The organism is Homoserinibacter gongjuensis, from assembly GCF_030161875.1.
Lineage (GTDB): Bacteria > Actinomycetota > Actinomycetes > Actinomycetales > Microbacteriaceae > Homoserinibacter > Homoserinibacter gongjuensis.
In genome coordinates, this window is record NZ_BSVA01000001.1 from 2,025,583 (window position 1) to 2,083,253 (window position 57,671).

At 70.7% G+C, this 57,671-nt stretch carries 45 protein-coding genes and 9 pseudogenes (2 of these 54 only partly in view); 33 read left to right on the forward strand and 21 right to left on the reverse strand.

Annotated elements, in window-relative coordinates; all coding sequences use genetic code 11:
- Nucleotides 1-983 (forward strand): annotated as a pseudogene (locus tag QQK29_RS10970) (ATP-dependent DNA helicase RecG); it begins 1,187 nt to the left of the window's first position.
- 110 nt (nt 984-1,093) lie between these two features.
- On the opposite strand, the gene QQK29_RS10975 reads toward QQK29_RS10970, so the two are convergent.
- Nucleotides 1,094-1,393, reverse strand: coding sequence for a helix-turn-helix domain-containing protein (locus QQK29_RS10975; RefSeq protein WP_284300273.1), 300 nt, complete (start codon nt 1,391-1,393; stop codon nt 1,094-1,096).
- A 143-nt stretch (nt 1,394-1,536) separates the two neighbouring features.
- Between QQK29_RS10975 and coaD the strand changes: the two genes are divergently transcribed.
- A complete protein-coding gene (coaD, locus tag QQK29_RS10980) occupies nt 1,537-2,022 on the forward strand; it encodes a pantetheine-phosphate adenylyltransferase (protein ID WP_284300276.1) in 486 nt (161 codons plus the stop codon).
- A gap of 10 nt (nt 2,023-2,032) precedes the next feature.
- On the opposite strand, the gene QQK29_RS10985 is transcribed toward coaD, so the two are convergent.
- Both QQK29_RS10985 and QQK29_RS10990 read right to left on the reverse strand, forming a co-directional pair.
- Nucleotides 2,033-3,673: a DUF4333 domain-containing protein gene (locus QQK29_RS10985; RefSeq protein ID WP_284300278.1), complete on the reverse strand. Its 1,641-nt coding sequence runs from the start codon at nt 3,671-3,673 to the stop codon at nt 2,033-2,035.
- 339 nt (nt 3,674-4,012) lie between these two features.
- Complete coding sequence (locus tag QQK29_RS10990) at nt 4,013-4,876, reverse strand: DUF3800 domain-containing protein (RefSeq protein ID WP_284300280.1); 864 nt, start codon at nt 4,874-4,876, stop codon at nt 4,013-4,015.
- A gap of 72 nt (nt 4,877-4,948) precedes the next feature.
- Between QQK29_RS10990 and fgd the strand changes: the two are divergent.
- Nucleotides 4,949-5,958 (forward strand): annotated as a pseudogene (gene fgd / locus QQK29_RS10995) (glucose-6-phosphate dehydrogenase (coenzyme-F420)).
- 25 nt (nt 5,959-5,983) lie between these two features.
- Here fgd and QQK29_RS11000 read toward each other — a convergent pair.
- On the reverse strand, nt 5,984-6,373 hold the full coding sequence (locus tag QQK29_RS11000; protein WP_284300282.1) for a glyoxalase superfamily protein: 390 nt from the start codon (nt 6,371-6,373) through the stop codon (nt 5,984-5,986).
- 178 nt (nt 6,374-6,551) lie between these two features.
- Here QQK29_RS11000 and QQK29_RS11005 point away from each other — a divergent pair.
- Nucleotides 6,552-7,596 (forward strand): annotated as a pseudogene (locus QQK29_RS11005) (zinc-dependent alcohol dehydrogenase family protein); the annotation flags it as partial.
- Nucleotides 7,597-7,632: 36 nt separating this feature from the next.
- On the opposite strand, the gene QQK29_RS11010 reads toward QQK29_RS11005, so the two are convergent.
- The 4 genes and pseudogenes from QQK29_RS11010 to QQK29_RS11020 form a co-directional block, all read right to left on the reverse strand.
- Nucleotides 7,633-8,397: an ABC transporter permease gene (locus QQK29_RS11010; RefSeq protein WP_284300284.1), complete on the reverse strand. Its 765-nt coding sequence runs from the start codon at nt 8,395-8,397 to the stop codon at nt 7,633-7,635.
- A pseudogene (locus QQK29_RS11015) lies at nt 8,394-9,181 on the reverse strand (ABC transporter ATP-binding protein). The gene QQK29_RS11010 and the pseudogene QQK29_RS11015 overlap by 4 nt, the downstream one beginning before the upstream one ends.
- Before the next feature lie 54 nt (nt 9,182-9,235).
- A pseudogene (locus tag QQK29_RS18690) lies at nt 9,236-9,541 on the reverse strand (DUF1048 domain-containing protein); the annotation flags it as partial.
- A gap of 2 nt (nt 9,542-9,543) precedes the next feature.
- The gene (locus tag QQK29_RS11020) at nt 9,544-9,879 is read right to left on the reverse strand and encodes a PadR family transcriptional regulator (protein WP_284300286.1); all 336 of its coding nucleotides are present in this window, start codon (nt 9,877-9,879) and stop codon (nt 9,544-9,546) included.
- A 119-nt stretch (nt 9,880-9,998) separates the two neighbouring features.
- Here QQK29_RS11020 and QQK29_RS11025 point away from each other — a divergent pair, with 119 nt between their 5' ends.
- Genes QQK29_RS11025 through QQK29_RS11035 form a run of 3 tightly spaced genes read left to right on the forward strand, consistent with a single transcriptional unit; the run spans nt 9,999 to nt 12,710 of the window.
- A complete protein-coding gene (locus QQK29_RS11025; RefSeq protein WP_284300289.1) occupies nt 9,999-11,339 on the forward strand; it encodes a serine hydrolase domain-containing protein in 1,341 nt (446 codons plus the stop codon).
- A 47-nt stretch (nt 11,340-11,386) separates the two neighbouring features.
- Nucleotides 11,387-11,671 carry a hypothetical protein gene (locus QQK29_RS11030; protein ID WP_284300291.1) on the forward strand — a complete coding sequence of 95 codons (285 nt, stop codon included), beginning with the start codon at nt 11,387-11,389 and terminating at the stop codon, nt 11,669-11,671.
- A 37-nt stretch (nt 11,672-11,708) separates the two neighbouring features.
- Nucleotides 11,709-12,710 (forward strand): TIGR03557 family F420-dependent LLM class oxidoreductase, encoded by a 1,002-nt coding sequence (locus QQK29_RS11035; protein WP_284300293.1) that lies wholly within the window; start codon nt 11,709-11,711, stop codon nt 12,708-12,710.
- A 59-nt stretch (nt 12,711-12,769) separates the two neighbouring features.
- Here the strand turns inward: QQK29_RS11035 and QQK29_RS11040 are convergent, their stop codons facing one another.
- Nucleotides 12,770-13,309 (reverse strand): cysteine hydrolase family protein, encoded by a 540-nt coding sequence (locus tag QQK29_RS11040; protein WP_284300295.1) that lies wholly within the window; start codon nt 13,307-13,309, stop codon nt 12,770-12,772.
- A 178-nt stretch (nt 13,310-13,487) separates the two neighbouring features.
- Here QQK29_RS11040 and QQK29_RS11045 point away from each other — a divergent pair, with 178 nt between their 5' ends.
- From QQK29_RS11045 to QQK29_RS11070, 6 genes are all read left to right on the forward strand, one after another.
- On the forward strand, nt 13,488-14,249 hold the full coding sequence (locus QQK29_RS11045; RefSeq protein WP_284301957.1) for a coenzyme F420-0:L-glutamate ligase: 762 nt from the start codon (nt 13,488-13,490) through the stop codon (nt 14,247-14,249).
- A gap of 281 nt (nt 14,250-14,530) precedes the next feature.
- Nucleotides 14,531-15,556, forward strand: a complete 1,026-nt coding sequence (locus QQK29_RS11050; RefSeq protein WP_431308686.1) for an AAA family ATPase — start codon at nt 14,531-14,533, stop codon at nt 15,554-15,556.
- 20 nt (nt 15,557-15,576) lie between these two features.
- Complete coding sequence (locus tag QQK29_RS11055) at nt 15,577-16,857, forward strand: DUF58 domain-containing protein (RefSeq protein WP_284300297.1); 1,281 nt, start codon at nt 15,577-15,579, stop codon at nt 16,855-16,857.
- Nucleotides 16,844-21,097 carry a transglutaminase TgpA family protein gene (locus QQK29_RS11060; RefSeq protein WP_284300299.1) on the forward strand — a complete coding sequence of 1,418 codons (4,254 nt, stop codon included), beginning with the start codon at nt 16,844-16,846 and terminating at the stop codon, nt 21,095-21,097. Before QQK29_RS11055 ends, QQK29_RS11060 begins: the two co-directional genes overlap by 14 nt.
- Complete coding sequence (locus tag QQK29_RS11065; protein ID WP_488803246.1) at nt 21,043-22,488, forward strand: Ig-like domain-containing protein; 1,446 nt, start codon at nt 21,043-21,045, stop codon at nt 22,486-22,488. Before QQK29_RS11060 ends, QQK29_RS11065 begins: the two co-directional genes overlap by 55 nt.
- Nucleotides 22,392-25,667 carry a beta strand repeat-containing protein gene (locus QQK29_RS11070; protein WP_488803247.1) on the forward strand — a complete coding sequence of 1,092 codons (3,276 nt, stop codon included), beginning with the start codon at nt 22,392-22,394 and terminating at the stop codon, nt 25,665-25,667. The genes QQK29_RS11065 and QQK29_RS11070 overlap by 97 nt, the downstream gene beginning before the upstream one ends.
- A gap of 132 nt (nt 25,668-25,799) precedes the next feature.
- Here the strand turns inward: QQK29_RS11070 and QQK29_RS11080 are convergent, their stop codons facing one another.
- From QQK29_RS11080 to QQK29_RS11100, 4 genes and pseudogenes are all read right to left on the reverse strand, one after another.
- Nucleotides 25,800-26,222, reverse strand: coding sequence for an ATP-binding cassette domain-containing protein (locus QQK29_RS11080; RefSeq protein WP_284300301.1), 423 nt, complete (start codon nt 26,220-26,222; stop codon nt 25,800-25,802).
- Nucleotides 26,223-26,286: 64 nt separating this feature from the next.
- A pseudogene (locus QQK29_RS11085) lies at nt 26,287-26,589 on the reverse strand (ATP-binding cassette domain-containing protein); the annotation flags it as partial.
- Nucleotides 26,586-27,590, reverse strand: a complete 1,005-nt coding sequence (locus tag QQK29_RS11090) for a putative F420-0 ABC transporter permease subunit (RefSeq protein WP_284300303.1) — start codon at nt 27,588-27,590, stop codon at nt 26,586-26,588. The pseudogene QQK29_RS11085 and the gene QQK29_RS11090, both read right to left, overlap by 4 nt.
- Nucleotides 27,587-28,560: pseudogene (locus QQK29_RS11100) on the reverse strand (putative F420-0 ABC transporter substrate-binding protein). The gene QQK29_RS11090 and the pseudogene QQK29_RS11100 overlap by 4 nt, the downstream one beginning before the upstream one ends.
- A 326-nt stretch (nt 28,561-28,886) precedes the next feature.
- Here QQK29_RS11100 and QQK29_RS11105 point away from each other — a divergent pair.
- Nucleotides 28,887-29,180 (forward strand): GIY-YIG nuclease family protein, encoded by a 294-nt coding sequence (locus QQK29_RS11105; RefSeq protein WP_284300309.1) that lies wholly within the window; start codon nt 28,887-28,889, stop codon nt 29,178-29,180.
- Between the two features lie 173 nt (nt 29,181-29,353).
- On the opposite strand, the gene QQK29_RS11110 is transcribed toward QQK29_RS11105, so the two are convergent.
- On the reverse strand, nt 29,354-30,679 hold the full coding sequence (locus QQK29_RS11110) for an aminotransferase-like domain-containing protein (protein ID WP_284300311.1): 1,326 nt from the start codon (nt 30,677-30,679) through the stop codon (nt 29,354-29,356).
- Between the two features lie 96 nt (nt 30,680-30,775).
- On the opposite strand from QQK29_RS11110, the pseudogene QQK29_RS11115 reads away from it, so the two are divergent.
- The 9 genes and pseudogenes from QQK29_RS11115 to QQK29_RS11155 all read left to right on the forward strand — a co-directional run bounded on the left by QQK29_RS11115 (nt 30,776) and on the right by QQK29_RS11155 (nt 39,094).
- Nucleotides 30,776-31,623, forward strand: a pseudogene (locus QQK29_RS11115) (nitrilase-related carbon-nitrogen hydrolase).
- Nucleotides 31,624-31,658: 35 nt separating this feature from the next.
- Complete coding sequence (gene hydA, locus QQK29_RS11120; protein ID WP_284300313.1) at nt 31,659-33,095, forward strand: dihydropyrimidinase; 1,437 nt, start codon at nt 31,659-31,661, stop codon at nt 33,093-33,095.
- A 12-nt stretch (nt 33,096-33,107) separates the two neighbouring features.
- Complete coding sequence (locus QQK29_RS11125) at nt 33,108-34,124, forward strand: TIGR03842 family LLM class F420-dependent oxidoreductase (protein ID WP_284300315.1); 1,017 nt, start codon at nt 33,108-33,110, stop codon at nt 34,122-34,124.
- Between the two features lie 37 nt (nt 34,125-34,161).
- The gene (locus QQK29_RS11130) at nt 34,162-35,478 is read left to right on the forward strand and encodes an aspartate aminotransferase family protein (RefSeq protein WP_284300317.1); all 1,317 of its coding nucleotides are present in this window, start codon (nt 34,162-34,164) and stop codon (nt 35,476-35,478) included.
- A gap of 117 nt (nt 35,479-35,595) precedes the next feature.
- Nucleotides 35,596-36,126 (forward strand): YceD family protein, encoded by a 531-nt coding sequence (locus QQK29_RS11135; RefSeq protein WP_284300319.1) that lies wholly within the window; start codon nt 35,596-35,598, stop codon nt 36,124-36,126.
- Between the two features lie 57 nt (nt 36,127-36,183).
- Nucleotides 36,184-36,387, forward strand: a complete 204-nt coding sequence (rpmF, locus tag QQK29_RS11140; RefSeq protein WP_141146263.1) for a 50S ribosomal protein L32 — start codon at nt 36,184-36,186, stop codon at nt 36,385-36,387.
- Between the two features lie 4 nt (nt 36,388-36,391).
- Nucleotides 36,392-37,111 (forward strand): ribonuclease III, encoded by a 720-nt coding sequence (gene rnc / locus QQK29_RS11145; protein WP_431308687.1) that lies wholly within the window; start codon nt 36,392-36,394, stop codon nt 37,109-37,111.
- Nucleotides 37,112-37,120: 9 nt separating this feature from the next.
- Nucleotides 37,121-38,008, forward strand: coding sequence for a bifunctional DNA-formamidopyrimidine glycosylase/DNA-(apurinic or apyrimidinic site) lyase (mutM, locus tag QQK29_RS11150; protein WP_284300325.1), 888 nt, complete (start codon nt 37,121-37,123; stop codon nt 38,006-38,008).
- A gap of 330 nt (nt 38,009-38,338) precedes the next feature.
- Nucleotides 38,339-39,094: a Bax inhibitor-1/YccA family protein gene (locus QQK29_RS11155; RefSeq protein WP_431308688.1), complete on the forward strand. Its 756-nt coding sequence runs from the start codon at nt 38,339-38,341 to the stop codon at nt 39,092-39,094.
- A 118-nt stretch (nt 39,095-39,212) separates the two neighbouring features.
- On the opposite strand, the gene QQK29_RS11160 is transcribed toward QQK29_RS11155, so the two are convergent.
- Complete coding sequence (locus QQK29_RS11160; protein ID WP_284300328.1) at nt 39,213-40,220, reverse strand: GNAT family N-acetyltransferase; 1,008 nt, start codon at nt 40,218-40,220, stop codon at nt 39,213-39,215.
- A 187-nt stretch (nt 40,221-40,407) separates the two neighbouring features.
- Here QQK29_RS11160 and QQK29_RS11165 point away from each other — a divergent pair, with 187 nt between their 5' ends.
- Nucleotides 40,408-44,118, forward strand: a complete 3,711-nt coding sequence (locus tag QQK29_RS11165; RefSeq protein ID WP_284300329.1) for an AAA family ATPase — start codon at nt 40,408-40,410, stop codon at nt 44,116-44,118.
- Between the two features lie 6 nt (nt 44,119-44,124).
- On the opposite strand, the gene QQK29_RS11170 is transcribed toward QQK29_RS11165, so the two are convergent.
- On the reverse strand, nt 44,125-44,679 hold the full coding sequence (locus QQK29_RS11170; RefSeq protein WP_284300331.1) for a histidine phosphatase family protein: 555 nt from the start codon (nt 44,677-44,679) through the stop codon (nt 44,125-44,127).
- 129 nt (nt 44,680-44,808) lie between these two features.
- On the opposite strand from QQK29_RS11170, the gene ftsY reads away from it, so the two are divergent.
- On the forward strand, nt 44,809-45,678 hold the full coding sequence (gene ftsY, locus QQK29_RS11175) for a signal recognition particle-docking protein FtsY (RefSeq protein ID WP_284300333.1): 870 nt from the start codon (nt 44,809-44,811) through the stop codon (nt 45,676-45,678).
- Nucleotides 45,679-45,748: 70 nt separating this feature from the next.
- Here the strand turns inward: ftsY and QQK29_RS11180 are convergent, their stop codons facing one another.
- Entirely contained in the window at nt 45,749-47,410 is a 1,662-nt protein-coding gene (locus tag QQK29_RS11180; RefSeq protein ID WP_284300336.1) for an alpha-amylase family protein, read from the reverse strand.
- Complete coding sequence (locus tag QQK29_RS11185; RefSeq protein WP_284300338.1) at nt 47,407-48,372, reverse strand: TIGR03885 family FMN-dependent LLM class oxidoreductase; 966 nt, start codon at nt 48,370-48,372, stop codon at nt 47,407-47,409. The genes QQK29_RS11180 and QQK29_RS11185 overlap by 4 nt, the downstream gene beginning before the upstream one ends.
- 423 nt (nt 48,373-48,795) lie before the next feature.
- On the opposite strand from QQK29_RS11185, the gene QQK29_RS11190 reads away from it, so the two are divergent.
- From QQK29_RS11190 to QQK29_RS11200, 3 genes are read left to right on the forward strand one after another with little or no spacing between them, the layout of a single operon-like run.
- On the forward strand, nt 48,796-48,936 hold the full coding sequence (locus QQK29_RS11190; protein WP_284300339.1) for a hypothetical protein: 141 nt from the start codon (nt 48,796-48,798) through the stop codon (nt 48,934-48,936).
- Complete coding sequence (locus tag QQK29_RS11195; RefSeq protein ID WP_284300341.1) at nt 48,933-49,346, forward strand: hypothetical protein; 414 nt, start codon at nt 48,933-48,935, stop codon at nt 49,344-49,346. Before QQK29_RS11190 ends, QQK29_RS11195 begins: the two co-directional genes overlap by 4 nt.
- Nucleotides 49,347-49,387: 41 nt before the next feature.
- A complete protein-coding gene (locus QQK29_RS11200; RefSeq protein ID WP_284300343.1) occupies nt 49,388-50,440 on the forward strand; it encodes a TIGR03617 family F420-dependent LLM class oxidoreductase in 1,053 nt (350 codons plus the stop codon).
- Between the two features lie 15 nt (nt 50,441-50,455).
- On the opposite strand, the gene QQK29_RS11205 is transcribed toward QQK29_RS11200, so the two are convergent.
- Complete coding sequence (locus QQK29_RS11205) at nt 50,456-51,106, reverse strand: hypothetical protein (RefSeq protein WP_284300345.1); 651 nt, start codon at nt 51,104-51,106, stop codon at nt 50,456-50,458.
- The gene (locus QQK29_RS11210; protein WP_284300347.1) at nt 51,103-51,618 is read right to left on the reverse strand and encodes a gamma carbonic anhydrase family protein; all 516 of its coding nucleotides are present in this window, start codon (nt 51,616-51,618) and stop codon (nt 51,103-51,105) included. Before QQK29_RS11210 ends, QQK29_RS11205 begins: the two co-directional genes overlap by 4 nt.
- Nucleotides 51,619-51,695: 77 nt before the next feature.
- Here QQK29_RS11210 and ffh point away from each other — a divergent pair, with 77 nt between their 5' ends.
- The 3 genes from ffh to QQK29_RS11225 are packed head-to-tail and all read left to right on the forward strand — an operon-like array spanning nt 51,696 to nt 54,920.
- A complete protein-coding gene (ffh, locus tag QQK29_RS11215) occupies nt 51,696-53,267 on the forward strand; it encodes a signal recognition particle protein (protein WP_284300349.1) in 1,572 nt (523 codons plus the stop codon).
- A 38-nt stretch (nt 53,268-53,305) separates the two neighbouring features.
- Nucleotides 53,306-54,061: an LLM class F420-dependent oxidoreductase gene (locus QQK29_RS11220; protein WP_348533857.1), complete on the forward strand. Its 756-nt coding sequence runs from the start codon at nt 53,306-53,308 to the stop codon at nt 54,059-54,061.
- Nucleotides 54,062-54,113: 52 nt separating this feature from the next.
- The gene (locus tag QQK29_RS11225) at nt 54,114-54,920 is read left to right on the forward strand and encodes an LLM class F420-dependent oxidoreductase (protein ID WP_284300351.1); all 807 of its coding nucleotides are present in this window, start codon (nt 54,114-54,116) and stop codon (nt 54,918-54,920) included.
- Between the two features lie 39 nt (nt 54,921-54,959).
- On the opposite strand, the pseudogene QQK29_RS11230 reads toward QQK29_RS11225, so the two are convergent.
- Nucleotides 54,960-56,100, reverse strand: a pseudogene (locus QQK29_RS11230) (glutamate--cysteine ligase).
- Nucleotides 56,101-56,361: 261 nt separating this feature from the next.
- On the opposite strand from QQK29_RS11230, the gene QQK29_RS11235 reads away from it, so the two are divergent.
- Nucleotides 56,362-57,135 carry a DMT family transporter gene (locus tag QQK29_RS11235; protein WP_284301962.1) on the forward strand — a complete coding sequence of 258 codons (774 nt, stop codon included), beginning with the start codon at nt 56,362-56,364 and terminating at the stop codon, nt 57,133-57,135.
- A 126-nt stretch (nt 57,136-57,261) separates the two neighbouring features.
- Nucleotides 57,262-57,671 carry the 5' portion of a 30S ribosomal protein S16 gene (gene rpsP / locus QQK29_RS11240; protein ID WP_284300353.1) on the forward strand. It continues 106 nt past the right edge of the window, so the window shows 410 of its 516 coding nt (coding positions 1-410); its start codon is at nt 57,262-57,264; the stop codon falls past the right edge of the window.

The window sequence follows — 57,671 nt, forward strand, 5'->3', positions numbered from 1 at the left end:
GTGGTCGATGAGCAGCATCGCTTCGGCGTGGAGCAGCGGGAGGCGATCCGGCTGAAGGGGCAGGCGCCGCACGTGCTCGTACTGAGCGCGACACCCATCCCGCGCACGGTCGCGATGACGGTCTTCGGCGACCTCGACGTGTCGACGCTCCGCACGCTGCCTGCCGGGCGGGCGCCCATCACCTCGCATGTCGTGCCGCTCGCCGAGCACCCGGGCTGGGAGGCGCGGGTGTGGGAGCGTCTCGCCGAGGAGCTCGCCGAGGGGCGTCAGGGTTTCGTCGTCTGCCCCGCGATCGAGGTCGCGGCATCCGGTGACTCCGTTCGAGACGACGACACGCCTGCCGAACTGGATGTCGAGCCCGACGCGCCACCGCCGGCGTCCGTGCTCGAGACGCTCGCCCGGCTGCGCACGCATCCGTCTCTCGCCGGGCGGCGCATCGAGCCGTTGCACGGACGCATGTCGGGTGAGGAGAAGGACCGCACGATGCGGGCCTTCGCCGCGGGGAGATCGACGTGCTGGTCGCGACGACGGTGATCGAGGTCGGCGTCGACGTGCCGAACGCGTCGACGATGATCGTGCTCGATGCCGACCGTTTCGGTGTCGCCCAGCTGCACCAGCTTCGCGGGCGCGTGGGCCGCGGTGGTGTGCCGGGCATCGCCCTCTTCGTGACGCGCGCCGAGCAGAACACGCTTGCGCGTGACCGCGTCGAGGCGGTGGCGGCGACGCTCGACGGATTCGAGCTCGCCCAGGCCGACCTCGAGCTGCGTCGCGAGGGCGACGTGCTCGGTGGAACCCAGTCGGGCAGGCGTTCGTCGCTCAAGCTGCTGCGGGTCGTGGAGGACGCCGAGGTGATCGCGGAGGCGCGCACGGTGGCCGAGGACCTCATGGATGCCGACCCGGCGCTTGCCGGGTTCGAGCCGCTGCGCGAGGCGATCGCCCGCCGCTTCGACGAGTCGGAGCGCGCCTTCCTCGGCAAGTCGTAGCGGCGACTGTCAGCCGGGCGCGTCTCGAAACCGGCGCCGCCGCCCGACTGTCAGCTGGTTGAGGAGCGGCCGGCGCAGCCGGACGCGTCTCGAAACCAGCGCTTCCCGGTTCAGCCGGCGAGCCCCCGCCGTGGACGCTGCTCACGCCCGGGGTGGTCGAGCGGCGGCACGAGCGCGTCGAGCGGCAGCCCGAGCACATCGGCGAGCGCCACGATCGTACGCAGCGAGGGGTTCGCGGCCACTCCGGGCCGCGAGAGGCCTTTCTCGAGCTGCTGGTAGTGCGAGCGGGTGAGTCCCGCGGCGTAGGCGAGCTCCTCCTGGGTGAGGGCGGCCTCGATCCGCGCACGGTGCAGCCGGATGCCGAACTCGCGCGCGAACGACGCCCACCCGTCGTCCGGTTGTTCCCCCACCCGGCCACCGTGCCGCGCGAACGGGGCAGAGCAGGCCTGATATATCCGGCATCCTGTCACGGTGCGGCTGAGCGGACGATGGGAGGCCGACGCGGCACGACGCACTCGCGGATCGGTCGCATCCGCCCGATAGGATCGCGGATATGACCAGGATCGCCGTCGTTCCCGGCTCGTTCGACCCCGTGACCCTCGGGCACCTCGATGTGATCGAACGTGCAGCGCACCTCTTCGACGAGCTTCACGTGCTTGTGGTGCACAACCCCGACAAATCGGCGCTGCTCCCGATCGCGCAACGGGTGTCGCTCATCCAGGAGTCGATCGCGGAGGCACGCATCCCGGGCAACATCCTGGTGACGAGCTGGAGCGTCGGCCTGCTCGTGGACTACTGCACGGATGTCGGGGCGAGCGTGCTCGTGAAGGGCATCCGCTCGCAGGTCGACGTGGCGTACGAGACCCCCATGGCGATCGTCAACCGCAACCTCGCCAAGGTCGAGACGATCTTCATGCTGCCCGACCCGGCCCACGCGCACGTGTCGAGCTCGCTCGTGCGGCAGGTCGCGTCGCTCGGCGGCGACGTGTCGCCCTACGTGCCGCGCGTCGTGGCTGACTTCCTCGAGCAGCCGCGCTGACGCGGCGGGGTCAGAGCTGGAGCTCCCAGCTCAGGTAGCCGTCGTCGGTGAGCTCGACCTCGACCAGGTAGGCACCGCCGCTGCTGTCGAATGCCGTGCACGTGAAGCTCGTGGTGGTGAGCGCAGAGACGTCGTCGGGGCAATTGGCGCTCACGACGTCGACACCATAGAGCGGGGCGGCGTTCGCGACGATGTCGTCTTCGACGAGCGAGGTGTCGAGCGCGAAGGCTCCCATCACCGTCACGACGAGGCTCACCGTGAGCGTGACCGACGTGGCGATGCCCATCAGCAGACCGCCGAGAGCCGACCACTTGCCGACACCGGCGCGCCTCGCGAGCACGAGGCCCACGATGCCCGCGACGATCGCAACCAGGCTCAAGACGCTCGGCACGATGAGGATGCGCCCGAAGATGATGAACGCGAGCGCGGCGAGAGAGCTGATGCCGGATGACAGGGCGAGCTTGGCGGCCTTGTTGCTGCCCGTGGGCGCCGCGTAGCTGGCCGGCGCGTAGCTCGGCGTGGGCGCATACCCGGGAGTCGGCGCGAGACCCGCTGCCGGCGCGAACCCGGGTGCTGCGCCCGGAGCGGCGTAGCCCCCAGGTGCCGGCGCGTAGCCCGGTGCCGCCCCGCCGGGTCCGGGGAGCGGCATCCCGGCCCAGCCGGGCTGCGCGGGCGAGGTGCCGAGCGGCGCGGGCGAGCCGCCGAGCGTAGGTGCGAGGGGTGTGCCGAGGGGAGCGCCGAGCGGGTCGGCTTCCGGTTGCTCCGGCGCGTGGATCGCCTGCCGGTACCGGTTGGCGATGGTCGGGTCGGCCGATGACGTGAAGCCGACGGGGGCGGGGGCGGGTGCCGCCTGCTTCGGCGCCTCCGGCACGTAGGCCGGCTCGTCGGCGTGGCGGCCCAGTGGCGCCGGCGCCTCGTCGGGCATGACGAGCGGAGTGGCCAAGTTCGGCATCACGAACCCCTCGGCGGCGGCAGCCGCCGGTGCGGGAGCGACCGGCTCCGCGAAGGTCGGAGTCGCGAAGGCGGGCTGGGCGGATGCCTGCGGGGCGGGAGGTTGTGGGGCGCCGGGCTGCGCTGCGCTTTGCTGCGCGGCGTTGGCCTGTGGCGCGCTGGGCTCGGTGAACGACGGCATCGTGAAGCCGGGCATCGCGGATGCGGTTGCCGCCGCCGCCGTGGCCACCGGTGCCGGAGCCGGCGCGGTCGGCAGCGCGATGCTCGGCTCGGGCTCGACCACGGGCACCGTCATCACCGGAGCCGCTGAGGCCTGCGCCTCGAGCAGAGCTGCCGGGACCGGCGGTCGCGACGGGCCGGCCAGGGGTGCTGTCGGCGCGGACTCCGATTCGGGCTCCGCGTCGAGCGGTGCCACATGGCGGCCCGGATGCGCGAGCTCGTCGACCGTGGATCGCACCGTTCCGTCGTCGGTCGTGGCCTCGGTCGCCGTCATCGCGAAGGCGAACTCGGGAACCCGCTCCTCGAGCGGAGCCTCGGCAGGAGCCTCGACGGGGGCCACGACGCGTTCCTCGACGAGAGTGCCCACGTGCGCCGCGAACGCCTCGGGCACAGCGGCACCCAGAGGCTGACGCGTGTGCTCGGTCCAGGCGTCTCCCGACCACCAGCGTTCGCTCGTCGAGCCCCCGGATCGGGAAACCACCCAGCCGCAGGCGCAGTGGCGGATTCCATACCTCTACCGTCATCGAGCAGACCCCCTATTCACTAGCCCCCGAACAGGGTGCCGCGTCACCTGACCGCCGCATCCGTGCCGCATCCGTGCGAACCTGCATCCGGCGCACTCGACGCGCCCCGCCCGCACCCGGAGTCGCCGAGACGGCAGTTTCGACCCGACTCGCCGACATCTTCGGGTCGAAACTGCCGTCTCGACGCGTGGCACACTTTCCCGCATGGTCACCGACGAGGAACGTCGGACAGCGGATGCGGCGCGCGCCCGGCTCGAGCGCGCTGCTCGAGGAGGCGCGCGCCTACCTCGACGCCATCACGCCGTAGGGCGCGTGTCGGGCCACACCTCGGGCTTCGGGAAGATCACGAGGCCCTCGCCGTCGGGCTCACCGTGCTCGTCGCGTGCGAGAACCGCGTGGATCGCGGGCCACAGCGCCCGCGCGCCGTCGGATCGGAAGCCGCGGTCCACTCCCTCGTGCGTCGTGAAAGCGACGAGGTCGGCGAGCTGGATGATCTCGCGGTCCCAGGTGGAGAGCGAGGAGTCGATCCAGAGCGGCCGGTCGAGCAGCAGTCGGTAATCGGCGCGCAGCCGACCCCGGCTGGCGAGCTCGTCGCGGATGCGGGTGAGCTCGTGGTCGCGGAAGGCCTTCTCATGCTCGGTCTGTTGGTCTGCCACCAGAACGCCGCCCTCGCCCGGGTGATCGCGCTCGAGCTCGAGGGCGATGCGGCGGTAGAGGAAGGCGTACGCCCAGCCGAGCGCCGGCTCGCCGGGCCGCTCGGCGAACAAGCGTCGCTTGTCGATGGCCACCGTGAAGACCATCGGGCGGAATCGCGCGAATAGGCCGGCGATCTCCGCCTCGACCTCATCGAGGTCTGCGGCATCCGAGATCGCTGCGTAGTCGGCCTCCGCATCCGCCCGGGCACCCTCGAGTCGGCGGCGGGTGATGGCGAGCCGGCGCCCCTTGAACTCCGTCTCGTTCCACGGGCGCTCGGTGCTCGCGCCGAGACGCGCCGTCTTGAGCGCGTCGAGCGCCTCGGCGAGCGGGCGACGCTCGGTGTCGCGGATGCCCACCGCCGACAGCACGAACCAGTCGGTCGTGTCGCGTGCGAGCCGATCGGGGTGGTGTTCGTCGGGGGCCATGCGGTGGTGACCCGACTCGTCGATGTAGAAGAGGAGCACCGGCGCCACGTTACCGCGCGCGGTTCTCGGCCCGGGGAAGCGCCGCGACGGCATCCGCCGCAGAATGGGGGCATGACACTTCCCCTTCGTCTCGGGTACAAGGCTTCAGCTGAGCAGTTCGCACCGCGGGAGCTGGTCGAGTTCGCGGTCGCGGCGGAGGGGCACGGCTTCGAGTCGGTGACGACCTCCGACCACTTCCAGCCGTGGCGGCACGAGGGCGGCCATGCGCCGTTCTCGCTCGCCTGGATGGCGGCGGTGGGGAGCGCACCTCGAACGTGCTCATCGGCACGAGCGTGATGACGCCGACCTTCCGCTACAACCCGGCCGTGATCGCGCAGGCTTTCGCGACGATGGGCGTGCTGTATCCGGGGCGGGTGTTCCTGGGGGTGGGCACGGGTGAGGCGCTCAACGAGATCGCGACCGGCTGGCGCGGCGAGTGGCCGGAGTTCAAGGAGCGCTTCGCGCGCCTGCGCGAGTCCGTCGACCTCATGCGTGAGCTGTGGACCGACGACCGCGTGAACTTCGCCGGCGACTACTACCAGACCGTCGATGCATCCATCTACGACCGGCCGGAGACGCCCGTGCCGGTGTACATCGCGGCGGGCGGTCCGATGGTGGCCCGCTACGCGGGTCGCGCGGGCGACGGCTTCATCTGCACCTCGGGCAAGGGTGCGGCGCTCTACCGCGACGAGCTGCTGCCGGCGGTGGCAGAGGGTGCCGAGAAGGCGGGTAAGCGCGTCGGCGACGTCGACCGCATGATCGAGATCAAGCTCTCCTACGACACCGACCCCGAGGTCGCGCTCGAGAACACCCGCTTCTGGGCGCCGCTCGCCCTCAGCAAGGAGCAGAAGCACGACATCACCGACCCCGTCGAGATGGAGAAGGCGGCGGATGCCTTGCCGATCGAGCAGATCGCGTCGCGGTGGATCGTGGGCTCCGACCCGGATGCGGTGGTCGCCGAGATCAAGCAGTACATCGACTGGGGGCTGAACCACCTGGTGTTCCATGCGCCGGGCCACGACCAGCGCCGCTTCATGGAACTCTTCGAGCGCGACCTCGCGCCGCGACTGCGCGCGCTCTGACGAACGCAGTCGCGGGCGCGGCGGCCTACTGCTGAGCCTGCGCGGAGTAGTCGGGCAGCTCCTGCACGGCCCAGCTGTTGCCGTCGGGGTCGCTGAAGTACACGAAGCGGCCCCACGGCTGCTCGTCGATGTCGCTCGCCTCGACACCGCGGCCGCGCAGGTCGGCGAGTGCCTCATCCGCTGACGACACGACGACCTGCAGGGCACGCAATGACCCGGGCGCCATCTCGCTGATGCCGCGGCCGAACGCGATCGAGCATGCCGATCCGGGCGGGGTGACCTGCACGAAGCGAACCTCGTCGCTCACGACGTGGTCGTGGTCGACCGGCCAGCCGAGGGTGTCGCCGTAGAAGGCCCTCGCCCGATCGACATCCGAGACGGGCAGTGCGACGAGTTCAATGCGGTAGTCGACCATGATGCTTCTCCTTCGTTGTGTGCCTCCAGGCTAGAAAGCGATGCGGACAGAAGGTGTCCGCGTGGAGAAATCCGTCCCGTCTACATGGCGGATCGGACCCGGGGGCCGGCCGAGCCGCCACAACGCCGCTTCGCCATGGAGGAGGGACGCGGCGCGCCCCACGGTCTAGCCTCGGAGCATGCGCGCGACCCTCATCCATGCACCAGGTGACGTCCGTCTCGAGGAGGTGCCGGATCCGCGGCTCAGCACGGGCGGCGACGCGATCGTGCGCGTCGTGGCGGCGTGCGTGTGCGGCTCCGACCTGTGGCCGTACCGGGGCGTGACGCCGACGCACGAGCCGCACCGCATCGGGCACGAGTTCGTGGGCATCGTCGAGGAGGTGGGCCCGGACGTCGCGCGCATCCGGGTGGGCGACTTCGTGATCGCCCCGTTCTACGACTGCGACATGACGTGCGTGAACTGCGTCAACGGCTTCTCGACCTCGTGTCTGAACGGCGGATGGTGGGGCTCCGACGACCGGATGGGTGCCTTCGCCGACGGCGGCCAGGGTGAGCTCGTGCGCGTGCCGCACGCCGACGGCTCGCTCGTCGCCACCCCGTCGATGCCGGACGACGCCCTCGTGCCGCACCTGCTGACCCTCTCGGATGTGATGGGCACCGGCCACCACGCGGCGGTCTCGGCGGGCGTCGGTCCCGGCGACACCGTCGTCGTCGTGGGCGACGGCGCCGTGGGCCTCTGCGCGGTGCTCGCCTCGGCGCGGCTCGGTGCCGAGCGCATCGTGGCGATGTCGCGGCATGCCGACCGTCAGGCCCTCGCGCTGCGCTTCGGCGCGACCGACATCGTGGCCGAGCGCGGTGACGAGGGTGGCCCGCATCCGCGAGCTCTTCGACGGCATCGGGGCGGATGCTGTGCTCGAGTGCGTGGGAACCAAGGAGTCGATGGATCAGGCGCTGCGCTCCGCGCGGCCCGGCGGTCAGGTGGGTTTCGTGGGCGTGCCGAACGGTGCCCCCGAGTTGCCCATCCGGCGCATGTTCAACTCGAACGTCGGCGTGCGCGGGGGAGTGGCGCCCGTGCGCAACTACGTCGGGGAGCTGCTGCCCGAGGTGTGGGACGGGCGCCTGCAGCCCGGGGCCGTGTTCGACCTCGAGCTGCCGCTCACCGAGGTGGCCGGGGCGTACGCCGCGATGGACGAGCGGCGGGCGATCAAGGTGCTGCTGCGCCCTGACCGCCGCCAGCGCTGCCGCGCCCCGGCCGAGCCCTCAGGTGAGCTTGCGCCGGTACACGAGCCGAGCCGCGATGACTGCCGCCACCAGGATGCCGAGGCACCAGGCGAGCGCGATCCAGATGTCGGCTCCCACGGGCTGCCCCGCGAACACCGCGCGGATGCTGTTCACGATCGAGGTCACCGGCTGGTTCTCGGCGAACCAGCGCACGGGCGCCGGCATCGTCTCCGTCGGCACGAATGCCGAGCTCACGAACGGCAGGAAGATGAGCGGGTACGAGAACGCACTCGCGCCCTCCACGGAGTTCGCCGAGAGGCCGGCGATCACCGCCACCCAGGTGAGGGCGAGCGTGAACAGCAGCAGGATGACGGTGACGGCGAGCCAGCCCACCACATCCGTGCCGGTGCGGAAGCCCATGAGCACCGCGACCGCCACGACGAGCACAAGCGACACGAGGTTCGCGGCGAGCGAGGTGAGCACATGAGCCCACAGCACACCCGTGCGGCCGATCGGCAGCGACTGGAAGCGCTCGAAGATGCCGCTCTTCAGGTCCATGAACAGCCGGTAACCGGTGTAGGACACCCCGGATGCCACGGTGATCAGCAGGATGCCGGGCAGCAGGTAGTCGATGTAGGGCGTGTCGCCCGTGTCGATCGCCCCGCCGAAGACGTAGACGAACATCAGCATGATGCCGATCGGCATGATCGCCGTCGTGATGATGGTGTCGATGCTGCGGGTCACGTGCCGCAGGGTGCGGCCCGTGAGCACCGCGGTGTCGCTGACGAAATCGATGGCGGTCATGCCGCTGCTCCGTTCTGGTCGCCGACGAGCGCGAAGAAGATCTGCTCGAGGGTGGGTTGCTGCTCGACGTAGCGCACCTCTGCGGGGGCAGCAGCTTCTTGAGCGCGTCGAGGGTGTCGTTGGCGATGATGCGGCCGTGGTGCAGGATCGCGATGCGGTCGGCGAGTTGCTCGGCCTCGTCGAGGTACTGCGTGGTGAGGAAGACCGTGGTGCCCTTGCGCGCGAGCGCCTTCACGGCATCCCACACCTCGATGCGCGCCTCGGGGTCGAGGCCCGTGGTCGGCTCGTCGAGGAAGATCACCGACGGCGCGCCGATGAGGCTCATCGCGATGTCGAGGCGGCGGCGCATGCCGCCCGAGTAGGTGCCCGCGCGGCGTGCGCCGGCCTCGGTGAGTGAGAACCGTTCGAGCAGCTCGTCGGCGACGGCGCCCGGGTTCTTCTCGTGCCGCAGCCGCGCCACGAGCGCGAGGTTCTCGCGGCCGGTGAGCACCTCGTCGACCGCGGCGAACTGCCCCGTGAGGCTGATGGCGCCGCGCACGCGCGCCGGCTGGGTCGCGACGTCGAACCCCGCGACGGATGCCGTGCCGGCATCCGCGGTGATGAGGGTGGCCAGGATGCGCACGAGCGTCGTCTTGCCGGCACCGTTCGAGCCGAGCAGCGCGAAGATGCTGCCGGGTGCGACCTCGAGGTCGACGCCCCTCAGCACCTCGAGCTCGCCGTAGCGCTTCTCGATGCCGGCGACGCGGATGGCTGCGGGCGCGGCGGTCTCACGGATTGCGGTCATTCCGCACCTCCGGCTGCGTCGTCGATCGCCCGGCGCAGCCGCGCGCGCCTTATCGATCCATTCCTTGCCCGCGTAGGCGGCGCGGAACGTCTCGGTGAACTCGACCGGGTCGTCGCCCACGATGTCGCGCACGGGCGTGCCGTCGGCCGCCGCGCGCTCCCACAGCTCGGCCAGGTCGCCCATCATCCGTACGATCGTGTCGCCGTCGGTGATGCTGCCCGACGACATGAGGTAGCGCTCGATCGCCTTCGCGGCCGTGAGGTAGGGCTCCGGCAGCGCCTCGAGGCGCGCACGGCTCTGCTTGTACTGCTTCTTCTGGTCGAGCGAACCCGTGACGAGTTCGATCCATTTGGCGGCCATGGTCAGTTTCCTTCGTTGTCGGTGCGGAGCTGCTCGAGTCGGCCGGCGAGGAAGCTCCAGTTGCCCCAGAACTCCGCGAGCGAGTCGCGGCCCTGGGCGTTGAGTGTGTAGACCTTGCGTGGCGGGCCCTTCTCGGACGGCACCTTCTCGACATCCACGAGTCCCCGCTGCTCGATGCGCAGCAGCACGGCGTAGACCGTGCCCTCGACGATGTCGCTGAAGCCGCGTTCGCGCAGTTCGGCGGTGATCTCGTAGCCGTAGGCGGGCCGCTCGGAGATGATCGCGAGCAGGATGCCCTCCAGGATGCCCTTGAGCATCTCGGTGGCCTGTTTGCCCATCGGGGTCTCCTGTCTGTCGTGTGGTTGCTACTCGGTGTTGCTGAGTACCGGTAGACGGTAACACTGAGTACCGGTACTCCGCAACACTAGGTACTCAAGTTTCCGGATAGCATCCCCGGATGCGCATCCTCCGTCGGATCGGCATCGCCGTCGCTGCCGTCCTCGTGGTTCTGACCGTCGCCGTCACGGGTGTCTACCTCTGGCAGGGACCGCTGCTGCTGACCGGCACCGGATATGCCGCCCACAACGCGTGCGCGGTTGAGCTCGTGACCGGGCGCGACGATCCGGCGTCCGACCTGCCGCCCAACCCGCTCGTGCCCTACCTCGACGTGGACGTCGACGGCGAGGTCGCCACGGCATCCGTGTTCGGTGTCGGCACCCCGCAGCAGGCGCGCTACACCGAGGGCTTCGGCTGCACCCTCGCCTCGGCGCCGCTCGACCTCGGCGAGGCGACCCCGGTATCCGGTGCTGGTAACCCCTTCACGGATGCGGCGACGCCCGCGCCGAATGCCGAGCTCGAGGCCGCGCTCGATCGTGCCTTCGCGGCGGGGGAGCCGGATGAGGTGGTCGCGAACCTGGGAACCCGCGGCGTCGTGATCGTGAAGGGCGGCGAGCTCGTGGCCGAGCGCTACGCCGAGGGATTCGATGCCTCCACGCCGCAGCTCGGCTGGTCGATGACGAAGAGCGTGACCTCGCTCATGACGGGCATGCTCGCGCAGAAGGGCGTCGTGTCGCTGGACGACGACCACCTGCGCCCCGAGTGGACCGACGAGCGCGCCGACATCACGATCGAGAACCTGCTGCGCATGAACGCGGGCCTCGAGTGGGACGAGACCTACGACCTCGGCACGCCCATCACCCGCATGCTCTACCTCGAGCCCGACATGGGGTCGTATGTGGCGGGCCTGCCCCTCGCGCACGGCATCGGTGAGGTGCAGCAGTACTCGAGCGGCTCGACGACGCTGCTGTGCTCGGTGCTGGTGTCGCGTACGGGCCTCGGCGCCGACCTGCCGCGGCAGACGCTGTTCTCTGCTTTGGGCCTGTCGTCGGCCGTGCTCGAACCCGATGCGTCGGGAACGCCGGTCTGCTCCTCCTACATGTGGGCGACGCCGCGCGATTGGGCCGCCGTCGGGCAGTTTGCCCTGCAGAACGGCGAATGGAACGGCGAGCAGCTGCTGCCGACCGACTGGATGACCCAGAGCCTGTCGGTGACCGACACCGACGTCTCCGACGACCCCGGCTACGGCATGGGCTGGCGCGTGAACGTGCTGCCCGACGGCTCGCTGCGCTGGCCCGGCCTGCCCTCGGATGCGTACTCGGCGAACGGCCACGACGGGCAGCTCATGCTCGTGATCCCGTCGGAGGAGCTCGTGGTGGTGCGGCTCGGCTTCACCCCCGCGGCGTCGGCGTCGGACACGGTGGCGCAGCTCGCGGCGGATGCGATCGCGGCGCTGAACTGACGGGCGACGCTCGGCTGACGAGCAGGCTCGACACCTAACGTGGTTGCATGAACGCCGCGATCGACCGCCACCCGATCACCCAGGAGCAGCAGGCCGCGATCCTGAACTCCGAGGTGGCCCGACTGGCTGCGCAGGGGTGGACCGTCGGCAGCGTCTCGGGCGGGCAGGGCATCCTGCAACGCAAGAAGCGCATTGGCTGGTTCTGGAACACGATCCTCGCGCTCGTCACCGCGGGGCTCTGGCTCATCGTCGTGATCGTGCGCGTCGTGAACCGCAAGGTCGAGACGCGCATCGTGACGGTCGACGCCTACGGCACGGTCACGGTGCGCTGAGTCGCCGCGGCGGCGCACGGCACACCACAATGGAGCCGTGACCACGCCCCACATCGGCTACGCCGCCATGCTCGAGCGCTTCGCGCCGAACGAGGTGATCGCCCTCGCGCAGGCGGCGGAACAGGCCGGGTTCACGGGCGTCATGGCGGCCGACCACTTCCAGCCGTGGGTGCCGCAGCAGGGGCAGGCGAGCTTCGTGTGGAACGTGCTGTCGGCGCTCGGCCAGGTCACCACGGGGGACCTCGGAACCGGGGTGACCGCGCCGACCTTCCGCTGGCATCCGGCGATGGTCGCGCAGGCCTCGGCGACCCTCGCCGCCATGTACCCGGGGCGGCACTGGCTGGGGCTCGGCTCGGGCGAGGCCATCAATGAGCACGTCGTCGGGCGCTACTGGCCCGAGGCACCCGAGCGCATCAACCGGATGTTCGAGGCGGTCGACATCATCAAGAAGCTGTTCGCGGCATCCCTCGCGGGGCGCGACGCGCGCCACGAGGGGCAGTACTACAAGCTCGAGTCGACGCGTCTCTGGACGATGCCGGATGCCGCCCCGCCGATTCTGATCGGCACCGCGGGTCCGGTCACCGCGAAGCGGGCCGGGCGCACCGTCGACGGGATCGTGGTCGACGGGGCGCCGATCGACAAGGTCGCGCCGCTGCTACAGCGTTTCGCCGAAGGGGCCCGCGAGGTGGGGCGCCGTGCCGAGACGCAGACGCGCATCATCCGGCTGCACCTGTCGTGGGCGCCGACGCGGGATGAGGCGGTCGCGGCGGCGCTGCGCGAATGGCCGAACGCGGGGATGCGGTTCCCGAAGTCCGACATCCGCTCGCCGTTCGAGCTCGAGCAGATCGCCCGCACCGTGCGGGCGGAGGACTTCGAGGGTCGCGTGCTCATCTCGGACGACCCCGACGCCCACCGCGTGCACATCCAGCGCTACCTCGACCTCGGCTTCGACCGCGTGTACCTGCACGGGGTGAGCCGCGACCAGGCCACGTTCCTCGAGGTGTTCGGGCGCGAGGTGCTGCCGAAGCTCAGCCGCTGAGGGCCGCTGCATCGAGCACCCGTGGCCGCTGGTTTCGAGACGCGGCCTGCGGCCGCTCCTCAACCAACGGGGAGCGAGAGTTCGTCGAGCGTCACGACGTGGGCGAACTCGCGCGCGCTGAGCACCTCGGCGGTGCGCTCGATCACCTGCTGCGCGCTCAGCGCGCCGGCCGGGTTCGTGGCCGTCGCATCGAGCACGACGGTCGTGTCGAAGCCCAGATCCGTGGCGATGCGCGCGGTGGTCTCGACGCACTGCTCGGTGCGGATGCCGCACAGCACGAGCCGGTCGACGCCCGCGTCGCGCAGCCGCTTCTCGAGCTCGGTCGAGGTGAAGGAGTTGATCGTGGTCTTCACGATCACCGGCTCGCCCGCGGCGGGCTGAAGGGTGTCGACCACCCGCACGAGGCCGCTCTTCGGATCGAACGCGCTGTCACTGCCGGGCTCGGAGTGGAGGATCCAGAAGACCGGCGCCCCAGCCGCCCGGAACCGCTCGACGAGCGCCTCGACGCGGGTGAGCACCTCGGGATCCGAGATCGTGCCCCATCGCTCCGTGCCGCGGAAGGATTCCTGAACGTCGATCACGAGAAGTGCTTGGGTCATGCCCCCACTGTGCAACCCTCGCCGAGCCGCGACAAGCGGCGATCCCGCCAAGCTGCCGCGACATCCCGACACCTCGGCGATCGAGACCGCGCATCTGCCGCGCAAACCGGCCCGGATGGCGTCGGATGCGCGGTCTCGGCGAGGATGGGGAGTGACCCCCACCGGCCCCACCGTCAGCATGTTCGCTCTGCTCGGTTTGCCCGAGTTCCGGCCCGGGGACGACCTGGCCGGCATCCTGGGCGACGCGCTCGCGGGCGTCGCGCACGACGGCGACATCATCGCGGTCACGAGCAAGATCGTGTCGAAGGCCGAGGGCCGGATCGTCGCTGCCGCCGACCGCGAGGACGCCATCACCGCCGAGACGGTGCGCGTGGTGGCCGAGCGCGCACACGCCGACGGCTCGGGCACGACCCGCATCGTCGAGAACCGCCAGGGGCTCGTGATGGCCGCCGCGGGCGTCGACGCCTCCAACGCGCCCGACGGCCACGTGCTGCTGCTGCCCGAGGATCCCGACCGCTCCGCCCGCCACCTCGCCGAGGTGCTGCGCGACCGGCTCGGCATCCGGGTGGGCGTCATCCTCACCGACACGCTCGGCCGCCCCTGGCGTGAAGGTCAGACGGATGCCGCCATCGGCGCCGCGGGAGTCGTCGTCTTGCAGGAACTCGCCGGCAGCGTCGACGGCAACGGGCGGCCGCTCGCGGTCACCGCACCCGCGATCGCCGACGAACTCGCTGCCGCCGCGGAGCTTGTGAAAGGCAAGGCCGGCAACCGGCCCGTGGCCGTCATCCGGGGTCTCGGCCACCTCGTGACCGGGCTCGACGTGCCCGGCGCGCGCGCCCTCATCCGCCCCTCCGAGCGCGACATGTTCCGTTGGGGCAGCCGCGAGGCCTATGCCGACGGCTACGCCGCGGGCCTCGCCGCGCGCGACAGCCAGGCCTGAGCGCCTTCACGTGCCGCTCGTTGTCGCCTCACGAGCTTCGAGGCGACAACGGGTGGCAACTGAGCGCCGGGTGCGGGGCCGCATCCTCGCGCGCCACCTTTTGGCCACCCGCGCCTGCAATCCCTGGTGCGTGTCGCCGAACGCTGCAGCGTTTGGCACAAGGGGGCCCGGATGCGGCGGGTCGTTCCGGATGCGGCCCGGCGCCGCGGGGGTCGGCGGCCAAGCTGACCGTCATCCTCAAGGAGGGTGACGGATCCACCACGCCGTGCAAGACTCGGACGATGGAACGCGTCCCCGAGACCGGGGAGGACGTCGGCATCGAGGCCGAGACCTCCACGGGACCCTTGTCCGCACCCGAGTTCCTGCTCGACGCGCGTGCCGTGATGGCCGCCGTCGAGACGGTGATCGACGGCAAACGCGACGTCATCGAGCTCGCCACGACCGTGCTGTTGGCCGAGGGGCACCTGCTCGTCGAAGACGTTCCCGGCGTCGGCAAGACGATGCTCGCCCGTGCGCTCGCCCGCAGCGTCGACTGCACCGTCAGCCGCATCCAGTTCACGCCCGACCTGCTGCCGTCCGACATCACGGGTGTCTCGGTGTTCAACCAGGCCGCGCGCGACTTCGAGTTCAAGCCCGGGCCGGTGTTCGCCAACATCGTGATCGGCGACGAGATCAACCGGGCGAGCCCCAAGACGCAGTCGGCGCTGCTGGAGTCGATGGAGGAGCGCCAGGTGTCGGTCGACGGCGCCACCTACGAGCTGCCCGATCCCTTCACGGTGATCGCAACCCAGAACCCGGTCGAGATGGAGGGCACCTACGCCTTGCCCGAGGCGCAGCGCGACCGCTTCATGGCCCGCATCTCGATGGGGTACCCGGATGCCGCGAACGAGGCCTCGATGCTGCGGCAACGTGAGCAGGGCAGCCCGCTCGACCGGCTGCGGCCCGTCGTGACGATCTCCCGTCTGCAGCGCATGATCCGCACCGTGCGCGAGGTGTACGTGAGCCCCGCGGTGGAGCAGTACGTCGTGGCGATCGCCGCAGGCACGCGCGCCGACCGCGAGTTGCGGCTCGGGGCGAGCCCGCGCGCGACGCTGCAGCTCGTGCGCGCCGCGAAGGCGCGTGCGGCCCTCGACGGGCGTGACTTCGTGTTGCCGGATGACATCGACGCGCTCGCCGTGTCGGTGCTCGCCCACCGCCTGATGCCGGCGAAGTCCTCCGGCGGCTACGGCCGTGAGGCGCTCGCCGACATCGCCGCACGCATCGTGCAGGCCACGCCCGTGCCGCTCGGCGCATCCGGAACCGCCTGAACCGCACCGAAGCCGCCGCCATGTCCGAGCCGACCTCGTCGCTCCGCCGCTCACGCAGCCTGCGGTTGACGGTGCGCGGATGGGCGACGCTCGTCGCCGGGGTCATCGTCTTCGTGCTCGCCTACACCCTGGGGCGTCGTGAGCTGCTCGTGGTGGCGTGTCTCGCCCTGCTGCTGTCGCTCGGCGGCCTGCTCATCACGCGACTCCGGCGGCCGAAACTCGACGTCATCCGGCTGTTCTCGCCGCCCGTGGTGGCGGCGGGCTCGTCGGCGCAGGTGACCCTGCGGGTCTACAACGCGGGCTCGGTCACGACGCCGACGCTGCGCTGGAACGACGCCATCCCGTGGCGCGAGCGGCAGGAGGCCCACGAGCTCGACCCCATCCGCATCGGCTCGGCGAAGGCCCGCACCGCCGTGCTGCACTACGAGCTGCACCCGCACCGGCGCGGGCTGTTTCCGATCGGTCCGCTCGTGGTGGAGTACTCCGACCCCTTCGGCATGGCGCGTACGCTCTCGGCGTGCGGGGATGTGGACCGCCTCACGGTGGTGCCCGCGGTGACGCAGCTGCCGGTCGGCGGGCCCATCCTCATCGACGGCGACGGCGCCGCCCAGCTCGTGCAGCGTCGCGCGGTCGGCAACGACGACGACCTCACGACGCGCGAGTACCGTTCGGGCGACGCGCTGCGCCGCGTGCACTGGCGCGCCTCGGCCCGGCACGGCGAGCTCATGGTGCGGCAGGAGGAGCACCGCAGCCACCCCGATGCCCGCATCGTGATCGACACCCGGCTCGCGGGATATCCGGATGCCGTGCCCGATGCCGAGAACTGGCCTCCCGCTCCGCACAGCGACGCCTTCGAGTGGGCGGTGCGCATGCTCGCCTCGCTCGCCGTGCATCTGGACGAGGCCGGCTTCCGGGTGGATGTCGTGGAGACGGCGACGCCGCAGGTGGAGCAGATCGGCGAGCGCTGGGAGGGCGGCCAGCGCGTCGAGTCCTTCCTCACGAGCCTCGCCGCGGTGCGGCTGCTCGACCGTCACCACGAGTTGCCCGCGGTTGCGGCCGACGCCGTGGGGCCGACCTTCGCGATCCTCGCGCAGCCGGATGCCGAGGCCGTCGACTGGGTGCTGCGGCAGCGCCGACCGGGCCAGTCGGGCGCGGTGTTCGCGATCGGCATGAGCATGGACTCGCGCGAGCGGTTCGCCGACGCGGGCTGGTTGTGCGTCGACGCGAACCCGTGGGACGACATCGCCGACGTGTGGCGTTCCTCGGCGACCGAGGCGGGATACATCCGTGGTGCTCACTGACACGCGCCGGCCGGCACCGGCCGCGCAGAACCCCGCACGTTCGCCGCGTCGTCCCCGCCCCGCGAACGCGCCGTGGGCGCGCACCGTCCTGGTGGGGGCGGCGCTCGTGGCCGCTCTGGCCTCGCTGCACGTCACCCTGCAGGGCATCTCGTGGTGGCTCGTCGGTACGATCTTCGTCTTCGCGGTGCTGTTCGCCGCTGCGGCGGTCCGCCGCCTGCTGCGGGGCCGCGCGTGGCCGCCGATCATCTCCGCCGCCGTCGGCGTCGCCCTGCTCACCCTGATCTACGCCGCCGACACGGCGATCCTCGGTGTCATCCCGACGCTCGGCACCCTCGGTCGTTTCGGCCAGATCATCGAGCAGGGCATCACCTCGATCGTCGAGCAGCGGGTTCCGGCCACACCCGAGCTCGGCATCGTGCTGCTGCTCGCGGTGCTCATGATCGTGTGCGCGTGGTTCGCGGATGTCGTGGTCGCCGCGCGCAAGCCGGCGCTCGTCGCGCTGCCGCTCGCCGCGATCCTCGCGGTGCCGCTCGCGATCAAGCCGGGCCTCATCGACGCCCTCTGGTACCTCGTGACCGCGGCGCTCTACCTCGCCGTGCTGCGCATCGGACGTCCGCGCGACAGCCGCCGGGCCGTCGTGGTGGTGGGCGCCGCCGTCGCCCTCGGCTCGCTGCTGCTGCCGTATGCGATCCCGGGGGTCGAGGAGCAGCCAGCGAGCCGCACCTCGGGACTGCGTTCGGGCATCAACCCGCTCATCACGCTCGGCGACGACCTGCGCCGAGGCGACCCGACCCTCGCGCTCAGCTACACCTCATCCGCGAACTATCCCGTGTACCTGCGGCTCACGACCCTCGACAGGTTCACCGGCGGCACGTGGGGACCCATCGTGGGCGACACGCGTGGAGACAACCTCGACGCGTTCCCGTTCCCGGCCGGGCTCACGCAGGCCACCGCGGTCAACGCCGCGGAGGTCGACGTGACGGTCGCCGACGTCTTCACCAACTGGCTTCCGACGCCGTATCCCACCACCTCGATCACGGGCGTGGAGGGCGACTGGTTCTGGGAGCCCGACGGGCTGACGGTGCGCAGCGTCGACACCGGTGCCCGCGGTCAGCAGTACACGGCCGCCTTCCTCGAACCGCGCCCCACCTCGGAGCAGCTCGCGGCGACGACGGTTTTCCCCGCCGACGCGCCGGAGGGCAGCCTCGCGCTGCCCGGCGACATGCCCGCCATCGTCGTCGACACGGCGCACCAGGTGGCGGATGCGGCCGCGAGCGCCTATGACAAGGCGCTCGCCCTGCAGACCTACCTGCGCGGCGTGGACTTCAGCTACTCCGAGGAGGCCCCCGTCGACGAGGGCTTCGACGGCACCGGCATGGACGCCCTCGCGATCTTCCTCGAGCGCAAGACGGGCTACTGCGTGCACTACGCCTCCGCGATGGCGGTCATGGCGCGTGAGCTCGGCATCCCCTCGCGCGTCGCCGTGGGTTTCCAGCCGGGCGATCGGCGGTTCAACGACGGATCGAACCTCTACGAGGTGAGCACCGACGACCTGCACGCCTGGCCGGAGCTGTATTTCGACGACATCGGCTGGCTGCGGTTCGAACCGACGCCGGGACGGGGGCGGTGCCGCGGTACGGCTCGGCCCTCGTCGACGACCCCACGACTCCCCAGGACGAGAGCTCGCCGACGCCCGCGCCGACCCCGACCGTCGATGCGGCGGATCGCCCGGATGTCGACGACGGCGTTCCGGATGTCGCCGAGGCCGAGAGCCGGCTGGCCGCCAACGTACTGCTCGGGCTCGCGATCGTGGCGGCCATCGTGGTGGTGCTGCTGCTGCCCGCGGGATTCCGCGCCGGTCTGCGGATGCTGCGCCTGCGTCGCATCCGCCAGGGTCGCGATCCGGCTGCCGCCGCCTGGGACGAGGTGCGCGACACCGCGCGTGACGTGGGCTGGTCGGCATCCGAGACCGAGACACCGCGCGCCTTCGCGCTGCGCCTCGCCCCGGAACTCTCGGGCGACGCCCTGCGCGACTTCCGCGGTCGCATCGAGGTGGCGGCCTACGGCCGAGCGGATGCCGCACCTCTGTCGGGTGAGCAGCTCGCGGCGGTGCGCCGCAGCATCCTGCGCAGCGTGGAGCTGCGCACGAGATTGCGCGCATTCCTGCTGCCGCCGTCGCTCGTGCACCGCTGGCGTCCCGACCGCGACGCGTGAGGCATCCGGGGGTGTGGAACGTGCTGTCCAGGCCACCAACTGGGGGTGCGCGGGTGCGGATAGACCGACCGTTCTGATCGGTAGCTTGTGCGAGGGCCCGACTACCCATCGAGTCCAGATCAGAGTCCGCACCGACCCGAACGGTACGACCCATGCTCCGCCCTGCCCTCGCAGCGACGGCCGCGCTCGCGCTCGCCCTCGCAGCGCTTGTCGCGCCCGCCACCATCGCACCCGTCGCTCCCGCCTCGGCGGCCGCGTCCGGCTCCGGCCTGCTCTTCGAGACGGGGGCGCGACGTGCGCCTCGGACATCACGACTCCCTGTCGTGCCGCCATCGAGTGGCGGAGCGATGTCTACGGGCCGACAGGCGCCGGGCAGACCAACATCAAGCGGCGCACCCTGTTCTCGGTCTACGCGGTGGCGGGGGAGCGGATCCTGCTCGGCTCGTCATCGATCGGCGTGGGCAGTGCGGATGCCGTCGTCTGGAATCCGGGGCTCATCTCCGAGACCGAGGTCAACACGCTGCCCAATGCGAGCCTCCCCACGCCCAGCTACCGGTGCACCACGCAACGGCAGAACAGCGGCAACACTACTCTGGGCGTGCTCGACACGCGCGCCAAGGAGCTCGCCGGGCCGCGCGCGATCAGCGGCGGCGGAAACGCCGCGGGCTACGTGCCGTGCTATTACACGGTGCAGACCACGGGCATCCACCGCGTCGCGTTCTACGGCTCGGCCGGAGCGGGCGCCACGGGAGACGGCACGGTCAACCCGGCCATCGCGCCCGCAGGCACCTTCGACAAGCCCACGAACTCGAGCGCCATCCTCGCCTGGGACATCACGGTGCGCCCGGACGACACCTCGACGGTGAACCGCACGGGCCGGGTCTACACCTACTCGTTCGCCCTGTTCACCGCGGCCAACCCGCGCCCCGTCGTCGCGACGATGTTCCTCAACACGACCGACGGGTTCCGCTATCGCGTCAACACCCGGGGCCTCGATGGCAACGGCTTCGCGTACTACGGCAACCGCGTGGGCTTTCTGGATGCCGATGGCACGCCGCTGAACCGCGATGTCGTCTCGAAGGCGAGTGCTCCGCAGAGCCTCAGCCAGCTGGAGGGCGGCACTCGGCTCGCGTTGCCCGAGTACCCGTTGTCGCTCGAGCCCCTCGCCCCCGAGACCCTCACGGCGCTCGGCGTTCCGGTGACACCGACCAACCCGGTGCTCAACTCGGTGAGTTACGCCGGTAAGAAGACCGCCACGGGGAGCTATGTGAACCAGGGCGGAACCTTCACGGTCGACACCGGCACGGCGGGAACCTATGAGATCGTGCTCTCCCGCGACGGGGTCGACTTCGATCCCGGCCTTCCCGGGAACGCGACGATCCGCGGCGTGGTCCCTGCGGCGGGCGTGTACCTCGTGGACTGGGACGGCAAGGACAACTCGAGCGCGGCGTTCCCGGTGGGCGACGACTACGCCGTGCACGCGACCCTCCGCGGCGGCGAGTACCACGCCCCGATGCTCGACATCGAGAGCTCGTACTGGGGCGGCCCGACGATCACGCTCGAGAACCCGCCCAGCGGCACCTGCCCCTTCACGGGCGTGCCGAGCGACACCACCAACTGCACGACGGCGTTCTTCGACGACCGCGGCTACACCACGAGTTCGGGCGTCGATGTCGGGACCCCGGGGGATCCCTCTGCGCGAGCTTCGTCGGCAAGGTGCCGAACCCGCTGTTCAGCGACCCTGTCGTCGGTTTCGACTCATCGGGGAGCGACCGCACGTTCGGCACTACCGAGAACAGCAACGCGAACGCCTGGTGCGACGCCACCAAGGGCACCCTGGGAGATGCCAAGGGGCTCGACATCTGGACCTTCTTCCCGAGCGCCGTGCAGACCGCCGCCGCCGACGTGCTGCCGCTGCCCACCTCGCCCGATGCCGTCGCCGACAGCGACACCACCGCGGTCGGCACGCCGATCACGCGCGATGCCGCATCCGGCGTGCTCGTCAACGATGTCGGCACCAACCTGACCGTGACGGCGAACACCGCCCCCGCATCCGGCACGCTCGTGATCAACGCGGATGGCTCCTACACCTACACGCCCGCGGGCACCTTCACGGGTACGGTCACCTCGAGCTACACGGTGCGCGACGACGCGGGCCAGACCGACACCGCGGTGCTCACGATCACGGTCAGCCCGCGCGCCACAGACGACACCGCGACGACGACGGCCGAGACCGCCGTGACCCGCGGCGCGGCGACGGGGGTCTTGGCGAACGACGCGGGTTCCGGCCTGACCGTCACGGGCAACAGCGGCATCCCGAGCGACACCGGGTCGCTCGTGCTGAACACGAACGGCTCCTACACCTACACCCCGGCGGACGGCTTCTCGGGCGTGGTCTCGACGACGTACACGATCCGCGACAGCGGCGGTCATACCGCCACCGCGACGCTCACGATCACCGTCACCCCCGTCGCGGTCGACGACAGCGACACCACGAGCGCGGGCACGACGCTCACCCGCGCCGCGAACTCGGGCGTGCTCGCCGACGATCTCGGCAGCGGCCTCACGGTGACCGCATCCACAGACCCCGGCTCGGGCACGCTCGACCTCAGGCCCGACGGCTCGTACAGTTACGTCCCCGCAAACGGATTCTCGGGCACGGTGACCTCGGACTACACCGTGCAGGACACGGCAGGCCAGACCACGACGGCGACGCTCACGATCACCGTCACCCCGCGTGCCGTCGACGACACCGACAGCACCTCGGCCGGTACCGCGATTTCGCGCACCGCCGGCGAACTGCTCGGCAACGACCTCGGCACCGGCCTCACGATCTCGAGCAGCAGCTCGGCACCCGCGGGCGTCGGCACTCTGTCGATCGCCTCCGACGGCGATTACTCCTACACGCCGGCCGCGGGCTACTCGGGCACCTTCTCCGTCGACTACGTCGTCACCGATGCGGCCAGCCGCACCGGCACCGCAACGCTCACGATCACGGTGACGCCGGTCGCCGTGAACGACACGGATGCCACTACGGCCGGCACCGCGATCTCGCGTGACGCGGCATCCGGCGTGCTGCCCGACGACCGGGGCACCGGCCTCACGGTGACCACCCACACGCCGCTGCCCGCGGGGCAGGGCACGCTGACGATCGCGGCAGACGGCTCGTACAGCTACACACCGGCCGCCGGGTTCTCGGGCGACGCCGTCAGCACCTACACAGTCGCTGACACGGCAGGGGAACCACGACGGCCACCCTCACGATCACCGTCACGCCGGTCGCGGTCGACGACACGGATGCGACTACGGCGGGCACGGCGATCTCGCGCGATCTCGCCTCCGGCGTGCTCGCCGACGACCTCGGCAGCGCCCTCACCGTCACCGACTTCACGATCCCGGTCTCGGGCACGCTCGTGATCCACGCGGACGGCTCGTATGACTACACCCCGGCGGCGGGCTTCTCGGGCGACGTGAGCTCCACCTACACCGTCACCGACGCGGCGAGCCGCACGACGACAGCGGAGCTCAGCATCCGCGTCGACCCGCTCGCGCTCGATGACGCTGTGGCGACGCCGCACGGTCAGACCGTCACCGCGACGGGCGGCACCGGCGGCACCGGTGTGCTCGGCAACGACCTCGGCACCGGCCTCACCGTCACCGACTACGACACCGTCCCGGCCTCGCGCGGCGTGCTCACGCTCGGCCCCGACGGCTCGTACACCTTCGTGCCTGCGAGCGGATACTCGGGCATCGTCACCAGCGAGTACACGATCACCGACGGAAGCGGCCGCACCGCGACCGCGACGCTCACGATCGCCGTCGGTCTCGCGGCGGTCGACGACAGCGACGCGACGACGGTCGATACGCCCCTCACGCGTGACGTCGCGGGCGGTGTGCTCGCCGACGACGGCGGCACCGGGCTCGAGGTCACGCACTTCACCGACCCCGCATCCGGCACGCTCGTGATCGCCGCCGACGGCTCGTACAGCTACACGCCCGCGAGCGGCTTCTCGGGCATCGTGAGCTCGACCTACACGGTCACCGACGACGACGGGCAGACCGACACCGCCGTGCTCACGATCAGCGTGACGCCCGTCGCGGTGGACGACACGGACGCCACCACGGCAGGCACCGCGATCTCGCGGGATGCGGCGGCCGGGGTGTTGCCCGACGACCGGGGCACCGGGCTCGAGGTGTCGGACTTCACGGCGCCGGCATCCGGGACTCTCGACATCGATGCCGACGGTTCGTACAGCTACACGCCCGCAGCCGGCTTCTCGGGTGTCGTGACCTCGACCTACACCGTCGAAGACACCGCAGGCCAGACCACCACCGCGACCCTCACGATCACCGTCACGCCGGTCGCGATCGACGACACCGACACGACGACCGCCGATACCGCCCTCACCCGCACGGGTGGCGACGGCGTGCTCGGCGACGACCTCGGCACCGGGCTCACGGTCGCGAGCTCGAGCGACCCGGCATCCGGAACCCTCGTCATGCAGAGTGACGGCTCGTACACCTTCACGCCCGCCAACGGGTTCTCCGGCACGGTGAGCTCGATCTACACGATCCGCGACGCGCTCGGTCAGCTCGACACCGCGACCCTCACCATCACGGTGACGCCCGTCGCCGTGAACGACACGGATGCCACCGCGGCCGGCACCGCGATCTCACGGGATGCGGCGGCCGGGGTGCTGCCCGACGACCGGGGCACCGGCCTCACGGTGTCGGGCTTCACCACCCCGGCATCCGGGACCCTCGACATCGACGCCGACGGCTCGTACAGCTACACGCCCGCGGCGGGCTTCTCGGGCGTCGTGAGCTCCACCTACACCGTGCGCGACACCTCGGCGCAGACCACCACCGCGACCCTCACGATCACCGTGACCCCGGTCGCGGTCGACGACGCGGATGCGACGCCCGCGGGCACGCCGCTCTCGCGTGACGCGGCGGCCGGCGTGCTCGCCGACGACCTCGGCTCGGGGCTCGTGGTGACCGGCCACGCCGCTCCGGCATCCGGCACCCTGACCATCGCGGCCGACGGCGGATACGACTACACACCGACCCCGGGCTTCTCGGGAACGGTCACGTCGACCTACACCGTCCGCGACTCCTCGGCACAGACCACCATGGCGACGCTCACGATCACGGTGACGCCGCTTGCGGTCGACGACGCGGACACCACCTCGGCCGGGGTGACCGTGTCGCGTGATGCGGCATCCGGGGTGCTGTCGGATGACCGCGGCACGGGCCTGACGGTGACGGGCTTCACGGCGCCGGCGTCCGGAACCCTGACGATCGCACTCGACGGCTCCTATGTCTACACGCCGGCGGCCGGCTTCTCGGGCCCCGTCGCCTCGACGTACACCGTGCAGGACGCGCACGGCCAGCTCACGACCGCCGCGCTCAGCATCGACGTCACCCCCGTCGCGGTGGATGACAGCGACCAAACCACGGTCGACACGGCCATCACCCGCGACGCCGCGAACGGTGTGCTGCCCGACGACCTCGGCACCGCGCTCACCGTGACCACCCACACGGCGGCGGCGCACGGCACGATCGTCATCGCATCCGACGGCTCCTACGACTACACGCCCGACAACGGATTCTCGGGAACCGACTCGGTCGTGTACACCGTGCGCGACGCGAGCGGGCAGACCACGACCGCGACGCTCGTGATCACGGTCGCGCCGGTGGGAGGCGACGATGTGGCCACCACCCCGGCGGGCACGGTGCTCACCGTCGCCGCGAGCGGGGTGCTCGGCAACGACGCGGGGACCGCCCTCGCGGTCACCTCGCACACCCAGCCGGGCGAGGGTTCCGTCGCACTCAACGCCGACGGGTCGTACAGCTACACGCCGCCGGCCGGCTACTCGGGCGTGACGAGCTTCGACTACACCGCGACCGACGGCCTCACGAGCTACACCCAGACGGTGACGATGACCGTGACCCCGGTCGCGGTCGACGACACGGCCGAGGGCGATGTCGATGAGGTGATCGTGCTCACGCCGACCGAGCTGCTCGATGACGACCTCGGCGTCGCCCTCGTCGTGACGAGCGGCACGGATGGGGCGCACGGCACCGTCGTCGTCGCGGTCGACGGCACGGTCAGCTACACGCCCGAGCCCGGGTTCTCGGGCCAGGACACCTTCACCTACACGATCACGGGTGCGGGCGGCGTGGCCACCGCGACCGTGACGGTGCTCGTGCGCCCGAGCGCACCCGACGACGAGGTCCGCACACGGGTCGATGAGGCGGTCGACTCGGTCACCGGGCGCCTGCTCGCCGCGGCCCGCGGCACCGGGCTCGCCGTGGCGCGCTACACGCCGCCGAGTCACGGCACCGTCGTGGTCGACGCCGACGGCACCTACCACTACACGCCCGCCACGGGCTACGTGGGCCCGGACTCCTTCACCTACACGCTCGTCGATGCGTTCGGCACCGAGGTGACGGGAACGGTCACGATCTCCGTCGTGCCCCAGCTGCCGAACACCGGCGTCGACGCGCGCGTGTGGACCCTGGGCGGCCTGCTGGTGCTGCTCGCCGGGCTCGCCTTCGCGTTCGCGGCGCGCACTCGGCGGCGGATGGGCTGAGCCCGCGGGCTGCGCGTGCGGGAGCGCCGCGCAGCGACGTGTCTCGGATCCCCCTTCCGAGACGCGTCGCTGGGCGGCGTTCCCGGCGGCGTTCCCGGCGGCGTTCTCGGGCTGCGTCCTCGCGGGCGGGCCTCAGGCGTCGGTGGCGAGCAGCGGCCCGCCGCTGAGCGGGTTGCGCGTCCACTCGGCGCGCACTCCGAACACCTCGCGGATGAGGGCGGGCGTGAGCGTCGGCTGCGTCGGCCCGTGAGCGGCGACACGACCCTCCGCGAGCACGACGACCGCATCCGCGTGGGCCGCCGCGAGGCTCAGGTCGTGCACCGCCGCGATCACGGTGACCCCCTCGGCCGTGAGGGTGCGCACGAGCGCGACCATGTCGAGCTGCGCCGCGAGGTCGAGGTGATTGGTGGGCTCGTCGAGCAACAGGATGCGGGGCCGCTGCGCGAGCGCCCGAGCGAGCAGCACGCGCTGGCGCTCGCCGCCCGAGAGAGTGGTGACGTCCCGCTCGGCGAAGTGGGCCGCCCCCGCGCGCGAGGGCTTCGGTGACCGCAGCATCCGCGTCGGGGTCGCCGCCGCCGAAGATCGACTCGTGTGGACTGCGGCCGAGTCGCACGACATCCCGGCCGGTGAGCGGCAACTCGGTCGTGGCGTCCTGCTCCACGAGGGCCAGGATGCGGGCGCGGGCTCGGCGAGGCAGCGCCAGCAGGTCGACGCCGTCGTGCAGCACCATGCCCGAGGCGAGATGCTCGATGCCCGCGATCGCGCGCAACAGGGTCGATTTGCCGGCGCCGTTAGGCCCGACGATGGCGGTGAACGCGCCGACCGGTGCGTCGAATGCCACCCGATCGACGAGCGTGCGCGCGCCCACGCGCACCATCAACTCGCGCGCCTCGACGTTCGCCGTCGCCAGCATGTCGCTCATGCCAGGCTCCGGCGGCGCAGCAGCAGCGCCGCGAACACGGGGGCGCCGATGAGCGCCGTCACGATGCCGACGGGCAGTTCGCGTGGATCGAATGCGGCGCGCGCGAGCGTGTCGGCCCACACCAGGAACACGCCGCCGGCGAGGGCCGAGAGGGGCAGCAGCGCCCGGTTGCCTGGGCCGATGATGAGCCGCACGGCGTGGGGCAGCACGAGCCCGACGAAGCCGATCGACCCCGAGACCGCCACGAGCGCCCCCGTGAGCAGCGCGCCCGCACCGAGCAGCGCCCAACGGGCGCCCGTCACGGGCACCCCGAGCGATGCCGCTGCGCGGTCGCCGAACGCGAACGCGTCGAGCACCCGACCGGTGAGCACGAGCGGCACGCCGATCACGAGCATCGCGACACCCGCGATCGTCGCCTCCGGCCACCGGGCGCCCGCGAGCGAGCCCAGCAGCCAGCCGAGGATCTCGCGGTAGGAGTCGCCCGTGACGGTCCAGAAGATCACGAAGCTCGTGAGGGCCGCTGCGAACGCCGACACCGCGACGCCCGCGAGCACCGTGCGCGTGGGAGTGAGGGGGCCGAACGCCGAGGCGAGCCCGAGGGTCGCGAGCAGGGCGAGCGTCGCGCCGCCGAACGCGGCGACCGGCAGCAGGATGCCCACCCCGAGCAGCAGCACCGCGACGGCGCCGAGCGAGGCGCCGGATGAGAGCCCCAGCAAGTAGGGATCCGCGAGCTGGTTGCGCGTCACGGCCTGCATGACGCAGCCGACGAGCGCGAGACCGGCGCCCACCGCGGCGGCCGTGAGCACGCGCGGCAGGCGCAGCTGCCACACGATGCCGTCGTGCAGGGGATCGAGCGGCGACGGCTGGCCCGTGAGGTGCGCGATCACCGAACCCCACACATCCGCTGCCCCGATGTCGGCAGAGCCCACCATCACCGCGAGCGTGATCGAGGCGACGAGTGCCGCCCCGAGCGCGGTCGCGGCGATGGCGATGCGCGTCATCGGGCGGGCAGCTCCTTCCACTGCGCGGCGATGGATGCGGCGGCCTCGACGCTGCGCACGCCCGCCTCGCTCGCCGCGAACGGCACGACGATGTAGCGCTGCTGCTGCACGGCGGTCATGGCCGCCGTCGCCGGGTTGCCGGTGAGGTAGTCGATCTTGTGCTGGGCGGAGTTCCAGTCGGAGTCGACGAGCACGATCACGTCGGGGTCGGCCGCGATGATCGCCTCCCAGCCGAGCGGCGACCAGGTCGAGTCGACATCCGCGGCGATGTTCACGAGCCCGGCGGTCTCGAGCAGCAGCTGCGGGGCGCCGATGCCCGCACCCACGTAGGGGTGTCGGTGCCCGACGACCACCACAGCGCCGTCGGAGACCCGGATGCCTTCTCGATGCCGTCGAGCTGGGCGCGCTGCTCGGCGACCACGGCGGCGGCCGCATCCGGCACGCCGAAGATCGCACCGGCCTCCTCGATCTCGCGGAATACCTCGTCGAAGTCGAGCTTGGTAGGCTGCTCCGCGCTCTGGCAGGCGGCCGGCTGCACGTAGCTCGCGACGCCCAGGCCCGCGAGCTCATCGCGCGCGCCCGCGGCATCCGGGCTGAACGCCGACTCCCAGCCGGCGTAGACGAGGTCGGGCTCCACCTCGAGCACCGACTCCTCGTTCGGCATCTTGGGAGCGAGGCTCGGGATGCCGGCGGCGGCACCCGCCCACTGCTCGGGTACGGGACCGTCCTGGAAGGCGGTGCCGACGATGCGATCGCCGAGGCCGAGCGCGAGCATCATCTCGGTCGAGGTCGACTTGATGGTGACGACGCGCTGCGGGGCGGCGTCGAAGGTCACCTCGGCGCCGCAGTTGTCGATCGTGAGCGGGAAGGCATCGCTGGGTGTGGGCGATTGCGGGGCTGCGACGGATGCGGCGCACCCGCTGAGCAGAAGGGCGGGCACGAGCAGGAGGGGCGCGAAGCGCGGGGCCATGAGAGTTCTCCGGTGTATGCGGGCAGGGGCATGCAGTGTTCGCCAACTGCGTGAAGTCGGACCTCATGGCGGGAACGACGTCGCCGGGCCAGATCGAGCCCGGATTCCCCGATCCTACTCGCGTCGCGCAGTGGCGGCTTCGAGACGCGGCCGCTTCGCGACCGCTCCTCAGCCACCTGCCCGGCTGGTTGAGGAGCGCCGCCGCGCAGCGGCGTCGCACTCAGCTGGTTGAGGAGCGCCGGGCCGCAGGCCCGACGCGTCTCGAAACCAGCGTCCCCTGTGGATAGTCCCCGCCGCACTCCGCGCCGCTGGGCCACACTCAGCACATGGCCTGGGTCTACATCCTCCGATGCGCCGACGACAGCTACTACGTGGGCAGCACCACCCACCTGGAGTTCCGTCTCTGGCAGCACCAGAACGGCGAGGGCGCCGAGTACACCAAGCGCCGACGTCCCGTCGAACTCGCCTTCGCACATGAGACGGAGTCGGTCGCCGAAGCGTTCGGCCTCGAGAAGCAGATCCAGGGCTGGCGGCGCGCGAAGCGCGAGGCTCTCATCAGCGGTGATTTCCACTTGCTGCCGGGCCTGGCGAGCCGTCGACGGCCGCGCGGCACGACCTGAGAGGCGGCGGCTTCGAGACGCGCCTGCGGCGCTCCTCAGCCACCTGGGCAGACGAACCTAGCTGGTTGAGGAGCGCATCGCGAAGCGATACGCGTCTCGAAACCGGCGTCGTCTGTGGCGCTCGGCGGCGGCTTCGAGATGCGCCTGCGGCGCTCCTCAGCCACCTGGAGTCCTCACGCCGTCTGCGCCACCGCGAGCGCCGCGCCCACGGCCTCCACCTCGTCGCGCAACGCCCCCACCGTGACGCGCACATACGGGTCCTGCCCCTCGCCGAGCTGGAACGGGGTACCCGCCGCCACCCGGATGCCGACCGCCGCCAACTGCACGGTCGCGGAGCGCTCGTCAGCCACCCGCAGCCACGCGTTGATGCCGTCGCCGCGGGCCAGCCAGCCGCCCGCGTTGCGCACCGCGGTGGCGAGCGCCGCCTGCCGTTCGGCGTACGCATCCCGCGCCGCCGCGATCTGGGCGACCGACTCCGGATGCGTGAGCAGCTCGTGCAGGATCGCCTGCATCATGCGCGAGGTCCAGCCGGGCCCGAGCAGTCGCCTCGCCACCACCCGATCGACGAGCGGCCGCGGCCCGCCGATCGCGCCGATCCGCAGATCGGGTCCGTGCGACTTCGAGAAGCTCCGCACGTGCAGCACGCGATCCGGCAGCCACGTCGCAAGCGTCACATCCGGCGCCGAGCTGATGGCGCCCGAGTGGTCGTCTTCGATCACGATCGTGTGCTGCGCCGTGCGGCTGCGGTCCAGGATGCCGGCGAGCTGTTCCGCGCGCGCCGCCGTCATCGAGATGCCCGTCGGGTTGTGGGTGCGCGGCTGCAGCAGCACGATCGCGGGCGCGGTGCCGAGCGCGGCCGCGAAGGCCGCGGGCCGCATCCCCTCGGCATCGAGGTCGACGCCCACCGCCTGCAGTCCGTAGTGGTCGAGCAGGTCGATGAAGGGCGGGAACGTCGGGTTCTCGAGCACGACGCGGTCGCCGAAGCGCACGAGCGCCGCGAGGGCGCGGTCGATCGCGTCGAGGGCGCCGTTGAGCACCGTGATCGACTCCACGGGCGCGGGCCAGGTGTCGCGAAGCAGATCGTGCAGCTCCGGGATGTCGGGCTTGGCCTGGTAGCTCTGCGTATCGGCACGCGCACCCACCCGGGCGAGCGCGGGGCCGAGCGACGGCAGCAGCTCGGGGTCGGGGGTGCCGCGCGAGAGGTCGAGGCGCGCATCCTGGCCGCCGTCGATGCCCCGGTAGCGGCGGGGCAGCCACTCGCGCGGCTCGATGCGCACGAAGCTTCCGCTGCGTCCGCGGCTCATGATGAGCCCGGCCGCCGAGAGGGTCTGCCAGGCGTGGCTCACGGTCGCGGGGGAGACGCCGAGGTCGGCCGCGAGCTGGCGCACGGTGGGCAGTCGGTCCCCGGGAGCCAGGTCGCCCGTCGTGATGAGCCGTGCGATTCCGGTGGCGATTCCGTGCGGTGTGCGCTCATCGATGGCGAGGGCTACCGATTTCATGCGAACCCCCGTAGGTTTACGGTCACGTCACATTGTGCAACGTCCGCAAAATGTTTACGCCCTTGGATAACAAAACGCAAGCATGAGGAGGCCATCATGACCGTGGTACGTGCCGCGATCAGCCAGACGACCTGGACAGGCGACAAGGAGTCGATGCTCGACAAGCACGAGCAGTTCCTGCGTGACGCCGCAGGCCAGGGTGCGCAGATCATGTGCTTCCAGGAGCTCTTCTACGGTCCCTACTTCGGCATCACGCAAGACCAGAAGTACTACCGCTACGCCGAGGCCGCCGACGGCCCGATCGTGCAGCGCTTCGCGAGCGTGGCCAAGGAACTGGGCGTCGTGACCATCCTCCCGATCTACGAGGAGGAGCACACGGGCGTGTACTACAACACGACCGTGGTGGTGGATGCCGACGGCACGATCCTCGGCAAGTACCGCAAGCACCACATCCCGCACCTCGAGAAGTTCTGGGAGAAGTTCTACTTCCGTCCCGGCAACCTCGGCTACCCGGTGTTCGAGACGGCCGTCGGCCGCGTCGGCACCTACATCTGCTACGACCGCCACTTCCCGGAAGGGTGGCGTGAGCTGGGCCTGCGCGACGCGCACATGGTGTTCAACCCCAACGCCACCAAGCCCGGCCTCTCCAACCGCCTGTGGGAGGTCGAGGGCCCGGCCGCGGCCGTCGCCAACGGGTACTTCGTGCTGCAGCCCAACCGGGTCGGGCTCGAAGACAACGAATACGGCGACGAGGCCGTCAACTTCTACGGCACGAGCCAGGTGATCGACCCGCGCGGCAACTTCGTCGGCGAGCGCGGCTCGGGGAGCACGAGGAGGTGCTCGTGCGCGATCTCGACATGGCGATGGTGCAGCAGATGCGCGACGACTGGCAGTTCTTCCGCGACCGTCGGCCCGACAGCTACACGATGATCGCGCAGCCCTGAGCCCTGGCCCGCTACTGAATCAACGGAGATTTCACATGGCAACCACACTCATCACGGGCGGCACGGTCGTGTCGTCCACGGGGCGCTCGGAAGCGGATGTGCTGGTCGACGGCGAGCAGATCGTCGCCGTGCTCGCGCCCGGTTCGCAGCTGCTGGGGAGCGACCTCACGCGGAGCGTCGACACCGTGATCGACGCATCCGGCAAGTACGTCATCCCGGGCGGCATCGACGCGCACACCCACATGGAGATGCCCTTCGGCGGCACCAACGCATCCGACACCTTCGAGACCGGCACGCGCGCGGCGGCCTGGGGCGGCACGACGAGCATCGTCGACTTCGTGGTGCAGTACCCCGAGCAGAACGTCCTCGACCAGTACCACCTGTGGCACGAGAAGGCCGCGGGCAACTGCGCGATCGACTACGGATTCCACCAGATCCTCTCCGACGTGCAGGACTCGAGCCTCACCGCGATGGACGAGCTGGTCGCCGAAGGCGTCACGAGTTTCAAGCTCTTCATGGCCTACAAGGGCGTGTTCCTCTCGGATGACGGCCAGATCCTGCGGGCGTTCCAGAAGGGTGCCGAGAACGGCGCGATGATGATGATGCACGCCGAGAACGGCGCCATCATCGACGTGCTCGTGCAGCAGGCGATCGCGGCCGGCAACACGACCCCGTACTACCACGGGCTCACCCGCCCCTGGCAGGCGGAGGAGGAGGCCACCCACCGCGCGATCATGATCTCCGACCTCACCGGTGCGCCGCTCTACGTCGTGCACGTGAGCGCCAAGCAGGCCGTCGAGCAGATCGCGGCGGCCCGCGACCGCGGCCTCAACGTGTTCGGCGAGACCTGTCCGCAGTACCTCTACCTCTCCCTCGAGGAGCAGCTGGGTGCCTCGAGCGAGGAGTGGGGCGACTTCGAGGGCGCCAAGTGGGTGTGCTCGACGCCGCTGCGCTCGCGCGCCGAAGGGCACCAGCACCACATGTGGCAGGCGCTGCGCACCAACGACATCCAGATGGTGTCGACCGACCACTGCCCCTTCTGCATGAAGGGCCAGAAGGACATGGGGCTCGGCGATTTCTCGAAGATCCCGAACGGAATCGGCAGCGTCGAGAACCGCATGGACCTCATGTACCAGGGCGTCGTGAACGGCCAGATCACCCTCGAGCGCTGGGTCGAGATCACCTCCACGACCCCCGCGCGGATGTTCGGCATGTACGGCACCAAGGGCGTCATCCAGCCGGGCGCGGATGCCGACATCGTCGTGTACGACCCCAACGGTCACACCTCGATCGGCGTGGGCAAGGCGCACCACATGAACATGGACTACTCCGCCTGGGAGGGCTACGAGATCGACGGCCATGTCGACACCGTCATGTCGCGCGGCACGGTCGTCGTCGACGGCGGCGAGTACCTCGGCACCACGGGCCACGGGCGCTACATCAAGCGCGGCCTCACCCAGTACCTGCAGTAGGAGAGGAACCCGATGGACTTCGGAGCGGTACTTCAGACCAATCCGCCCGCGAGCCGCACCGTGCACCTCGCGAAGCTCGCCGAGCAATACGGATTCAGCCACGTGTGGACGTTCGACTCGCACATCCTGTGGCAGGAGCCCTACGTCATCTACAGCCAGATCCTCGCCGAGACCCGCCGCATCAAGGTCGGCCCGTTCGTGACCAACCCGGCCACCCGCGACTGGACCGTCACGGCATCCGTGTTCGCGACGCTCAACGAGATGTACGGCAACCGCACGGTCGTCGGCATCGGACGCGGCGACTCGGCGGTGCGCGTCACCAACGGAAAGCCGACGACCCTCACCGAGCTGCGCGAGGCGATCCACGTGATCCGCGAGCTCGGCAACAGCCGCGAGGTCGAGTACAACGGCTCGACGCTGCGGCTGCCGTGGTCCGAGGGCTCGGAGCTCGAGGTGTGGGTGGCGGCTTACGGCCCGCTCGCGCTCAAGCTCGCGGGCGAGGTGGGCGACGGCTTCATCCTGCAGCTCGCGGACGTCGACATCGCCAAGTGGATGATCCGCACGGTGCGCGAGGCCGCCGAGAAGGCCGGACGCGATCCGGATGCCATCACCTTCTGCGTCGCCGCCCCCTTCTACGTGGGCGACGACTGGCAGCACATGCGCGAGCAGTGCCGGTGGTTCGGCGGCATGGTCGGCAACCACGTGGCCGACATCGTCGCCAAATACGGCACCTCGGGAGCCGTGCCGCAGGCGCTCACCGACTACATCGCCGGGCGCACGGGCTACGACTACAACACGCACGGCAAGGCCGACAACGACCACGTCGACTTCGTGCCCGACGAGATCGTCGACCGATTCTGCCTGCTCGGCGACACCTCCGACCACATCGCGAAGCTCGAGGAGCTGCGCTCGATCGGCGTGCAGCAGTTCGCCGGATACCTGCAGCACGACAATAAGGAGGAGACGTTGCGGGTGTACGGCGAGACCGTCATCCCGGCGCTCCGTGACACCGTCGCCGCCAAGGCGTGACGGGCAGCACCTTCAGAGAAAGAACAGGACGCACCCGATGAGCACCAACCGCGAGGTCATCGACCTCGACCACGCCCACGTCTTCCACTCGTGGTCGGCGCAGGCAGCGTTGTCCGACTTCGCTCTCGCGGGCGGCTCGGGAACCGAGGTGTGGGACTGCGAGGGCAACCGCTACCTCGACTTCTCGAGCCAGCTCGTCAACGTCAACATCGGGCACTCGCATCCGAAGGTCGTCGCCGCGATCCAGGAGCAGGCGGCGACGCTCGCCACCGTCGCACCTGCGCACGCGAACCTCGTGCGGGGCGAGGCGGCATCCCGCATCCTCGCCAAGGCCGGGCCCGCCTTCGGCAAGGTGTTCTTCACCAACGGCGGTGCGGATGCCAACGAGAACGCCATCCGGATGGCGCGCGTCACGAGCGGTCGCGACAAGATCCTCTCCACCTACCGCAGCTACCACGGCAACACGGGGGCCGCGGTCGTGGCGACGGGGGACTGGCGCCGGGTGCCGAACGAGTTCGCACGCGGGCACGCCCACTTCTTCGGGCCGTTCCCGTACCGCTCCGAGTTCTGGTCGGACTCGCCCGAGCAGGAGGCCGAGCGCGCCCTCCACCACCTCGAGCGCGTCATCGTCTCGGAGGGGGCCGCCTCGATCGCGGCGCTGCTGCTCGAGGGCGTGCCGGGCACGGCGGGCGTCATCATGCCGCCGCCCGGATGGTATGCGGGCGTGCGCGAACTGTGCGACCGCTACGGCATCCTGCTCATCATCGACGAGGTGATGTCGGGCTTCGGGCGCACCGGCGACTGGTTCGCGTGGCAGAACCCCGAGATCAACCCCACGGGGATCGTGCCCGACCTCGTGACCTTCGCGAAGGGCGTCAACTCGGGATACGTGCCGGTCGGCGGCGTCATCATCTCGGAGTCGATCGCGCATGCCTTCGACGACCAGGTGTTCCCGGGCGGGCTCACCTACTCGGGGCACCCGCTCGCCGCGGCGTCGATCGTCGCGTCGATGGATGCCATGGAGGAGGAGGGCATCATCGAGAACGCCGCGCGGATCGGCCGCGAGGTGCTGGGGCCGGGGCTGCACGCGCTCGCGGAGCAGCATCCGATGATCGGCGAGGTGCGCGGGACCGGCGTGTTCTGGGCGCTCGACCTGGTGACCGACCGCGAGACGCGCGAACCGGTTCCGGGGGCGACGATCGGGGCTCTCAAGAAGGAGCTCATGGCGCGCGGCTACCTGCCCTTCGCCGCCGACAACCGCATCCACGTGGTGCCGCCGTGCACCGTCACCACCGAGGAGTGCCTGCGGGCGCTCGCGATCCTCGACGAGGCCTTCACCGCCGTCGCCGGCTGAGTCTTCTCTGCCAATCGCTGTAGCTCTACGCCCCGCGCGGCAGGAATGACCGGCGCTCGAGGCGTAACGCTGCAGCGTTCGAGCAGCACGGCGAGGAGCCGCGTAAACTCATCGATCGTGCCTGCAACCAGCCCCTACCTCGTGCCCGTGCACGACCTCATGCACCGCCCCGGCGAGCTGCGTGAGCGCGTGCTCGAGTTCGACGTGCCCGAGCAGCTCGGCGAGTCGATCGCGGTCGTCAAGCAGGGCGAACCGATCCGCATCGACCTGAGGCTCGAGGGCCTGCACGACGGCGTGCTCGTCACCGGCGAGGTCGACACGACCGCCGACGGCGAGTGCGTGCGCTGCCTCGACCCGGTCGAGGTGCCGGTCGAGGTCGAATTCCAGGAGCTTTTCGCGTATTCTCAAGACGAAGCTTTCGACTTCGCGATTCGAGACGATCACGTGAATCTCGAATCCGTCGTGCGGGATGCGGTGGTGCTGGCACTGCCGTTCCAGCCGGTATGTCGACCGGATTGCCCCGGCCTCGACTCCCTCACGGGGGAGAAGCTGCCGGATGGTGCCGTGCCGCAGAACCGCGAGGCGACCGACCCCCGGTGGGCGGCGCTCGAGGGCTTCCGCCCTGAGAACAACACCGACACCGAATAACGAGCTCCGGCCCCTGCCCCGACGCGCAGGGTGCCGAACACGAAAGTAGAGACAGCCATGGCCGTTCCCAAGCGCCGCCAGTCCCGTGCCAACACGCACGCCCGCCGCTCGCAGTGGAAGGCGTCCGTGCCGACCCTTGTGAAGACCGTCGAGAACGGCAAGGTCACCTACAGCCTCCCGCACCGCGCGAAGGTCGTCGAGGACTCGGCCGGTACTCCGCTGTACCTGGAGTACAAGGGCCGTAAGGTCGCCGACGTCTGAGTCGGTGCTGTCCGGCAGTCCCTCCGCTGCGGATGGCGAGGTCGATCGCGCCGAGTTGAACTCGGTGCTGCAGCTCGAGATCGAACCCGAGCTGCTGACCCTTGCGCTCACGCACCGCTCGTACGCGTACGAGAACGGCGGCATCGGCCACAACGAGCGACTCGAGTTCCTGGGGGACTCGATCCTCGGGCAGGCGGTCACCGTCATGCTCTACCTCGAGAACCCGGATGTCGACGAGGGTGAGCTGGCCAAGCGCCGTGCCAGCCTCGTGAGTTCGGCTGCGCTCGCCGAGATCGCCGCCAACATCCAGCTCGGCCGCTACCTGCTGCTCGGCCGCGGTGAGGAGCTCACGGGCGGGCGCGAGAAGCAGTCGATCCTCGCGGACTGCGTCGAGGCGATCATCGGTGCCGCCTACCTCTCGGTGGGCCCGGATGCCGCGACCGCGCTCGTGCTGCGCCTCATCGCGCCGCTCATGGCCGACCCCGACCGCTTCGGCGCCTCCATGGACCCGAAGACGAGCCTGCAGGAGCTCTCGACCCGTCTCGGCAAGGGCCTTCCGCACTACAGCGTCACCGACTCGGGCCCGGATCACTCCAAGCGCTTCACGGCGGAGGTCGCGATCGCGGGCGAGACGATCGCATCCGGCGACGGCACCAGCAAGAAGCAGGCGGAGATGGCCGCCGCACTCGCCGCGTGGGCCATCTTGCAGCGCCCCAAGCGCTGAGGCGCGCGCGTGCCTGAGCTTCCCGAGGTCGAGGTCGTGCGCGCGGGCCTCGTGCCCGCAGCCACGGATGCCGTGGTCACGCGCGTGCGCGTGTTCGACGAGCGCTCGCTGCGCCGGCATCCGGGTCCCGCAGAGGACTTCATCCACCGCCTGACGGGCGCGGTGCTTGCCGCGCCCTCCCGCCGCGGCAAGTACCTCTGGCTGCCGGTGGCCGAGAGCGACGAAGCGCTCGTCGTGCACCTCGGCATGAGCGGCCAGGTGCTGCTGCGCGACCCGGATGCCGAGATCGCGAAGCTCACCCGGATCGTTCTCGACATGGTGCAGCCCGGCCACGGGCCCGTGCGCCTCGACTTCGTCGACCAGCGCATCTTCGGCTCGATGGCCCTCGACGAGCTCGTGCCGACAGGTGACCAGCCCGGGGAGCGGGTGCCGAGGTCCGTCGTCCACATCGCTCGCGATCCGCTCGACCCGCACTTCGACGACCGGGTCTTTCTCGACCGGCTCGCCCGACGCGACACGACGATCAAGCGCGCGCTGCTCGATCAGACCCTCGTGTCGGGTATCGGCAACATCTATGCCGACGAGGCGCTCTGGGCCGCGCGCATCCACTACGACCAGCCGACCCGCGCCCTCAGCAGGGCTCGGGCCCGCACGCTGCTCGCCGAGGTGCGCATGGTGCTCGCGAAGGCGCTCGCCGAGGGCGGCACGAGCTTCGACGCCCAATACGTCAACGTGAACGGCGCATCCGGCTACTTCTCGCACTCGCTCAACGCGTACGGGCAGCAGGGGCTGCCGTGCCCGCGCTGCGGCACGCCGATCGTGCGCGAGGTGTTCATGAACCGCGGCTCGCATTTCTGCCCCCGCTGCCAGCGCATCCGCGTGCCCCGCTCCGCCTGACCGCATCCGCGCGCCTGACCGCATCCGCGCGCCTGACCGCATCCGCGCGCCCCGCTCCGCCTGACCGCATCCGCGACCTCACCGCGTCGCGCGCCGCCCGCTATGTCGAAAATGCAGGAGTCGCCGCCCGCCCGCCGCGGATGTGCGGGCCTGTGGCCTCCGACACGCCCGAGATCTCCTGCATTTTCGACAAAGGCACGGGGCAAGCGGATGCGGCGATCGCACAGCCAGGAAGGCACCCGCCCCGGTAATCTGGGTCGAGGACCCGACGTAAGGACACGCCATGGCCAATCCCGCTTTCTCGACGAACCCCGCCTTCAACGGCAAGGGGTGCCCACGATCCCGACGCCGACCGCCGAGCAGTTGCAGACGCAGTTCGAGCTGCCGTCGGCGCCCGACCCGGCCGCTGCCGCACCGATGACGGTCGACGGCACCGTGCGCGTCTCGTTCGCGACCTTCGGCGTGCTGCTCCTGGGGGCCGCGATCGGATGGGTCACTCTGCCGATCGTGCCGTTCCTCTTCATCGGCGCCGCGATCGTCGGCTTCGTGCTCGCCCTCGTCAACATCTTCAAGCGCGAGCCCTCGCCGGCACTGATCCTCGGCTACGCGGGCGCGCAGGGCATCTTCCTGGGCGGCATCTCCTCGCTTTTCGAGTCGATGTATCCGGGGATCGTCACGCAGGCCGTGCTGGGAACCTTCGCGGTCGTCGGCGTCACCCTCGTGCTCTTCGCGAGCGGCAAGATTCGCGCCTCGGCACGGGCCACGAAGATCTTCCTCGTCGCGATGGTCGGCTACCTCGTCTTCTCGCTCATCAACGTGGGGCTCATGGTCTTCGGCGTCTCCACCGACCCGTGGGGCCTGCGCACCGGCGTCGAGATCTTCGGCATCCCGCTCGGCATCCTCCTGGGCGTGCTCGCGGTACTGCTGGGTGCGTACTCGCTCGTGCTGGACTTCGACTTCATCCAGAAGGGTGCGCAGAACCGCATCCCGAAGAAGTACCAGTGGACCGGCGCCTTCGGCATCATGGTCACCGTCATCTGGCTCTACCTCGAGATCCTGCGCCTCATCGCCATCGCGCGACGCTGAGGCCTCGAGCCGACGCTTCGAACACGGCCCCGCGGATCATCCGCGGGGCCGTCGTCGTCTCAGAGCTCGAGCTTCCAGGCGCCCTCGTAGCCCATCGGCACGAAGCCGAGCGCCTCGTTCACGTCGAGCATGTGGCGGTTCTCGTCGGCATTCCAGGTGGTGATCGAGGGTGCCCCGGATGCGTGCGCGCCAGCTGGGCGAGGTTCGCGAGCTTGAGCAGCATCCCGAGTGCGTGGCCGCGGTGCTCGCGCAGCACGAGGGTGTCGCGCTGCTCGACGGGGGCGGATGCCGCAGGCGGCACCGAGAGCTGCGTGAAGCCCGCGAGGTGGCCGTCGGGGGCCTCGGCCGCGACCGTCAGCAGAACCGTGCCGTCGCTGTTGGTGCGCTCCTCGTGCTCGGCGACGCGGTCGCCGGTCCAGATGTCCTCCGGTTCTTCGAGCGCCCCCTGCGGCGCGTCGGTGCTCATGCGCGTGTAGAGCACGGCCATGTCGTCGCGGAACGCCTCGGGTGTCGTGCCGGTCCACTCCCGGATCGTGTAGCCGTCGCCCGTGCGAGCGCGCGCCGCTGCGAGACGTGCGTCGAGCCCGTCGGCATCGAGCGGCAGCGGGAGGCGGCTGCCGCGCACCACTTGCTCGAGCCGGTAACCGCGGTGCAGCAGGAAGCGCACCTCGGGATTGTCGGCGGGAAGCGAACCCGAACCGGTCGGCGGCTCGATGCGCGGACCGGGGCCCTCGGGCGAGACGATGTAGACGATCGCGTGGGTGCGGCCCTCGGCCCGGGCACGCGCCTCGGCGTGATCCATGATCGCGGTGCCGATGCCGCGCCCGCGGTACGCGGGCAGCACCCGGGCGTCCACCCAGCACGCGCGCGTGTCGCCTTCAGCGAGGTGCTCGTACAGACCGCGTGCGACGATGCGGCCGTCCAGGCGCACGGCGAACAGGTGGTGCGGGGAGTGCGGGTCCTGGAACCACCCGAGCAGGGTCTCGGCCGTCACTCGCACGTCCGGGGTCCCGTAGCCCAGCTCCTCGACGGTGTTGCGCACCTCGACCGTCTCGGCGAAGTCGGCCCACGCGGTGCCGCTGCGCTCGCTGGGGATCGGCAGCTCCTCGACGACGATGTCGCTCATCCGCCCAGCCTGACACCGATGCCGGGCCACCGCATCCGACCAGCTGGCCAAACGCTGCAGCGTTGAGCGGCGCGCGCCCGAAATGACTGCCGCGCCGGGCATGGCGCTGCAGCGTTTGTGAACCGAGGCGAGCGCGCCGGACGGTAGCGTAGAGCGACGCGAGCCGCGAGCACGGAGGAGGTGGCCGGTGCATCTGAAGAGCTTGACCCTCAAGGGGTTCAAGTCGTTCGCCCAACCGACCACCTTCGCCTTCGAGAAGGGCGTCACATGCGTCGTCGGCCCGAACGGATCGGGCAAGTCGAACGTCGTCGACGGCCTCGCCTGGGTGATGGGCGAGCAGGGCGCCAAGACGCTGCGCGGCGGCAAGATGGAGGACGTCATCTTCGCCGGCACCGCCACGCGTGGGCCACTGGGGCGCGCCGAGGTGCAGCTCACGATCGACAACGCGGATGGCGCACTGCCGATCGAATACGCCGAGGTCACGATCTCGCGCACGCTGTTCCGCAACGGCGGCAGCGAGTACGCGATCAACGGCGAGCAGTGCCGTCTGCTGGATGTGCAGGAGCTGCTCTCCGACTCCGGTCTCGGACGCGAGATGCACGTCATCGTCGGACAGGGCCAGCTCGACCAGGTGCTCCACGCGACCCCCGAAGACCGGCGCGGCTTCATCGAGGAGGCGGCCGGCATCCTCAAGCACCGCCGCCGCAAGGAGAAGACGCTCCGCAAGCTCGACGCGATGCAGGCCAACCTCACGCGCCTCTCCGATCTCGCCGGCGAGATCCGCCGCCAGCTCAAGCCCCTCGGGCAGCAGGCGCAGATCGCGCGCGAGGCCCAGACCATCGCCGCGATCGTGCGGGACGCGCGGGCCCGCCTGCTGGCCGACGAGGTCGTCGAACTGCGCCGCTCGATCACGGATGTCACCCGCACCGAGTCGGAGCGCAAGACCGAGCGCGTCGTGCTGCAGGAGCAGCTCGACCAGTCGAAGCTGCGTCAAGCCCGCATCGAGCAGTCGGAGAGCTCGGATGCGGTCGACGAGGCCCGGCGCATCGCCTTCGGCCTCGAGCAGGTGCAGGACCGCCTGCGTTCTCTCTACACGCTCGCCAATCAGCGCCTCTCGTTGCTCTCGCAGCAGTCCGAGCTGCCGGGCATGGGGGCGACGCTCTCGGAGTCGACCGTTGCCGACGCCTTCGCCGAGGCCGAGCGTCTGCAGAGTGGTATCGCCGAGGCGGAGGCGGTGCTCGGGCGGGCGACGGCGGCGACCGCGACCGCACGGGCGAGCCTCGACTCGCTCGACGAGGAGATCAGCGCCCAGTCGGCGCTCGTGAGCCAGCACGACCTCGAGCAGGGACGCCTCGCGGGTGCCGTGCGCGCCGCCGAGGAGCGGCTCGGCGCCTTGCGTGCGCAGCTCGAGCGGCAGCGCACGGCGCTCGCGGCCTCCGAGGAGCGTCGCGAGGCTGCCCGGGCCGAACTGCTCGCCCTCGAGGGCGACGACGAGGGCGTCGCCGAAGACACCGAGCTCGCCCACGCCGTCACCGCGGCCGAACAGGCGGTCACCTCGCTGCAGGATCGCGTCGACGCGCTCCGGGAGGAACTGCACACCGCCGAGCGCGAGCGCGACGCCCTCGCGGCGCGCACGAGCGCCCTCACGATGGCGACCGACCAGCAGGACGGATCGCAGCAGATCATCAATCTGAGCGGCATCCGGGGCCTCGTGGCCGAGCACATCAAGGTCGAGTCCGGCTACGAAGCAGCGATCGCCGCCGCCTTCGGCTCGCTCGCCGACGCCGTGCTCGCCGAAAGCTGGGATGCCGGGGTTGCGGCCCTTCGGCATGCCCGCGACGCCGAGGCGGGGCGCGTGGAGATCGTCGTGGCCGACGCCGCGGCTCCCGCCGATCCGACGGGACTGCCGACCGGGGTGCGCAGTGCCGCGTCGCTCGTGACAGGACCCAACGGCATCCGAGGCGTGCTCGCCGGCGTCGTGGTGGCCGACGATCTCGAGGTGGCGCGCGCCGCCTGGCCCGCGCTCGCGAAGCTCGGCGGCATCACGGTGATCACGCGTGCGGGCGACGTGCTCGCCGAGCACGTGCTGCGCGGCGGATCCGGCGCCGGACGCAGCCGTATCGAGCTGCTCGCCGAGCGGGATGCCGCGCAGCAGAAGCTCGTGGGCGTCACCACCACGATCGAGCGCCTGGCGCACGAGCTCGCCGAGCAGCGCGAGAAGCTCGACCTGGCCCGCATCGACCTCGTGCAGGCCTCGACGGCGCTCAAGCAGTTCGAGGCGCGCCTCGCCGAGCGCTCGGAGGCCCTCGGACGTTCGCGCGTGCAGCTCGAGGCGGCCGCCGCCGAGAGCGAGCGCCTCGCGGAGGCGATGGGCGGTCTCGGCGAGCAGGTCGCGGTCGCCGAGGCGGGGGTCGAGAAGGCCATCGCCGATCGCGACGCCCACGCGGCGACGCCGCGCCCCATGCTGGATGTGTCGGCCCGCGACGAGCTGCTCAGCGAGCTCGAGAACGCGCGCACCGTCGAGGTGGCGGCCCGCGTCGAGCTCGAGACGGCACGCGAGCGTGTACGCGCCCAGCGCGAGCAGGCCGAGCAGTTGAAGCGCCGACTCGAGGCCGAGCGTGCCGCGGCGGAGGAGGCCGCGCGGCTCGCTGTGATCCGCCGCCACCAGATCGAGGCGGCGCAGGGCGTCATCGAGGTGCTGCCGGCCGTGCTCGACACCGCCGATCGCTCCGTCGCTGAGGCGCGCGTCGCGCTCGCCGCCGCCGAGGCCGACCGCGCCAAGCAGAACGAGGAGCTCGCCGAGCTGCGGCGCACCGAGGCGGGGCTGCGCGAGCGGCTCGCGGCCCTCAACGAGAACGTCCACGGCCTCGAGATGCAGGCCTACGAGAAGAAGCTGCACCTCTCGAGCCTGCTCGAGCGCGCCGCCGACGAGCTCGGCCTCGTCGAGGACGTGCTCGTCGCCGAGTACGGACCCCACGTGCCCGTTCCCGTCGACGCGCCTGCCGCAGCCGCGTCGCCCGCCGCCGACGTGCCCCCGCATCCGCCGCTCCGAGCCCTGCCGCAATGTCGAAAATGCAGGAGAATTCCGAGCACCCCCGAGAACTCGGGAGCGGATGCGGACGCTGAGGCCGGTTCTCCTGCATTTTCGACAATCGAGGCCGGCGACGACGTGCCCGACGCGGTGCAGCAGACGGATGCCGTGGCGACCGAGCCGTTCGACCGCGCGAAGCAGAAGGCGCGCCTCGAGAAGGCCGAGCGCAAGTACGCCCAGCTCGGCCGGGTGAACCCGCTGGCCCTCGAGGAGTTCGCGGCGCTCGAGCAGCGCCACAAGTTCCTCACCGAGCAGCTCGCCGACCTCACGGCCACCCGCAAGGACCTGCTCACGATCATCGACGAGATCGACGAGAAGATGCAGGACATCTTCGCCGCCGCCTTCGCCGACACGAAGGCCGCGTTCGACGAGGTCTTCCCGCTGCTCTTCCCGGGCGGCACCGGCTCGCTGCACCTCACCGACCCCGACAACCTGCTCACCACCGGCATCGAGGTCACGGTCAAGCCCGCGGGCAAGAAGATCGAGCGCCTGTCACTGCTCTCGGGCGGCGAGCGCTCCCTCGCGGCGGTCGCGCTGCTGTTCGCGATCTTCACGGCGCGGCCGAGCCCGTTTTACATCCTCGACGAGGTGGAGGCGGCGCTCGACGACGCCAACCTCGGCCGCCTGCTGAGCGTCATCGAGCGGCTGCGCGAGAACTCGCAGCTCATCGTGATCACCCACCAGAAGCGCACGATGGAGATCGCGGATGCCCTCTACGGCGTCTCGATGCGGCAAGACGGTGTGAGCGCGGTCGTCGGGCAGCGCGTCGTGACCGAGGCGGAGTCCCAGGGCGAACGCGCGAGCTGAGTGGCGCTACGCCACCGGCTCGCCGTTGACGGTGAGCACCCGCCAGCCGTCGCCGTCCCGCTCCATCGTCGACACGGCACCGTTGAGCACGACCTCGACGGGGTAGCCGGTGAGCCGGATGAGGGTGTACTTCATGATCGTGCCGTGGCACACCACCACCACGTTGCGCCCGGGGTAGTCGGCGTCGATGCGCGCGAGGCCCCGCAGGCCCCGGGCTACGACGTCATCGAGCGACTCTGCGCCGGGGTACGCGCGGTCGGGCCAGCGCTCGATCGCCTCCGCGCTCGGCGTGCCCTCGAGGGGGCCGTAGTCGCGCTCCGCGAGCTCGGGATAGGCGGGCCCGAGCTGCAAGCCGAGGTCTTCGGCGACGATGCGTGCGGTCTCGCGCGCCCGGGCGAGCGGGGAGCTCACGATGGCGTCCCACGTCCACTGCGTCAGCATCCCTTCCGCCTCGCGCGCCTGCTGACGCCCGGTGTCGTTGAGGTGGATGTCGCTCGACCCCTGGAGGAGTCCGTCGCGGTTCCAGTCGGTCTGGCCATGGCGGATGAAAGCAAGGGTCACCCGTCCATCCTGCCTGACGCTGCGGTGCAGGAGCTCCCGGGCGTGGGCGTAGAGGGGGCTCGGAGGTCCGGGCATCTCCGCCTCGGTTCCTGCACGACTGCATCCGACAGCGCCGGGTAGCCTGGCTGCATGGCGGCATCCTGGTCTCTCGGCGGCGCATTGCGCGGCATGTTCCAGAAGGCGACGATCGACGAGAACACCTGGGACGACCTGGAGACGGCGCTGCTGAGCGCCGACTTCGGCCCGGATCTCACCGAGACGATCATCGACGAGCTGCGCGCGAGCGTCGAGCGCTACCGCACGACCGATCCGAAGGACCTGCAGCGGATGCTGCGCGAGTCGATCGAGGAGCGCCTCGCGAAGCTCGACTCCACCTTGCACCTCACCGCGCGGCCCGCCGTCGTGCTCGTCGTCGGCGTGAACGGCGTGGGCAAGACGACGACGATCGGCAAGTTCGCGAAGTTCCTCACCACGCACGGCCGCAGCGTCGTCGTGGGGGCCGCCGACACCTTCCGCGCCGCGGCCGTCGAACAGCTCGCGACCTGGGCCGAGCGGGCGGGCTCACGCATCGTGCGGCCGCAGCAGGCGGGGCAGGATCCGGCATCCGTCGCCTTCCAGACCGTCGAACTCGCGCAGCGTGAGGGTGTCGAGATCGTGCTCATCGACACCGCGGGCCGACTGCAGACCAAGTCGGGTCTGATGGACGAGCTCAGCAAGGTGCGCCGCGTCGTCGAGAAGCTCGAGCCCATCGCCGAGGTGCTCCTCGTGCTCGACGCGACCACCGGGCAGAACGGGCTCGCACAGGCCGACGCCTTCATCCAGCACGCGGGAGTGACCGGGCTCGTGCTCACCAAGCTCGACGGCTCGGCCAAGGGCGGCTTCGTGCTCGCCGTGCAGCAGAAGACCGGCATCCCGGTCAAGCTCGTGGGGCAGGGCGAGGGCATCGACGACCTCACGGGCTTCACTCCGCACGTGTTCGCGCAGCAGCTCGTCGGCTGAGCGGGCCGCCGGCGGCGGGGGCGGTTCTCCCGCCGCAGGGGCGCGGCTCCAGCCGCGCCACGAATCACCGTCAGCTGAGACGGTGGTCTCCGGGGCGCAGCACCCGCAGCCAGCGGTAGCCGTAGGGCTCGAGTTCGACGTCGACGCGACCGCGCGGGCCGAGCGGGGTGGTGGCCTCGCGCAGCAGGTCGGCGAGCACGGTGTCGTCGGGCTCGCCCGCCACGGTGATCGGCACGGTTGCCGCCTCGGGCGCGAAGTTGTGCAGGGCGATCATGCGTCCGGTGTCGGAACGCACCGAGTGGGCGAAGACCGCCGGCACGTCGTGCTCGAGGATCTCGAGCTCGCCCCAGCCGATCTCCGAGGAGGAGCGGTAGCGCGTGATGAGCCGCTGCATGTGCCGCAGCAGGGAGTCGGGGTCGTGCCGCTGCGAGATCACGTTCACGTGCTCGGGCGCGTAGCCGCCGCTCGGGGGCCGCGACACGAGGCGTGAACGCGGCGCCGTCGAGAAGCCGCCATGCTTCTCGTCCGACCACTGCATGGGTGTGCGCACCGACATCCGTCCCGGAATCTCGAGGTTCTCGGCCATGCCGATCTCCTCGCCGTAGAACAGCACCGGCGTGCCCGGCAGCGAGAACAGCAGGCTGTAGACCATGCCGATGCGGCGCGGATCGCCGTCGAGCATCGACGGCAGGCGACGCACGATGCCGCGACCGTAGACCCGCATCCGCTCCTCCGGCGCGAAGGCCGCGAAGACCTCCTCGCGCTCCGCGTCGGACAGCTTGTCGAGGGTGAGCTCGTCGTGGTTGCGCACGAAGTTCGCCCACTGCATCTCGGGCGGCAGGGGCGGGCGGGTCGCGAGCATCTCGGCGAACGGCCGCGCGTCGGAGCGCGCGAGCGACAGGTAGAGCCACTGCATGCCCATGAAGTCGAACTGCATCGTGAGCTGGGATGCGCCATCGCCTCCGCCGAAGAACTCCAGCTGCTGCTCATACGCCAGGTTCACCTCGCCGAGCAGGATCGCCTCGCTCGAGCGCCGTTGCAGGAAGCGACGCAGGTCGCGCAGGTGGTCGTGCGGGTCGCCCCCGACGCCCTCCGGCAGCTCGAGCAGGAACGGCACGGCGTCGACACGGAACCCCGAGACGCCCAGCTCGAGCCAGAACCCCATGACCCGCGCGATCTCGTCTTGCACGAGCGGGTTGGCGATGTTGAGCTCGGGCTGGTGCTTGTAGAAGTTGTGCAGGTAGTAGCGGTCGACCTTCGGCTCGTAGGCCCACACGCTCGTCTCCTCGCCGGGGAAGACGGATGCCGCCTCCTTCTTGGGCTTCTCGTCGCACCACACGTAGTAGTCGTGGAAGACGGAGTCGCGGCTCTGCCGAGCCTTGCGGAACCAGGGGTGCTGGTCGGAGGTGTGGTTCACGACGAGGTCGATGATGACCCGCATGCCGCGATCCTTCGCCATGCGCATGAACTCGACGAAGCGGCCCAGGTCGCCGAGTCGTCCGTCGACGTTCAGGAAGTCGGTGATGTCGTACCCGTCGTCGCGCCCGGGGGTCGGATAGAACGGCATGAGCCAGAGGCAGGTCACCCCCAGGTCGGCGAGGTGGTCGATGCGGTGGGCGAGCCCCTCGAGGTCGCCGCGACCGTCGCCATCCCAGTCCATGTAGGTCTCGACGTCGAGGCAGTAGACGACCGCGGTCTTCCACCACAGGTCGCTCGTGTCGGTGATCTTCATCGCGCCGCCTTCAGCTCGGGGAGCACCTCGCGTCCGAACACGGTGAGGAAGCCCTCCTGGACCTGCCCCACGTGGTGCAGGTAGAGCTCGTCGAATCCAAGGTCGGCGAGCGCGAGCAGGTGCTCGATGTGCGCGTCGGGGTCGGATGACACGAAGACGTGCTCGGCGATCTCCTCGGGCGTGGCGTCGTCGCAGCGCCGGTCGAACTCCGCGGGATGGTCGATGTCCCACAACTCGGGTGGCGCGATGACGGCGTGCCGCCACTGGTCGTGAGCAAGCAGCAGCGCCTCGTCGTGGTCGGGTGCCCAGCTCAGGTGCACCTGCAGGGCGATCGGGCCCCGGCCTCCGGCGCCGCGGTAGGCGTCGATCACCTGTCGCAGCGATTCCGCATCCCGGGCGGCCGTGATGAGGCCGTCGGCCCACTCGGCCGCGCGCCGCGCCGTCTCGGGACCGATCGCCGCCGCGACGAGCCGCGGAGTCGCATCCGGCACCGACCAGAGCCGCGCCTCGTGCACCCGCACGTGTCTGGAGACGTCGACCTGCTCGCCGGCCAGCAGCTGCCGGATGACGTCGACGGATTCGCGCAACCGTGCGTTGCGGGTGGCCTGGTCGGGCCACGGCTCACCGGTGATGTGCTCGTTGACGTTCTCGCCGCTGCCGAGCGCGGCCCAGAACCGGCCGGGGAAGAGCTCGCCGAGGGTTGCGATCGCCTGCGCGACGATCGCCGGATGCGCGCGCTGCCCGGGCGCCGTGACGACGCCGAACGGTAACCGCGTGGTGGCGAGCGCGGCACCGAGCCAACTCCAGGAGTACCCCGAGTGGCCTTGGCGCTCGCTCCAGGGGGCGAAGTGGTCGGAGCACATGGCGGCGTCGAAGCCGACCTGCTCGGCGCGTTGTACCGCGGCCAGCAGTTCCGATGGCGGGCTCTGCTCGTGCGAGGCGTGGAAGCCGATGACGGTCACGCGGGCTCCTCTCGATCGTGTCGAGATTCGCCCGACGAGCGGCGGACGACAAGGGCGTTGCGAGCCAAGCGCACGTCGGCTAGGGCGGGCAGTAGTGAGCACCCCTGAGGTTCCGCTAGCATCACCTCAACCCGAGGGAGGCTCGATGTCGCTGGTCCGTCCGATGTTGGGTGTTCTCACGCTCGGCGCCGTGGTTCTCGGCACCTCGGGCGTGCCGTCGAGCGACGTGCACGGCGCGGCGTCTCCGGCGTCCGCCGCAGCGGGGAGCCCGCGGAAACAGGGCCCTGGACGCTGCCCATCTTCGAGGCGGCCGACCCCGTCGCGATCGCGACGGACGACGCGACCGCCGAGCGCGCCGACCCGGTGCCGGACGCTCAGGGTGCCGCCTCGAGCGGCGGCGGAGGGCTGCCGAATCCCCTCGGAATGGTCAACGGCACCTTCCCGGGACTGGTCTGGGCGGTCGCCGACGTGCGGGAGGTGCGTTCTGCGGTCAACGCGTTCCGCAGCTCGAAGGGGCTGCCGGCGCTCGGCGCCCCTCCGGCAGTTGCGCCGATCGCGGCGTGATCGCGACGCCCGCGTTCGGGATCCCCGCCGGAACGACACACGGCAAGCTGCTCGTGAAGCAGAATGCGGCGTTCCTCTCGGCCGTGCCGAAGGACGGGGGCATCATGACGGCCGATATCGCCGCGGCCGGCGACACCGACATCACCGGCACCTTCCGTCCGAACTCGACCGTGCTGCTGCGCCTCTACGAGTGCGGCGCCTCGATCACCGACAGCTACTTCTCACCGCCTCCCCAGGATCAGCCCGACCCCCAGCCGGCGCCGAGCCCGCAGCCGACGCCCACCCCGCAGCCCACGCCCACGCCCGCGCCAGCGCCGCCCCCGCCGCCCGCGCCGACCGACCCGATGCCGTCACCGTCGCCGACGGGCTCGCCATCGCCCGAACCTCCGACGGAGCCGGCCACGCCCTGATTCCGGCTGGAGTACCCGCCCGAGTGCGGCAGGATGGCACCGTGAGCGACGACGCGACGGCCCCGGCATCCTTCCTCATCGACGCGGGCGGTGACGCCGGCACCGATCCGCGCGCGTTCGCGACCGGGGCTGCCGAACTCGAGGCCGCCGGCTACGACGGCATCTTCGCCGCCGAGACCAAGCACGACCCGTTCGTCTCGCTCACGGCCGCGGCCATGCGCACGGAGCGCGTCGACCTGATGACCGGCATCGCCGTCGCCTTCGCCCGCAACCCGATGACCGTCGCCGAGACCGCGAACGACCTGCAGCTCGTGTCGGGCGGCCGCTTCATCCTGGGCCTCGGATCGCAGATCAAGCCGCACATCGAGCACCGCTTCTCGATGCCGTGGTCGGCGCCCGCCGCCCGGATGCGGGAGTTCGTGGCCGCCGTGCGCGCGATCTGGTCGGCGTGGGAGACCGGCGAGAAGCTCGCGTTCACCGGCGAGCACTACCGGCATACCCTCATGTCGCCGTTCTTCTCGCCGGGACCGAACCCGCACGGCAACCCGCCGATCTGGATCGCCGCAGTGGGGGAGCGGATGACCGAGACCGCGGGCGCCGTGGCCGACGGTGTGCTCGCCCACACGTTCACCACCGAGCGCTACCTGCGCGAGGTGACGCGTCCCGCGCTCGAGCGGGGTGCGGCATCCGCGGGCCGTGACGCGGGCGAACTCGGCATCAGCGTGCCTGCGTTCGTCGCGGTGGGCGAGACGGATGCCGAACTCGCCCGTGCGATCCAGGCCACCAAGCAGCAGATCGCGTTCTACGGCTCGACGCCCGCCTACCTGCCGGTGCTCGCTCTGCACGGCTGGGAGGGCGTGCACGAGCAGTTGCACGCGGCGTCCCGGCGCGGTGAGTGGAAGCAGATGGCGGAGCTCATCGACGATCGTCTGCTCGCGGCATTCGCCGCCGTCGGATCGCCCGGCGAGGTGGCCGGACAGCTACGCGAGCGCTTCACCGGGCTCGTCACGCGCCTGTCGTTCAGCGCAAGCTACCCCATCCGCCCGGAGGTGCAGGCCGCGCTGCTCGCGGGTCTGCGCGGCACCGCGGTGTGAGGAGCCGCCCGGCGATCAGCCGCTCGGGCTCGGCGTCGGCCCCGGCATCGGGATCTCACCCGTGGCCACGAGCACGAATGCCGAGATGACGGCGACCATGAGCATGACGATCACCGTGCCGCCGGTGATGAGCAGCACGACGGCCCAGGGGTGCGTCGTGGTCCATCCGATGGTGCCGGGGTAGCGTTCGGTGATGTCGACGACGGCGAGGCCTGCGGGGGCTCGCACGATCGGCGCCCCGATCGCCTCGGCGATGGCCTCGAGCTCGTCGTCGTCCCACACCTCCGCCGAGAGCACGAACATCCTCTCGAGCACGGGCGAGACGCCGTAGAGCGTCGCCCGCCGGGTGCCCGGCAGGGGAAGGAAGACGAGCGTCGAGATGGCGTGCACGGGCCATCTCCTAGTGCGCAGCGGGCCGCGGATGCGCAGCTCGCCGTCGGCGACCGTCACGCGCGTGCGGCGGAAGTACACCGCAAGCGCGACCCCGCCCAGCATGAGCGCGCCGCCGAGACCGATGAGGGCGAGGCCGAGGCTCGGCCAGGCCGCGATGAGGAGCGCCAGCACGAGCAGCGGCGCAAGCCACACCATGCGTGCGAGCAGGCGTCGGTGGAACGCGGGCCACGAGGGATGGAACTGCCGCGGCTCGCCCGTGGGGACGTCGGTCACGCGAGTTCCCGATGGCGCGCGGACAGCTCTCGATACACCTCCGCATTGTGGCGGATGCCGGCGACCTCCTCGTCGCTCAGCTCGCGTCGCACCTTGGCGGGCACCCCCGCCACGAGCGATCGGGGCGGGATCACGGTGCCCTCGAGCACGAGCGCCCCCGCGGCCACGAGTGACTCGCGGCCCACGACGGCGCGGTTGAGCACCGTCGCATTCATGCCGATGAGGCAGTCGTCTTCGATCGTGCAGCCGTGCACGACCGCGCCGTGGCCCACCGAGACGCCCGAGCCGATCGTCACGGGCACCCCCTCGTCGACGTGCACGACGACGTTGTCCTGCAGGTTCGAGCCGGCCCCCAGCACGATCGTGTCGCTGTCGGCGCGCAGCACCGCCCCGTAGAACACCGAGGACTCCGGATGCAGCACCACGTCGCCGATGATCGTCGCGTTCGGCGCCACCCACGCGGTGCCGTCGATGCGCGGGGTGCGGTCGTCGAAAGACAGGATCACGCTCATGCCGCCACGCTACCGCGCAGCCCTGATCCCCGGCCGTCGACCCGCATCCAGCAGGCCCCACGTAGGATGTAGCCGTCATGGCTACCTTCGGCACGCTCTCCGACCGGCTCACCGAGACCTTCAAGAACCTCCGCACCAAGGGCAAGCTCAGCCCCGCGGATGTCGACGGCACGGTGCGCGAGATCCGTCGCGCCCTGCTGGATGCGGATGTCGCTCTCGAGGTCGTGAAGGAGTTCACCGGAAGCGTGCGCGAGCGTGCGCTCTCCGACGAGGTCAGCAAGGCCCTCAACCCGGCCCAGCAGGTCGTGCAGATCGTCAACGAGGAGCTCATCGGCATCCTCGGCGGGCAGCAGCGCAAGCTCGAGTTCGCGAAGAAGCCGCCGACCGTCATCATGCTCGCGGGGCTCCAGGGTGCGGGTAAGACGACGCTCGCGGGCAAACTCGCGAAGTGGCTCAAGAAGGAGGGGCACACGCCCCTGCTCGTCGCATCCGACCTCCAGCGTCCGAATGCCGTGACCCAGCTGCAGGTCGTGGGCAAGCAGGCCGGCGTTCCGGTGTTCGCGCCCGAGCCCGGCAACGGTGTCGGCGACCCGGTCAAGGTCGCGAAGAACGGCGTGGCCGAGGCGGAGCGCAAGCAGCACGATGTCGTGATCGTCGACACGGCGGGGCGCCTCGGCATCGACGCCGAGCTCATGAAGCAGGCCTCCGACATCCGCAAGGCCACGAACCCCGACGAGGTGCTGTTCGTCATCGACGCGATGATCGGTCAGGATGCCGTCAACACGGCGCGCGCCTTCCAGGAGGGCGTCGACTTCACGGGCGTCGTGCTCACCAAGCTCGACGGCGACGCGCGCGGCGGCGCCGCCCTCTCGGTCGCCTCCGTCACAGGGCGCCCCATCATCTTCGCCTCCACGGGTGAGGGGCTCGACGACTTCGAGCCGTTCCACCCCGACCGCATGGCGTCGCGCATCCTGGACCTGGGCGACATCCTGACCCTCATCGAGCAGGCGCAGGCCGCGTTCGACGAGGAGGAGGCGGCGAAGGTCGCGGAGAAGTTCCGCACCGACACCTTCACCCTCGACGACTTCCTCGCGCAGATGCAGCAGCTCAAGAAGATGGGCTCCCTCAAGGGCATGCTCGGGATGCTTCCGGGTGCGCGCGGCATGAAGGACCAGCTCGAGAACTTCGACGAGCGCGAGCTCGTGCGCACCGAGGCCATCATCCAGTCGATGACCCCGGCCGAGCGACAGAACACCAAGCTGCTCAACGGTTCGCGGCGCCTGCGCATCGCGAAGGGTTCGGGCATGACGGTCACGGATGTCAACCAGCTCGTGGCGCGCTTCGAGCAGGCCGCCAAGATGATGAAGACGGTCGCCAAGGGCGGCATGCCGCAGATGCCGGGCATGGGGCCGATCCCGGGCGCGCACGGCGGCAAGAAGGCGGGCGCCAAGAAGAAGGGCAAGGGCGGATCGCGCTCGGGCAATCCCGCGAAGCGCGCGGCGGAGAACGCGGCGCTCGCGCAGGGTGTGAAGCCCGGGGCCCCTTCGGGTGGCGGCTCGGGCTTCGGCCTCGGCGGCGCGGGTTCGACCCAGCAGGCCCCCAGCGAGGAAGAGCTCGCCGCTCTGCAGAAGCTGCTCGGCCGCCGCTGAGCCAGCGCGGGCGGGAGCCGCTCGCTAGCGTGAAAAGCATGACTTCGCGTCCGACCCGTATCGCCCTTCAACTCCAGCCCCAGCACGCCGATTACCCCGCGATCCGGGATGCCGTGCGGCGCGCGGAAGACCTCGGCGTCGACGTGATCTTCAACTGGGACCACTTCTTCCCGCTGAACGGCGACCCCGACGGCAAGCACTTCGAGGCCTGGACGATGCTCGGCGCGATCGCCGAGCAGACGAGCCGGGTGGAGTTCGGATCGCTCGTGAACTGCAACTCCTACCGCAACGCCGATCTGCAGGCCGACATGGCCCGCACCCTCGACCACATCTCCGCCCACGACACGGGAACCGGGCGCTTCATCTTCGGCACAGGTGCTGGCTGGTTCGAGAAGGACTACACCGAGTACGGCTACGAGTTCGGCACGGCGGGCTCGCGCATCGACGCACTGGGCGAGGCGCTGCCGCGCATCGAGGCACGCTGGGCGAAGCTCAACCCGGCACCGACCCGTCGCATCCCGATCCTCATCGGCGGCAGCGGCGAGAAGAAGACGCTGCGACTGGTGGCGCGGCACGCCGACATCTGGCACTCCTTCCCCGATCCCGAGACCCTCACCCGCAAGCTCGGCATCCTCGCGGAGCACTGCGCGGCGGAGGGCGCGACCTCGCCGACATCGAGATCTCCGTCGAGAACCGCCACGGCGATGAGGCCAAGGCGGATGCGCTGCGTGAGCTGGGTGCGACCCTGTTCACGGTGGGCGTGTCGGGGCCCGACTATCCGCTCGATGCCGTGAAGCGCATGGTGGCCTGGCGGGACGCCAACAGCTGACGGCTAGCGTGGTCGTCATGCCGCGTCCCATCCGCATCGGCGTGCAGATCGCGCCCCAACACGCCTCGTATCCGGTGCTCCGGGATGCCGTGCGGCGCATGGAGGATCTCGGCGTCGATCTCGTCATGGGCTGGGATCACTTCTTCCCGCTCACGGGAGACGCGGAGGGCGCCCACTTCGAGGCGTTCACGGTGCTCGCCGCGATCGCCGAGCAGACGAGCCGTGTCGAGTTCGGCCCGCTCGTGGCGGCCACGCCCTTCCGCAACCCCGACCTCGTGGCCGACATGGCTCGCACGATCGATCACATCTCCGCCCACGACACCGGAACCGGGCGCTTCATCCTGGGTCTCGGCGCCGGCTGGAACGAGCGCGACTTCGCCGAGTACGGCTACGACTTCGGCACGGTCGGCTCGCGCATGACGACGCTCGAGCAGGCGGTGCCGCCGATCCGCAGACGGCTCGGCAGGCTCAACCCGGCGCCGACGCGCAGCATCCCCATCCTCATCGGCGGCGGGGGAGAGCGTCGCACCCTGCGGGTCGTGGCCGAGCACGCAGACATCTGGCACGCCTTCGGCGACGTCGACACGCTCGCGCACAAGATCGCGGTGCTCGAGGAGCACTGCCGGGCCGTCGGGCGCGACCCGCGTGAGATCGAGTACTCCACCGGCACGAGCGTGCGGGGACTCGGCGTGGGCGATGCCGCGACGGCCGAGCGGTTCGTCGAGCTGGGCTTCACGACCTTCGTCGTGGCGATCACGCCGCCCGAGCTCGACGACACCGCCCTGCGAGCCCTGCTGCGCTGGCGCGATCAGCGAGGTGCGTGAGGAGCCGCACAGCGGCGTCGTGGAACCACGCCGCGCTCGTCAGGCGGCTCCCATCCCGCCGCGGAACTCGCGGATGAGGTGCGCCGCCACCGCGCGCAGGTCGCCCTCGGCGTCGTCCGCCACCCGCAGCTGCCGCTGGTAGCTCGCGCCGGTCGCGAGGATCGTGCGCACCCTCCAGCTCGGCACGGCATCCGAGCTCCGCCGCGATCGGCAGCAGGTCGTCGAGCGTCTCCTCGAGGTGCGCCCGCACGGGCCGCTCCAGGCCGGTCGGATCGACGATGAGCTCGGCGTCGAGGCCGTAGCGCGCCGCTCGCCACTTGTTCTCGCGGTGGTACCACGGCTGCAGGATCGGCAGCGCGCGTCCGGCATCCAGTTCGCGCGAGAAGTACTCGACGAGGGTCTGGGTGAGCGCCGCGACCGCCGCGAGCTCGGCGAGCGTCGACATGCCGTCGCACGCGCGCACCTCGATCGTGCCCCAGCGGGGAGCGGGACGGATGTCCCAGCGCACCTCGGTGGCGTCCTCCATGATCCCGGTGCGCACCATGTCGTCGAGGTAGCCCTCGTATGCGGCCCAGTCATCGAGCGGCCAGGGCAGGCCCGCGGTCGGCAGCTGCTGGAACACGAGGGCGCGATTCGAGGCGTAGCCGGTGCGCTCCGCGGCCCAGAACGGGCTCGACGCGCTGAGCGCCTGCAGGTGGGGCAGGTAGCCCGAGAGCGCCCGGATGAGCGGCATGACCTTGCGTCGCTCCTCCACGCCGACGTGCACGTGGATGCCCCAGATCATCATGTTGCGGCCCCACCACTGGGTGCGGTCGATGAGCGTGTGGTAGCGGGTCTTGTCGGTGACAGCCTGGTCGAACCACTGGGCGAAGGGATGACTGCCCGCGCACATGAGCTCGACGCCGAGCGGGTCGCTCGCCCGGCGCACGGCGGCGATCGCGTCCGCGATGTCGGCGACGGCTTCGGCGACGTCGCGCCCGATGCCGCTTGTGATCTCGACCGTGTTGGTGAGCAGCTCGGCCGTGGCGGAGTACCGGTCATCCGGCGACGCGGCCGCCAGCACCTGGTCGATGATCTCGGGGCCGCGCCCCACCAGCTCCCCGGTCGCGGGATCGACGAGCATGAGCTCCCATTCGAGCCCGACGGTGCTGCGGGCGGACGGCGCGAAGTCGACCTTCATGCGGGGAGTCTGACATCCGCATGCCGCTGGCGGGAACGGGTTGTCTTCTGACCGTTGTGCAGGTATCGGGTGTCGGGGGCACCGCGTAGCGTCAGGCCGTGCCCACCATGCGTCTGTCGCCCGCCGTCCTCGCTGCGATCACCTTCACGATCCTGGCCTGGGCGAGCGCGTTCATCGTGATCCGGGGCACGGCGCCCGAGATCGGGGAGGGCGCTCGCGCTCGGCCGGCTCCTCGTCGGCACCCTCGCCCTCGGGGTGGTCATGCTCATCGTGCACCGCTGGGTGCGGCCCTCGCGGCGGGAATGGCTGCTGCTCGCCGTCTACGGCGTCGCGTGGTTCGGCGCCTACAACGTCACCCTCAACCTCGCCGAGCACACCCTCGACGCCGGCACCACGGCGATGATCGTGGGCATCGGCCCCATCCTCATCGCGCTCGGCGCGGGTCTCATGCTCGGCGAGGGTGTTCCGCGCTGGCTCGGAATCGGCACCGGGGTCGCCTTCGCGGGTGTCGTGCTCATCGGGCTCTCCGCGAGCGTCTTCGGGGGTGGGCACGTCGACCTCGTGGGCGTGCTGTGGGCGCTCGCCTCGGCCATCACCTACGCCGTCGGGGTGCTCGCGCAGAAGCCCGTGCTGCGGCACATTCCGCCGCTGCAGGCGACGTTCCTCGGATGCGTGATCGGGATGATCGCGTGCCTCCCGTTCGCCGGCCAGCTCGTGGCGGAGGCCGCCGTGGCATCCCCGAGCGCGCTTCTCGGCGTCGTCTACCTCGGCGTCGTGCCGACGGCCCTCGCGTTCACGACCTGGGGCTACGCGCTCGCGCGTGTTCCCGCTGGTCAGCTCGGCATCTCGACCTACGTCGTGCCGCCGCTCGCGATCCTCGCCGGCTGGCTCGTCTTCGGCGAGGTACCGGCCCTGCTCGCGATCGTGGGCGGGGTTCTGTGCCTTGCGGGCGTGGGCATTTCGCGTCGACGCGGCCGGGTTGCCACGCCCGCGCCGGTGCTGAGTGGCACCGCACCCGCGGACATGTCAGAATAGGACGTTGGATCCGCGCTGCCCGACCCTCTATCTGGCACGCAGGGTTCCCCTTCAGAGCTTTCTGCCGAGTGTGCCCCCACGCGCACGGGAGCAGTTCGACCCCACTTACACACGTTCAGGAGAATTGTGGCTGTCAAGATCCGCCTCAAGCGGCTCGGCAAGATCCGTGCCCCGTACTACCGCATCGTCGTCGCCGACTCGCGCACCAAGCGCGACGGTCGCGTGATCGAAGAGATCGGCAAGTACCACCCCACCGAGGAGCCCTCGTTCATCGAGGTCGACTCGGAGCGCGCCCAGTACTGGCTCTCCGTCGGCGCGCAGCCGACCGAGCAGGTGCTCGCGCTTCTCAAGCTCACCGGCGACTGGGGCACCTTCAAGGGTGAGAAGGGCGCCAAGAGCACCGTCAAGACGAAGGAGGCCCCCGAGGCCTTCGTCGCCGACGAGAAGAAGAAGCCGGTGCTCAAGCCCAAGGCCGAGAAGCCGGCTCCCGCGAAGGCCGCCGACGAGGACGCCGCCGCCGCGACCGGTGACGACGA

Coding starts and splice junctions, on each gene's coding strand:
- QQK29_RS11220 (WP_348533857.1), top strand. CDS start 53,306: ATGACTTCGCGTCCGACCCGTATCGCCCTTCAACTCCAGCCCCAGCAC.
- QQK29_RS11000 (WP_284300282.1), bottom strand. CDS start 6,373: ATGGTCGACTACCGCATTGAACTCGTCGCACTGCCCGTCTCGGATGTC.
- QQK29_RS11030 (WP_284300291.1), top strand. CDS start 11,387: ATGAACGCCGCGATCGACCGCCACCCGATCACCCAGGAGCAGCAGGCC.
- QQK29_RS11025 (WP_284300289.1), top strand. CDS start 9,999: ATGCGCATCCTCCGTCGGATCGGCATCGCCGTCGCTGCCGTCCTCGTG.
- QQK29_RS11210 (WP_284300347.1), bottom strand. CDS start 51,618: ATGAGCGTGATCCTGTCTTTCGACGACCGCACCCCGCGCATCGACGGC.
- QQK29_RS11010 (WP_284300284.1), bottom strand. CDS start 8,397: ATGACCGCCATCGATTTCGTCAGCGACACCGCGGTGCTCACGGGCCGC.
- rpmF (WP_141146263.1), top strand. CDS start 36,184: ATGGCCGTTCCCAAGCGCCGCCAGTCCCGTGCCAACACGCACGCCCGC.
- coaD (WP_284300276.1), top strand. CDS start 1,537: ATGACCAGGATCGCCGTCGTTCCCGGCTCGTTCGACCCCGTGACCCTC.
- QQK29_RS11160 (WP_284300328.1), bottom strand. CDS start 40,220: ATGAGCGACATCGTCGTCGAGGAGCTGCCGATCCCCAGCGAGCGCAGC.
- QQK29_RS11110 (WP_284300311.1), bottom strand. CDS start 30,679: ATGAAATCGGTAGCCCTCGCCATCGATGAGCGCACACCGCACGGAATC.
- QQK29_RS11050 (WP_431308686.1), top strand. CDS start 14,531: ATGGAACGCGTCCCCGAGACCGGGGAGGACGTCGGCATCGAGGCCGAG.
- hydA (WP_284300313.1), top strand. CDS start 31,659: ATGGCAACCACACTCATCACGGGCGGCACGGTCGTGTCGTCCACGGGG.
- QQK29_RS11055 (WP_284300297.1), top strand. CDS start 15,577: ATGTCCGAGCCGACCTCGTCGCTCCGCCGCTCACGCAGCCTGCGGTTG.
- QQK29_RS11235 (WP_284301962.1), top strand. CDS start 56,362: ATGCTCATCGTGCACCGCTGGGTGCGGCCCTCGCGGCGGGAATGGCTG.
- QQK29_RS11130 (WP_284300317.1), top strand. CDS start 34,162: ATGAGCACCAACCGCGAGGTCATCGACCTCGACCACGCCCACGTCTTC.
- QQK29_RS11105 (WP_284300309.1), top strand. CDS start 28,887: ATGGCCTGGGTCTACATCCTCCGATGCGCCGACGACAGCTACTACGTG.
- ffh (WP_284300349.1), top strand. CDS start 51,696: ATGGCTACCTTCGGCACGCTCTCCGACCGGCTCACCGAGACCTTCAAG.
- ftsY (WP_284300333.1), top strand. CDS start 44,809: ATGGCGGCATCCTGGTCTCTCGGCGGCGCATTGCGCGGCATGTTCCAG.
- QQK29_RS11080 (WP_284300301.1), bottom strand. CDS start 26,222: ATGCTGCGGTCACCGAAGCCCTCGCGCGCGGGGGCGGCCCACTTCGCC.
- QQK29_RS11225 (WP_284300351.1), top strand. CDS start 54,114: ATGCCGCGTCCCATCCGCATCGGCGTGCAGATCGCGCCCCAACACGCC.
- QQK29_RS11190 (WP_284300339.1), top strand. CDS start 48,796: ATGGTCAACGGCACCTTCCCGGGACTGGTCTGGGCGGTCGCCGACGTG.
- QQK29_RS11020 (WP_284300286.1), bottom strand. CDS start 9,879: ATGGGCAAACAGGCCACCGAGATGCTCAAGGGCATCCTGGAGGGCATC.
- QQK29_RS11090 (WP_284300303.1), bottom strand. CDS start 27,590: ATGACGCGCATCGCCATCGCCGCGACCGCGCTCGGGGCGGCACTCGTC.
- QQK29_RS11040 (WP_284300295.1), bottom strand. CDS start 13,309: ATGACCCAAGCACTTCTCGTGATCGACGTTCAGGAATCCTTCCGCGGC.
- QQK29_RS11045 (WP_284301957.1), top strand. CDS start 13,488: ATGTTCGCTCTGCTCGGTTTGCCCGAGTTCCGGCCCGGGGACGACCTG.
- QQK29_RS11125 (WP_284300315.1), top strand. CDS start 33,108: ATGGACTTCGGAGCGGTACTTCAGACCAATCCGCCCGCGAGCCGCACC.
- QQK29_RS11180 (WP_284300336.1), bottom strand. CDS start 47,410: ATGAAGATCACCGACACGAGCGACCTGTGGTGGAAGACCGCGGTCGTC.